56 protein-coding genes and 3 pseudogenes (1 of these 59 only partly in view) are annotated in these 56501 nt (G+C 65.6%); 31 read left to right on the top strand and 28 right to left on the bottom strand.

What is annotated here, in order from left to right; genetic code table 11:
• Positions 1-5: 5 nt before the first annotated feature.
• From fadD3 to AADZ55_RS21245, 5 genes are read left to right on the top strand one after another with little or no spacing between them, the layout of a single operon-like run.
• Entirely contained in the window at positions 6-1535 is a 1530-nt protein-coding gene (gene fadD3, locus AADZ55_RS21225; protein WP_085325320.1) for a 3-((3aS,4S,7aS)-7a-methyl-1,5-dioxo-octahydro-1H-inden-4-yl)propanoate--CoA ligase FadD3, read from the top strand.
• Positions 1536-2669 carry an acyl-CoA dehydrogenase family protein gene (locus tag AADZ55_RS21230; protein ID WP_085325319.1) on the top strand — a complete coding sequence of 378 codons (1134 nt, stop codon included), beginning with the start codon at positions 1536-1538 and terminating at the stop codon, positions 2667-2669.
• Positions 2666-3607, top strand: a complete 942-nt coding sequence (locus AADZ55_RS21235) for an acyl-CoA dehydrogenase family protein (RefSeq protein WP_085325318.1) — start codon at positions 2666-2668, stop codon at positions 3605-3607. Before AADZ55_RS21230 ends, AADZ55_RS21235 begins: the two co-directional genes overlap by 4 nt.
• A gap of 31 nt (positions 3608-3638) precedes the next feature.
• The gene (locus AADZ55_RS21240) at positions 3639-4607 is read left to right on the top strand and encodes an acyl-CoA dehydrogenase family protein (RefSeq protein ID WP_085325317.1); all 969 of its coding nucleotides are present in this window, start codon (positions 3639-3641) and stop codon (positions 4605-4607) included.
• Positions 4604-5767, top strand: coding sequence for a pyridoxal phosphate-dependent aminotransferase (locus tag AADZ55_RS21245; protein ID WP_085325316.1), 1164 nt, complete (start codon positions 4604-4606; stop codon positions 5765-5767). The genes AADZ55_RS21240 and AADZ55_RS21245 overlap by 4 nt, the downstream gene beginning before the upstream one ends.
• A 4-nt stretch (positions 5768-5771) precedes the next feature.
• Here AADZ55_RS21245 and AADZ55_RS21250 read toward each other — a convergent pair whose 3' ends face one another.
• The 5 genes from AADZ55_RS21250 to hsaA form a co-directional block, all read right to left on the bottom strand.
• Positions 5772-6596 carry an arylamine N-acetyltransferase family protein gene (locus tag AADZ55_RS21250; protein ID WP_085325315.1) on the bottom strand — a complete coding sequence of 275 codons (825 nt, stop codon included), beginning with the start codon at positions 6594-6596 and terminating at the stop codon, positions 5772-5774.
• Positions 6597-6673: 77 nt separating this feature from the next.
• Positions 6674-7240: a 3-hydroxy-9,10-secoandrosta-1,3,5(10)-triene-9,17-dione monooxygenase reductase subunit gene (gene hsaB / locus AADZ55_RS21255; protein ID WP_085325314.1), complete on the bottom strand. Its 567-nt coding sequence runs from the start codon at positions 7238-7240 to the stop codon at positions 6674-6676.
• A gap of 1 nt (position 7241) precedes the next feature.
• Positions 7242-8156: an iron-dependent extradiol dioxygenase HsaC gene (gene hsaC / locus AADZ55_RS21260; RefSeq protein ID WP_085325313.1), complete on the bottom strand. Its 915-nt coding sequence runs from the start codon at positions 8154-8156 to the stop codon at positions 7242-7244.
• A complete protein-coding gene (gene hsaD / locus AADZ55_RS21265) occupies positions 8153-9028 on the bottom strand; it encodes a 4,5:9,10-diseco-3-hydroxy-5,9,17-trioxoandrosta-1(10),2-diene-4-oate hydrolase (protein ID WP_085325312.1) in 876 nt (291 codons plus the stop codon). Before hsaD ends, hsaC begins: the two co-directional genes overlap by 4 nt.
• A 5-nt stretch (positions 9029-9033) precedes the next feature.
• Positions 9034-10218, bottom strand: coding sequence for a 3-hydroxy-9,10-secoandrosta-1,3,5(10)-triene-9,17-dione monooxygenase oxygenase subunit (gene hsaA / locus AADZ55_RS21270; RefSeq protein WP_085325311.1), 1185 nt, complete (start codon positions 10216-10218; stop codon positions 9034-9036).
• Positions 10219-10387: 169 nt separating this feature from the next.
• Between hsaA and AADZ55_RS21275 the strand changes: the two genes are divergently transcribed.
• The 3 genes from AADZ55_RS21275 to AADZ55_RS21285 all read left to right on the top strand — a co-directional run bounded on the left by AADZ55_RS21275 (position 10388) and on the right by AADZ55_RS21285 (position 12924).
• Positions 10388-11464 carry a ferredoxin--NADP reductase gene (locus AADZ55_RS21275; protein ID WP_085325310.1) on the top strand — a complete coding sequence of 359 codons (1077 nt, stop codon included), beginning with the start codon at positions 10388-10390 and terminating at the stop codon, positions 11462-11464.
• Positions 11465-11482: 18 nt separating this feature from the next.
• Entirely contained in the window at positions 11483-12025 is a 543-nt protein-coding gene (locus tag AADZ55_RS21280) for a hypothetical protein (RefSeq protein WP_085325309.1), read from the top strand.
• A gap of 89 nt (positions 12026-12114) precedes the next feature.
• The gene (locus tag AADZ55_RS21285; protein ID WP_085325308.1) at positions 12115-12924 is read left to right on the top strand and encodes an IclR family transcriptional regulator; all 810 of its coding nucleotides are present in this window, start codon (positions 12115-12117) and stop codon (positions 12922-12924) included.
• On the opposite strand, the gene AADZ55_RS21290 is transcribed toward AADZ55_RS21285, so the two are convergent.
• The 7 genes from AADZ55_RS21290 to AADZ55_RS21320 are packed head-to-tail and all read right to left on the bottom strand — an operon-like array spanning position 12912 to position 18306.
• Positions 12912-13664, bottom strand: a complete 753-nt coding sequence (locus AADZ55_RS21290; RefSeq protein ID WP_085325307.1) for a class II aldolase/adducin family protein — start codon at positions 13662-13664, stop codon at positions 12912-12914. The two genes, AADZ55_RS21285 and AADZ55_RS21290, sit on opposite strands and share 13 nt — an antisense overlap.
• Entirely contained in the window at positions 13661-14905 is a 1245-nt protein-coding gene (locus tag AADZ55_RS21295) for an NAD(P)/FAD-dependent oxidoreductase (protein ID WP_085325306.1), read from the bottom strand. Before AADZ55_RS21295 ends, AADZ55_RS21290 begins: the two co-directional genes overlap by 4 nt.
• Positions 14905-15099, bottom strand: coding sequence for a ferredoxin (locus tag AADZ55_RS21300; RefSeq protein ID WP_085325305.1), 195 nt, complete (start codon positions 15097-15099; stop codon positions 14905-14907). Before AADZ55_RS21300 ends, AADZ55_RS21295 begins: the two co-directional genes overlap by 1 nt.
• Positions 15100-15117: 18 nt before the next feature.
• Positions 15118-15927 carry a 3-(cis-5,6-dihydroxycyclohexa-1,3-dien-1-yl)propanoate dehydrogenase gene (gene hcaB / locus AADZ55_RS21305; RefSeq protein ID WP_085325304.1) on the bottom strand — a complete coding sequence of 270 codons (810 nt, stop codon included), beginning with the start codon at positions 15925-15927 and terminating at the stop codon, positions 15118-15120.
• Positions 15924-16235 carry a dihydrodiol dehydrogenase gene (locus AADZ55_RS21310; protein ID WP_085325303.1) on the bottom strand — a complete coding sequence of 104 codons (312 nt, stop codon included), beginning with the start codon at positions 16233-16235 and terminating at the stop codon, positions 15924-15926. The genes hcaB and AADZ55_RS21310 overlap by 4 nt, the downstream gene beginning before the upstream one ends.
• Positions 16232-16858, bottom strand: a complete 627-nt coding sequence (locus AADZ55_RS21315; protein ID WP_085325302.1) for a 3-phenylpropionate/cinnamic acid dioxygenase subunit beta — start codon at positions 16856-16858, stop codon at positions 16232-16234. The genes AADZ55_RS21310 and AADZ55_RS21315 overlap by 4 nt, the downstream gene beginning before the upstream one ends.
• Positions 16855-18306, bottom strand: coding sequence for an aromatic ring-hydroxylating dioxygenase subunit alpha (locus AADZ55_RS21320; RefSeq protein ID WP_085325301.1), 1452 nt, complete (start codon positions 18304-18306; stop codon positions 16855-16857). The genes AADZ55_RS21315 and AADZ55_RS21320 overlap by 4 nt, the downstream gene beginning before the upstream one ends.
• Positions 18307-18558: 252 nt before the next feature.
• Between AADZ55_RS21320 and pcaH the strand changes: the two genes are divergently transcribed.
• From pcaH to AADZ55_RS21350, 6 genes are read left to right on the top strand one after another with little or no spacing between them, the layout of a single operon-like run.
• The gene (pcaH, locus tag AADZ55_RS21325) at positions 18559-19311 is read left to right on the top strand and encodes a protocatechuate 3,4-dioxygenase subunit beta (RefSeq protein ID WP_119184971.1); all 753 of its coding nucleotides are present in this window, start codon (positions 18559-18561) and stop codon (positions 19309-19311) included.
• A complete protein-coding gene (gene pcaG, locus AADZ55_RS21330) occupies positions 19308-19868 on the top strand; it encodes a protocatechuate 3,4-dioxygenase subunit alpha (RefSeq protein ID WP_085325299.1) in 561 nt (186 codons plus the stop codon). The genes pcaH and pcaG overlap by 4 nt, the downstream gene beginning before the upstream one ends.
• Positions 19865-21064: a lyase family protein gene (locus AADZ55_RS21335; RefSeq protein WP_085325298.1), complete on the top strand. Its 1200-nt coding sequence runs from the start codon at positions 19865-19867 to the stop codon at positions 21062-21064. Before pcaG ends, AADZ55_RS21335 begins: the two co-directional genes overlap by 4 nt.
• Positions 21061-22224, top strand: a complete 1164-nt coding sequence (gene pcaC, locus AADZ55_RS21340; RefSeq protein WP_085325297.1) for a 4-carboxymuconolactone decarboxylase — start codon at positions 21061-21063, stop codon at positions 22222-22224. Before AADZ55_RS21335 ends, pcaC begins: the two co-directional genes overlap by 4 nt.
• Positions 22221-22883 (top strand): 3-oxoacid CoA-transferase subunit A, encoded by a 663-nt coding sequence (locus AADZ55_RS21345; protein ID WP_085325296.1) that lies wholly within the window; start codon positions 22221-22223, stop codon positions 22881-22883. Before pcaC ends, AADZ55_RS21345 begins: the two co-directional genes overlap by 4 nt.
• Before the next feature lie 4 nt (positions 22884-22887).
• Positions 22888-23568 carry a 3-oxoacid CoA-transferase subunit B gene (locus tag AADZ55_RS21350; RefSeq protein WP_085325295.1) on the top strand — a complete coding sequence of 227 codons (681 nt, stop codon included), beginning with the start codon at positions 22888-22890 and terminating at the stop codon, positions 23566-23568.
• A 43-nt stretch (positions 23569-23611) separates the two neighbouring features.
• Here the strand turns inward: AADZ55_RS21350 and AADZ55_RS21355 are convergent, their stop codons facing one another.
• Positions 23612-25753: an acyl-CoA dehydrogenase gene (locus AADZ55_RS21355; RefSeq protein WP_085325294.1), complete on the bottom strand. Its 2142-nt coding sequence runs from the start codon at positions 25751-25753 to the stop codon at positions 23612-23614.
• 271 nt (positions 25754-26024) lie between these two features.
• Between AADZ55_RS21355 and kstR the strand changes: the two genes are divergently transcribed.
• Complete coding sequence (kstR, locus tag AADZ55_RS21360; protein ID WP_085325333.1) at positions 26025-26624, top strand: cholesterol catabolism transcriptional regulator KstR; 600 nt, start codon at positions 26025-26027, stop codon at positions 26622-26624.
• A gap of 297 nt (positions 26625-26921) precedes the next feature.
• On the opposite strand, the pseudogene AADZ55_RS21365 reads toward kstR, so the two are convergent.
• Positions 26922-27153, bottom strand: a pseudogene (locus AADZ55_RS21365) (transposase); the annotation flags it as partial.
• Positions 27154-27533: 380 nt separating this feature from the next.
• On the opposite strand from AADZ55_RS21365, the gene AADZ55_RS21370 reads away from it, so the two are divergent.
• Entirely contained in the window at positions 27534-27938 is a 405-nt protein-coding gene (locus AADZ55_RS21370) for a hypothetical protein (RefSeq protein ID WP_133056421.1), read from the top strand.
• A gap of 157 nt (positions 27939-28095) precedes the next feature.
• Positions 28096-28455, top strand: coding sequence for a hypothetical protein (locus AADZ55_RS21375; RefSeq protein WP_085325293.1), 360 nt, complete (start codon positions 28096-28098; stop codon positions 28453-28455).
• Here AADZ55_RS21375 and AADZ55_RS21380 read toward each other — a convergent pair.
• From AADZ55_RS21380 to AADZ55_RS21400, 5 genes and pseudogenes are all read right to left on the bottom strand, one after another.
• On the bottom strand, positions 28452-29723 hold the full coding sequence (locus tag AADZ55_RS21380; RefSeq protein ID WP_085325292.1) for an MFS transporter: 1272 nt from the start codon (positions 29721-29723) through the stop codon (positions 28452-28454). The genes AADZ55_RS21375 and AADZ55_RS21380 overlap by 4 nt on opposite strands.
• Positions 29720-31573, bottom strand: a complete 1854-nt coding sequence (gene asnB / locus AADZ55_RS21385; RefSeq protein ID WP_085325291.1) for an asparagine synthase (glutamine-hydrolyzing) — start codon at positions 31571-31573, stop codon at positions 29720-29722. The genes AADZ55_RS21380 and asnB (AADZ55_RS21385) overlap by 4 nt, the downstream gene beginning before the upstream one ends.
• A 26-nt stretch (positions 31574-31599) precedes the next feature.
• Positions 31600-33429 (bottom strand): asparagine synthase (glutamine-hydrolyzing), encoded by a 1830-nt coding sequence (gene asnB / locus AADZ55_RS21390; RefSeq protein ID WP_085325290.1) that lies wholly within the window; start codon positions 33427-33429, stop codon positions 31600-31602.
• 24 nt (positions 33430-33453) lie between these two features.
• On the bottom strand, positions 33454-34122 hold the full coding sequence (locus tag AADZ55_RS21395; RefSeq protein WP_085325289.1) for a hypothetical protein: 669 nt from the start codon (positions 34120-34122) through the stop codon (positions 33454-33456).
• A 739-nt stretch (positions 34123-34861) separates the two neighbouring features.
• Positions 34862-35247 (bottom strand): annotated as a pseudogene (locus AADZ55_RS21400) (AAA family ATPase); the annotation flags it as partial.
• 297 nt (positions 35248-35544) lie between these two features.
• On the opposite strand from AADZ55_RS21400, the gene AADZ55_RS21405 reads away from it, so the two are divergent.
• Entirely contained in the window at positions 35545-36489 is a 945-nt protein-coding gene (locus tag AADZ55_RS21405) for an EamA family transporter (protein ID WP_085325332.1), read from the top strand.
• A complete protein-coding gene (locus AADZ55_RS21410; RefSeq protein ID WP_085325288.1) occupies positions 36467-37420 on the top strand; it encodes an ornithine cyclodeaminase family protein in 954 nt (317 codons plus the stop codon). The genes AADZ55_RS21405 and AADZ55_RS21410 overlap by 23 nt, the downstream gene beginning before the upstream one ends.
• A gap of 6 nt (positions 37421-37426) precedes the next feature.
• Here AADZ55_RS21410 and AADZ55_RS21415 read toward each other — a convergent pair whose 3' ends face one another.
• Complete coding sequence (locus AADZ55_RS21415; protein WP_085325287.1) at positions 37427-38506, bottom strand: substrate-binding domain-containing protein; 1080 nt, start codon at positions 38504-38506, stop codon at positions 37427-37429.
• A 117-nt stretch (positions 38507-38623) separates the two neighbouring features.
• Here AADZ55_RS21415 and AADZ55_RS21420 point away from each other — a divergent pair, with 117 nt between their 5' ends.
• The 9 genes from AADZ55_RS21420 to AADZ55_RS21460 are packed head-to-tail and all read left to right on the top strand — an operon-like array spanning position 38624 to position 46389.
• A complete protein-coding gene (locus tag AADZ55_RS21420) occupies positions 38624-39547 on the top strand; it encodes a metal ABC transporter solute-binding protein, Zn/Mn family (RefSeq protein WP_085325286.1) in 924 nt (307 codons plus the stop codon).
• A 9-nt stretch (positions 39548-39556) separates the two neighbouring features.
• Complete coding sequence (locus tag AADZ55_RS21425) at positions 39557-40360, top strand: metal ABC transporter ATP-binding protein (protein WP_085325285.1); 804 nt, start codon at positions 39557-39559, stop codon at positions 40358-40360.
• Positions 40357-41205: a metal ABC transporter permease gene (locus AADZ55_RS21430; protein WP_085325284.1), complete on the top strand. Its 849-nt coding sequence runs from the start codon at positions 40357-40359 to the stop codon at positions 41203-41205. The genes AADZ55_RS21425 and AADZ55_RS21430 overlap by 4 nt, the downstream gene beginning before the upstream one ends.
• Before the next feature lie 46 nt (positions 41206-41251).
• On the top strand, positions 41252-41965 hold the full coding sequence (locus tag AADZ55_RS21435) for a sensor domain-containing protein (RefSeq protein WP_085325283.1): 714 nt from the start codon (positions 41252-41254) through the stop codon (positions 41963-41965).
• A 14-nt stretch (positions 41966-41979) separates the two neighbouring features.
• Entirely contained in the window at positions 41980-42696 is a 717-nt protein-coding gene (locus tag AADZ55_RS21440) for a sensor domain-containing protein (RefSeq protein ID WP_085325282.1), read from the top strand.
• The gene (locus AADZ55_RS21445) at positions 42693-43424 is read left to right on the top strand and encodes a sensor domain-containing protein (protein ID WP_085325281.1); all 732 of its coding nucleotides are present in this window, start codon (positions 42693-42695) and stop codon (positions 43422-43424) included. The genes AADZ55_RS21440 and AADZ55_RS21445 overlap by 4 nt, the downstream gene beginning before the upstream one ends.
• A 21-nt stretch (positions 43425-43445) precedes the next feature.
• Positions 43446-44204 (top strand): LamB/YcsF family protein, encoded by a 759-nt coding sequence (locus tag AADZ55_RS21450; protein WP_085325280.1) that lies wholly within the window; start codon positions 43446-43448, stop codon positions 44202-44204.
• A gap of 8 nt (positions 44205-44212) precedes the next feature.
• Entirely contained in the window at positions 44213-45133 is a 921-nt protein-coding gene (locus AADZ55_RS21455; protein WP_165759385.1) for an MBL fold metallo-hydrolase, read from the top strand.
• Positions 45134-45147: 14 nt separating this feature from the next.
• The gene (locus tag AADZ55_RS21460; RefSeq protein WP_085325279.1) at positions 45148-46389 is read left to right on the top strand and encodes an SLC13 family permease; all 1242 of its coding nucleotides are present in this window, start codon (positions 45148-45150) and stop codon (positions 46387-46389) included.
• On the opposite strand, the gene AADZ55_RS21465 is transcribed toward AADZ55_RS21460, so the two are convergent.
• The 6 genes from AADZ55_RS21465 to carD form a co-directional block, all read right to left on the bottom strand.
• Entirely contained in the window at positions 46375-47379 is a 1005-nt protein-coding gene (locus AADZ55_RS21465) for a glycerophosphodiester phosphodiesterase (RefSeq protein ID WP_085325278.1), read from the bottom strand. The two genes, AADZ55_RS21460 and AADZ55_RS21465, sit on opposite strands and share 15 nt — an antisense overlap.
• Positions 47380-47383: 4 nt before the next feature.
• Positions 47384-48316, bottom strand: a complete 933-nt coding sequence (gene rlmB / locus AADZ55_RS21470; protein ID WP_085325277.1) for a 23S rRNA (guanosine(2251)-2'-O)-methyltransferase RlmB — start codon at positions 48314-48316, stop codon at positions 47384-47386.
• On the bottom strand, positions 48317-49723 hold the full coding sequence (cysS, locus tag AADZ55_RS21475) for a cysteine--tRNA ligase (protein WP_085325276.1): 1407 nt from the start codon (positions 49721-49723) through the stop codon (positions 48317-48319). It lies immediately after the preceding gene.
• Positions 49724-49791: 68 nt separating this feature from the next.
• The gene (gene ispF / locus AADZ55_RS21480; protein ID WP_085325275.1) at positions 49792-50271 is read right to left on the bottom strand and encodes a 2-C-methyl-D-erythritol 2,4-cyclodiphosphate synthase; all 480 of its coding nucleotides are present in this window, start codon (positions 50269-50271) and stop codon (positions 49792-49794) included.
• On the bottom strand, positions 50268-50951 hold the full coding sequence (gene ispD / locus AADZ55_RS21485) for a 2-C-methyl-D-erythritol 4-phosphate cytidylyltransferase (RefSeq protein ID WP_085325274.1): 684 nt from the start codon (positions 50949-50951) through the stop codon (positions 50268-50270). Before ispD ends, ispF begins: the two co-directional genes overlap by 4 nt.
• A gap of 16 nt (positions 50952-50967) precedes the next feature.
• The gene (gene carD, locus AADZ55_RS21490) at positions 50968-51456 is read right to left on the bottom strand and encodes an RNA polymerase-binding transcription factor CarD (RefSeq protein WP_003419482.1); all 489 of its coding nucleotides are present in this window, start codon (positions 51454-51456) and stop codon (positions 50968-50970) included.
• 346 nt (positions 51457-51802) lie between these two features.
• Between carD and AADZ55_RS21495 the strand changes: the two genes are divergently transcribed.
• The 3 genes and pseudogenes from AADZ55_RS21495 (at position 51803) to disA (ending at position 54956) form a co-directional block, all read left to right on the top strand.
• The gene (locus AADZ55_RS21495) at positions 51803-52351 is read left to right on the top strand and encodes a hypothetical protein (RefSeq protein WP_085325273.1); all 549 of its coding nucleotides are present in this window, start codon (positions 51803-51805) and stop codon (positions 52349-52351) included.
• An 84-nt stretch (positions 52352-52435) separates the two neighbouring features.
• Positions 52436-53892 (top strand): annotated as a pseudogene (gene radA, locus AADZ55_RS21500) (DNA repair protein RadA).
• Positions 53880-54956 carry a DNA integrity scanning diadenylate cyclase DisA gene (gene disA / locus AADZ55_RS21505; RefSeq protein ID WP_085325271.1) on the top strand — a complete coding sequence of 359 codons (1077 nt, stop codon included), beginning with the start codon at positions 53880-53882 and terminating at the stop codon, positions 54954-54956. The pseudogene radA and the gene disA overlap by 13 nt, the downstream one beginning before the upstream one ends.
• 12 nt (positions 54957-54968) lie before the next feature.
• Here the strand turns inward: disA and AADZ55_RS21510 are convergent, their stop codons facing one another.
• Complete coding sequence (locus AADZ55_RS21510; RefSeq protein WP_085325330.1) at positions 54969-55775, bottom strand: hypothetical protein; 807 nt, start codon at positions 55773-55775, stop codon at positions 54969-54971.
• A gap of 96 nt (positions 55776-55871) precedes the next feature.
• Positions 55872-56501, bottom strand: the 3' portion of a protein-coding gene (locus AADZ55_RS21515; protein WP_085325270.1) for a carbonic anhydrase. Its footprint extends 3 nt past the window's final position; the window shows 630 of its 633 coding nt (coding positions 4-633); its start codon lies beyond the right edge, outside the window — the gene reads right to left on this strand; its stop codon occupies positions 55872-55874.

A 56501-nucleotide genomic window follows, 5' to 3' on the forward strand; every position in this document is an offset into this window, starting at 1 on the left:
CGTCGATGACCAGCGATCCCCGCACCGTGCCCGCGGCGCTGGATCGTTTGGCGGACCGATTCCCCGACCATGCGGCGCTCGTCACCGACGAACGAAGCTTCACGTGCCGTGAACTGCGCGACGAGGTCTACCGGGCCGCGGCCGCGCTAGTCACGTTGGGTGTCGAGGCCAAAGACCGGGTGGCCATTTGGTCTCCGAACACCTGGCACTGGGTGGTGGCGTGTCTGGCAATCCACCACGCCGGCGCCGCCATGGTGCCGGTGAACACCCGCTATACCGCCGAAGAAGCCGTCGACATCCTGACCAGAACCAAGGCGCCGGTGCTGTTCGCCATGGGCCGATTCCTGGGTGCCGACCGGGTAGCCGGCTTGGACCGCGACGCCCTGCCCGCGCTGCGGCACATCGTTCGGATCCCGATCGACCTCACCGAGACAGCCGACGGGACCTGGGACGAGTTCATCGCTCGCGGTAACGACTTCGATGCGGTCCAAGCCCGCGCCGCCGCCGTCGCGCCCGACGACATCAGCGACATCCTGTTCACCTCCGGCACCACCGGCCGCGCCAAAGGCGTGCTGTGCGCGCACCGGCAATCACTGTCGGCGTCGGCGTCCTGGGCCGCCAACGGCAAGATCACCAGCGACGACCGCTACCTGTGCATCAATCCGTTCTTCCACAACTTCGGCTACAAGGCCGGCATCCTGGCCTGCCTGCAGACCGGTGCGACGCTGATCCCACACCTAACCTTCGATCCATTGCGCACGCTGCAGGCGATCGAGCAGCATCGCATCACCGTGCTGCCCGGGCCCCCAACGATCTACCAAAGCCTGCTCGACCACCCGGCCCGTTCCGACTACGACCTGAGCTCGCTGCGGTTCGCGGTGACCGGGGCGGCCACCGTGCCGGTGGTGCTGGTGGAACGCATGCAATCCGAACTCGACATCGACATAGTGCTCACCGCCTACGGACTCACCGAGGCCAACGGGATGGGAACAATGTGCCGCCCCGACGACGACGCGGTGACCGTCGCGACAACGTGTGGGCGCCCCTTCGCCGACTTTGACTTGCGCATCGGCGACGGCGGGGAAGTACTGTTGCGCGGGCCCAATGTCATGCTCGGCTACCTCGACGACCCCGAAGCGACCGCCGCCGCCATCGACGCCGACGGCTGGCTGCACACCGGCGACATCGGCGCTATCGACGACTCCGGCAACTTGCGAATCACCGACCGGCTCAAAGACATGTATATCTGCGGCGGGTTCAACGTCTATCCCGCCGAGGTCGAGCAGGTGCTGGCCCGGATGGACGGCGTGGCCGATGCCGCGGTCATCGGCGTCCCCGACCACCGGCTCGGCGAAGTCGGCCGAGCGTTTGTGGTCCTCCGGCCGGGTGCGCAGCTCGACGAGGCATCGGTGATCGCCTACACCCGCGAGCATTTGGCGAACTTCAAAGCGCCGCGGTCGGTGCGGTTCGTCGACGCGCTACCGCGCAATGCCGGCGGCAAGGTAGTCAAGCCACAACTGAGAGAGTTGGCCTAGATGGATCTGAACTTTGACGACGAGACGCTGGCTTTTCAGGCCGAGGTGCGGGAGTTCCTGACCGCCAACGTCGACTCGATCCCGACGAAGTCCTACGACAACGCGGAAGGCTTTGCGCAGCACCGACGTTGGGACCGAGTGCTGTTCGAGGCCGGCCTGTCGGTGATCACCTGGCCGAGGAAGTACGGCGGCCGCGACGCGCCGCTGCTGCACTGGGTGGTGTTCGAAGAGGAGTACTTTCGCGCCGGCGCTCCGGGTCGCGCCAGCGCCAACGGTACCTCGATGCTGGCGCCGACGCTGTTCGCGCACGGCACCTCCGAGCAGCTCGACCGCATCCTGCTGAAAATGGCCAGCGGTGAACAGATCTGGGCGCAGGCTTGGTCGGAACCCGAATCCGGCAGCGATCTAGCATCGCTGCGCTCGACCGCGACCAAGACGGAAGGTGGCTGGCTGCTCAACGGGCAGAAGATCTGGAGCTCCCGAGCACCATTCGCGGATATGGGATTCGGGTTGTTCCGCTCCGATCCGTCTGCTGACCGGCATCGCGGCCTGACATACTTCATGTTCGACCTGAACGCCACGGGTATCACGGTGCGCCCGATCACCCAGCTGGGCGGCGACACCGGCTTCGGCGAGATCTTCCTCGACAACGTCTTCGTACCCGACGAGGAGGTCATCGGCACCCCGAACGACGGATGGCGCGCCGCTATGAGCACGTCGAGCAATGAGCGCGGCATGTCACTGCGCAGCCCGGGCCGCTTCCTGGCTACCGCCGAGCGGCTGGTGCGGCTCTGGAAAGACCGCGGCTCGCCGCCGGCATTCGCCGACCGGGTCGCCGACGCGTGGATCAAGGCGCAGGCTTACCGGCTGCAAACCTTCGGAACGGTAACCAGATTGGCTGCCGGCGGGGAACTGGGTGCGGAATCATCGGTGACCAAGGTGTTCTGGTCCGACCTTGACGTGGAGTTGCACCAGACGGCGCTCGACATTCGCGGCGCCGACGGAGAGCTGGCCGGCCCTTGGATCCAGGGCCTGCTGTTCGCCCTCGGCGGTCCGATCTACGCTGGTACCAACGAAATCCAGCGCAATATAATCTCTGAACGGCTGTTGGGCCTGCCGCGAGAGAAGAAGTGACCGTGGAATTTGCACTAGACGAACAGCAACGCGACTTCGCGGCCAGCATCGACGCGGCGCTGGGCGCCGCGGACCTACCTGGCGCGGTGCGTGCGTGGTCGGTCGGCGATGTCGCGCCCGGCCGCAAGGTATGGCAACAGTTGGCCAACCTCGGCGTCACCGCGCTCGCCGTTCCCGAAAGGTTGGACGGCCTGGCTGCTCATCCCGTCGACCTGATGGTCGCCCTGGAACGCCTTGGGCGTTGGTGTGTGCCTGGCCCGGTCACCGAATCCATCGCCGTTGCACCGGTCTTACTCGCCGACGACGACCGCTGCGCCGGGTTGGCCTCCGGTGAGCTCATCGCCACCGTTGCGCTGCCGCCGCAGGTGCCGCGTGCGGTCGACGCGGACACCGCCGGGCTGGTGTTGCTTGCCGGTGTCGATGGTGTCACCGCGGCTTCGGTTGGTCAGCGCCACCCATCCGTCGACCCGAGCCGCCGCCTCTACGACGTGACCGCAGTTGGCGACCCGTGGCAGGCAGACGTCAAGCGCGCCTACGAGTTCGGGGTGCTGGCCACCGCCGCACAGCTGGTCGGTGCCGCGCAGGCGCTGCTGGATGCCGCCGTCGACTATGCCAAGCAGCGCACGCAGTTCGGCCGCGTGATCGGCTCGTATCAGGCGATCAAGCACAAACTCGCCGACGTGCACATCGCAATCGAGCTGGCCCGCCCGCTAGTGTATGGCGCGGCATTGTCACTAGAACCGCGCGATGTTAGCGCCGCCAAGGTAGCGGCAGCGGAGGCGGGCCTGCTGGCAGCGCGCTCGGCATTGCAAACCCACGGCGCCATCGGGTTCACCCAGGAACACGACCTGTCGCTGTGGCTGCTGCGCGTGCAGGCACTGCGGCCGGCGTGGGGTACGCCGGAGGGACATCGCCGGCGGGTGCTGGAGACGCTATGACCCGCGCCGGCGACGATGGGGGGACGAAGCGATGGGGAGGAGCGGCGCAGTGAGTGAGGAACGGGAGATGCTGCGGCAAACCGTTGCCGCTCTCGTGACCAAGCACGCCAGTCCGGCGGCGGTGCGTGCGGCGATGGAATCCGAGCGCGGCTACGACGAATCACTGTGGCAGCTGTTGTGCGAGCAGGTCGGCGCCGCTGCACTGGTGGTACCCGAGGAGTTCGGTGGCGCTGGGGGCGAACTAGCCGATGCTGCAGCGGTTTTACAGGAGCTGGGCCGGGCGCTGGTGCCCTCTCCGCTGCTGGGTACGACGCTGGCGGAGCTGGCGCTGCTGGCCGCACCCGACCCGGACGCCAAGACGCTGGCGGGGCTCGCTGACGGTCGCTCGATCGGTGCGCTGGTGCTCGACCCCGATTACGTGGTCAACGGGGATATCGCCGATGTCGTCATTGCCGTAGACGACGGCCAGCTGAGCAGGTGGACCCGATTCAGCGCACGGCCCGTCGCCACCATGGACCCCACCCGCAGGCTGGCCCGTGTGCAGCCCGAAGAGACCGAGCCGCTGGGCACCGACCGCGGCATTGGCGACACCGCGGCCATCCTGTTGGCTGCCGAGCAGATCGGCGCCGCCGAACGCTGTCTGGAGCTGACCGTTGAATACGCAAAGAATCGCGTGCAGTTCGGCCGCCCGATCGGCAGCTTCCAGGCACTCAAGCATCGGATGGCCGACCTGTATGTCGCAGTCGCCGCAGCCCGCGCCCTGGTCGCCGATGCCTGCAAAGAGCCGACGGCCACCGGCGCCGCCACCGCACGCCTGGCCGCCAGCGAGGCGCTGAGCAACGTGGCGGCCGAGGGCATCCAGCTGCACGGCGGTATCGCGATTACGTGGGAACACGACATGCACCTGTACTTCAAACGGGCGCATGGCAGCGCGCACCTGCTCGGCTCGCTGCGCAAGTTGCTGCGCCGACTGGAATGCGAGGTGTTCCCATCGCCGTGAACGAACGCGTCGCACTGCGCGCCGGCATCCCACCGTTCTATGTGATGGATGTCTGGCTGGCAGCCGCCGAGCGCCAGCGCACCCACGGCGATCTGGTGAACCTGTCGGCGGGCCAGCCCAGCGTGGGAGCGCCGGAGCCGGTGCGTGCAGCCGCGGCCGCCGCCTTGCGTAGCAACCAGCTCGGTTACTCCGTGGCGCTGGGGATTCCAGAGCTGCGTGTGGCGATTGCGGCGGATTATCAACGCCAGCACGGACTCACCGTCGAACCCGATGCGGTCGTGGTCACCACGGGTTCGTCGGGTGGCTTCTTGCTCGCGTTTCTGGCGTGCTTCGACGTGGGCGACCGAGTTGCGCTGGCCAGCCCCGGCTACCCGTGCTACCGAAACATCCTGTCCGCGTTGGGCTGTGAGGTGGTCGAGATCCCCTGCGGGCCCCAGACCCGGTTCCAACCCACCGCGCAGATGCTCGCCGACCTCGACCCCCCGCTGCAAGGCGTCATCGTTGCCAGCCCCGCCAATCCCACCGGGACGGTGATACCTCCCACGGAGCTAGCGGCGATCGCGTCGTGGTGCGACGGCGCGGGGGTGCGACTGATCAGCGATGAGGTATACCACGGCCTGGTGTACGCGGGAGCACCGCAGACCAGCTGCGCCTGGCAAACCTCACGAGAAGCGGTGGTAGTCAACAGCTTTTCCAAGTACTACGCGATGACGGGCTGGCGGCTGGGCTGGCTGCTGGTGCCGGACCAGCTACGCCGCGCGGTGGACCGCCTGACCGGCAATTTCACCATCTGCCCGCCGGTGTTGCCACAGATCGCCGCGGTGTCGGCGTTTACCCCCGAGGCCACCGCGGAAGCCGACAGCCATCTGCACCATTACGCGATCAACCGCTCGCTGCTGCTCGACGGTCTGCGTCGCATCGGAATCGACCGGCTGGCACCAACCGACGGCGCGTTCTACGTCTACGCCGACGTCTCGGACTTCACCGACGACTCGCTCGAGTTCTGCTCAAAGTTGCTGGCCGACACCGGTGTTGCGATCGCGCCGGGCATCGACTTCGACCCCGCACGCGGCAGTTGCTTCGTCAGACTGTCGTTCGCCGGGCCAACCAGCGACATCGAAGAGTGCCTGCGGCGAATCGGACCCTGGCTACCGCGATAGGCAATCAACTCGTCTGGTCGATGCGTGCGGCGAGCGCGTCGCGCTCTCCGACATCTGCCACGTTGATCCCGAACCGCTCGCTGAGGGCGTCCACGACCGCCGCGGCGTCGTCAAGGCGGATCTTTTCGGTCCCGTCGGCGCGGTGAATGGAGAGGTTGCGGCCAGCCAGGTTCCACCGGGCATCATCGGTGACCGTCGCGGCCGTCAGGCCGGTCACGAACCGCGAAGTGGGGTGCGTCGAGACGAACCAACTGCCCACTTTCAGATCGATCAGCGGCCGAGTTTGCGTGCTGAATTCGTAGAGTGCCTGCCACTCGTCACGGACCAGGGCCTGCAAAACCAGCCCGTCGCCGCGGTCTTCAAGCCGGTACGGTTCGTGGGTCGTCTCTTGGACGCCGCCCGTCTCCAGGCGAATGGGCGACGTCGGCGTCTGGCCACCGAACCCCACGTCGACCAGATACGACCCCGGTGAGCCGGGAAAGGTTACCGCCAGCACGGTGTGGGTCTGGGCGGGGGGCAGCGCGTCCGGCGGAACCATCCAGACCACCCGGCCGGTTAGTCGCCGCACCCGATAGCCGAGTTCCGCCAGCACATAGCCCATCAGCCCGTTGTGCTCGTAGCAGTAGCCGCCGCGGCGCCGGTGAACCAGCTTGTCGGTCAGGGCCTCCGGACTCAGATCATCGACCGGCACTCCCATGAGTGGATCGAGGTTTTCGAACGGGATCGTTCGAGTGTGTGCAGTCACCAGATCCTGCAGTACGTCCAGGGTGGGGTCGGTAGCGCCGCGATAGTCGATGCGCTCGAAGTATCCGCTTAGATCCAGTGCCATAGAGACATTCTGGCCCCAGCGCCCCCGCGCCGTTCGCCGAGCCTGCAAAACGCCTGATCGTCGCTCGCGGTCGAGACCTAAAGCCAGGTGTCCTGGGTGGTGGTAGTGAGGAATGCTTCCAGGTCGTCGCGCCATCGGGCTGGCGTGGTCTTGTCCGGCTCGATACCGGTGTAGTCGCCGCGATAGAACAGCAGCGGCCGCGGCTTGACCTTGGCAACCTCCGACAGCGAATCAACGGCGCCGAATACCACGAAGTGATCGCCGCCGTCATGTACCGATGCCACCGTGCAGTCGATGTAGGCCAGCGACCCGTCGATGATCGGCGAACCAAGTCGCGAAGGGTGCCAGTCGATTCCGGAGAACTTGTCCGGTTCCTTGGATCCGAATCGCGCCGAGACGTCTTTCTGCTGTTCGGTCAGCACATTGACACAAAACCGGCCGCTGGCCTCGATGGCCTTCCAGGATCGCGACACCTTGGTCGGGCAGAACAGCACCAGCGGCGGGTCCAGCGACAAGGCAGCGAACGACTGGCAAGCGAAGCCGATCGGCACCTCATCGTGCAAGGTGGTGATGATGGTGATCCCGGTGCAGAACTGACCCAGCACGGTGCGGAACGTGCGCGAATCGATCGGCGCAGCGGTCATGCTAGCCGCGGGCGCCGACCGTGAAGTCATGACCCCACAGGCTGACCGCGGTGCTCTCTCGGGCGACCCAGTCGTGATCGTCGACTTTCCTTCCTTCACAACCGAATTCGACATCAAACCCGCCGGGCGTCTTCATGTAGAAGGACAGCATCAGGTCGTTGACGTGCCGGCCCAGCGTGGCCGACATGGGCACCTTGCGGCGCAACGCCCGATCCAGACACAGGCCGACGTCGTCGGAGTTCTCCACCTCGATCATTAGGTGCACGATGCCGCTGGGCGTCGGCATCGGCAGGAAGGCCAGGCTGTGGTGTCGCGGGTTGCAGCCGAAGAAGCGCAGCCAGGCCGGCGGCCCGTCGGCGGGCCGGCCAACCATCTGCGGCGGTAGCCGCATCGAGTCACGCAGCTTAAAGCCGAGCACGTCTCGGTAGAAGTGCAACGCCTCGGCGTCGTCGCGGGTGGATAGCACCACATGGCCGAGGCCCTGCTCCGCGGTGACGAACTTGTGCCCGTACGGGCTGACAACTCGGCGGTGTTCCAACGCGGCGCCGTGGAAGACCGCCAGGCAATTGCCGGACGGGTCGCAGAACCGGATCATCTCGTCCACCCGGCGATCGGCCAGTTCAGTGGCGGTGGCCTCCTTGTAGGGCGTACCCTCCACGTCCAGCCGATTCCGGATGTCCTGCAAACCTTCGGCGTTCGAGCATTCCCAGCCTGCCTCCAACAGCCGGTCGTGCTCGCCGGCCACGATGACCAACCGGGCCGGGAAGTCGTCCATCCGCAGATACAGTGCCCCGTCTGGGGCGCCGCCCGGCGCACCTTTGCCCTCGACCATGCCAAGGACCTTCAGGCCATACTCCCGCCAGGCGGCCATGTCAGTGGCCTCGATGCGCAGATAGCCCAGCGACCGGATGCTCATCTCGCACCTCCCAGGAAATCGATCGTCAGCTTGTTGAACTCGTCGAACTTCTCCACCTGCACCCAGTGACCACACTGCCCGAAGACGTGCAGCTGCGCACGCGGAATGGTCTTCAGCGCAACCAGCGCACCGTCGAGCGGGTTGACCCGGTCCTCGCGACCCCAGATCAGCAGCACCGGCTGGCGCAGCCGATACACCTCGCGCCACATCATGCCGGCCTCGAAATCGGCTCCGGCGAAGGACTTTCCCATCGCCCGCGTTGCCATCAACGATTCCGGCGTGCTGGCCAGCGCGAACCGCTGATCCACCAACTCGGGGGTGATCAGGTTCTTGTCGTAGACCATGACCCGCAGGAACGCCTCGAGATTTTCCCGAGTGGGCTCAACAGAGAATTTCCCGAGCCGCTTCACACCCTCGGTCGGGTCGGGCGCAAACAGGTTGATACTCAAACCACCGGGACCCATCAGCACCAGGCGCCCGGCCCGGTCGGGGTAGTCGAGCGCGAACCGGACCGCGGTGCCGCCACCCAGCGAGTTGCCCACCAGCGGCACCCGCCCCAGCTCCAACTGGTCGAACAGCCCTTTGAGCGCGGTCGCGGCATAACGGTTGAACTGCCCGTGCTCCGCGCGCTTGTCGGAGTGGCCGTAACCAGGCTGGTCGACGGCCAGCACATGGAAGTGCTGCGCCAGCACCGCGATATTGCGCGAGAAGTTGGTCCAGCTCGCCGCGCCGGGCCCACCGCCGTGCAGCAGCACCACCGTCTGGTCGTTGCCGACGCCCGCTTCGTGGTAGTGCAGCTTGAGCGGTCCGTCTACGTCGACTTCGGCATAGCGCGAGGTCGATTCGAATGTCACTTCCTCGGTAGCTGTCATTTGGCCTAGACCATGGTGTCGCCGGGCGGCAACCCGAACTCGTGGTTTCCGAAGATCACATATGCGCGTTCGGGATCGTTGGCAGCGTGCACCCGGCCAGCGTGCGCGTCGCGCCAGAACCGTTGGATCGGAGCGTCATTGGATAGTGCGGTGGCCCCCGATGCCTCGAACAGCCGGTCGATCGAGGCGATGGATCGCCCGGTTGCGCGTACCTGGTCGCGGCGCGCGCGAGCACGCAGCTCAAAGGGAATCTCCTTGCCGGCGGCCAACAGTGCGTACTCGTCACCGACGTTGCCAATCAATTGGCGCCACGCGGCATCGATGTCGCTGGCCGCCTCGGCTATGCGCACCTTGGCGAACGGATCCTCCTTTGCCTTTTCCCCGGCGAACGCGGCGCGCACCCGCTTACCCTGGTGCTCCACGTGCGCCTGGTACGCACCGTAGGCCATCCCGACGATCGGCGCCGAGATTGTAGTGGGATGCATTGTGCCCCAGGGCATTTTGTAGACAGGAGCGGTGTTGGTCTGCAGCCCACCCGCGGTGTGGTCATTCATTGCCCGGTAGGACAGGAACCGGTGCCGGGGCACGAAGATGTCCTTAACCACCAGCGTGTTGCTGCCGGTGCCACGCAAGCCGACCACGTACCACACGTCCTTGATCTCGTACTCGCTGCGCGGGATCAAGAAGCTGCCGAAGTCCACCGGCCGGCCGTCCTTGATGACCGGGCCGCCGACAAACGTCCAGCTGGCATGGTCACAGCCCGAGGACCAGTTCCATGACCCGTTGACCAGGTAGCCGCCGTCGGTCACGACGCCAGCACCCATGGGCGCATACGAGGACGAGATCCGCACGGTGGGGTCCTCGCCCCAAACCTCTTCCTGGGCCTTCTGGTCAAACAATGCGAGATGCCAGTTGTGCACGCCGACGATTGAGCTGACCCACCCGGTGGAGCCGCACGCGCTGGCCAGCCGGCGCGTCGCCTCGTAGAACAGCGCGGGGTCGCATTGCAGTCCGCCCCACTGCTCGGGCTGCAACAGGGTGAAGAAGCCAACGTCGTCGAGCGCTTTGACGGTCTCGTCGGGCAGCCGCCGCAGATCCTCGGTCGCCTGCGCGCGCTCGCGAATCTGCGGAAGCAGATCATCGATGGCAGCCAACACCGACTGCACATCACGCTGTTGAATGGATGTCACTTACGTTTGCCTCCCGGGAGTGCGGATTGATTTCGGAGACCGATCGAAACCTAGAAAAAGACTAGAACACGTTCCGATTTGTGTCGAGCTAGGTATTCCTGCGGCTGGTAGCGATACCAATCATGTTTTCTGTAACATGTTCTAGTTATGACGGAAGAGAGGGCGGGTCTTGACCGAGGCGATTCCCGACGAACCACTCGGCGACCACGTTCTTGAGCTGCAGATCGCCGAGGTCGTCGACGAAACCGACGAGGCGCGGTCGCTGGTCTTCGCGGTGCCGGATGGACCCGACGAACCAGCCATCCCCCCGGAGCGGCTGCGCTACGCGCCCGGCCAGTTCCTGACGCTGCGCGTGCCCAGCGACCGCACCGGTTCGGTCGCGCGGTGCTACTCGCTGTGCAGCTCCCCGTTCACCGACGGCGCCCTGACGGTTACGGTCAAACGAACCGCGGACGGATACGCGTCCAACTGGTTATGCGACAACGCCCACAAGGGCATGCGCGTCCACGTGCTGGCCCCGTCGGGCAACTTCGTGCCCAAGACACTCGACGACAACTTCCTGTTGCTGGCCGCGGGTAGCGGGATCACCCCGATCATGTCGATCTGCAAGTCGGCGCTGGCCGAAGGTGGTGGGCAGGTGACATTGGTCTACGCCAACCGCGACGACCGCTCGGTGATCTTCCGCGATGCGCTGCGCGAGCTGGCCGCCAAGTATCCCGACCGGCTCACGGTGGTGCACTGGCTGGAATCGCTGCAGGGCCTGCCGAGCGCGACCGCGCTGGCGAAGCTGGCCGCCCCGTTTACCGACCGGCCCGCGTTCATCTGTGGGCCCGGTCCGTTCATGCAGGCGGCACGGGACGCCCTGGCAGCGTTGAAAGTACCGGCCGAGCAAGTGCGCATCGAGGTGTTCAAGTCACTGGATTCAGATCCGTTCGCAGCGGTGAAGATCGAGGACTCTTCCGACGAGCCGCCGGCCACGGCGGTGGTGGACCTCGACGGGGAAACCCATACCGTGTCGTGGCCACGGAACGCCAAGCTGCTCGACGTGCTGCTCGATGCGGGGCTCGACGCACCGTTCTCATGCCGGGAAGGCCACTGCGGCGCGTGTGCCTGCACGCTGCGCAGCGGCAAAGTGAATATGGAAGTCAACGACGTGCTGGAGCAGCAGGATCTCGACGACGGGCTTATTTTGGCCTGTCAATCTCGCCCGGAATCTGATTCGGTGGAAGTGACCTACGACGAGTAGTCCGCGAAGGGGTGCGCGATGAAGTGGCTGATACCGGGCCTTCCCGCGGTCGCAGTGATCGTCGGACTGATGGTGACGTTCCTGCCCGGCCCGGTTGCCCGCGCCGGCAGCAACACCGCCACCACGCTGTTCCCCGTCGACGACGTCACCCAGCTCGAGACGCACACCTTCGTCGACTGCCACTCCAACGGCAGCTGCGACTTCACCGCGGGTGCCAACTTGCGCACACCCGACGGCCCCACCGGGTTCCCGCCGGGACTGTGGGCCCGGCAGACCACCGAGATCCGCTCGTCGAGCCGGTTGGCCTACCTGGATGCCCATGCCACCAGCCAGTTCGAGCGGGTCATGAAAGCGGGCGGCTCCGACGTGATTACCACCATCTATTTCGGCGAAGGCCCGCCCGAGAAGTACCAGACGACCGGCGTCATCGACTCGACCAGTTGGTCGACCGGCCAGCCGATGACCAACGTGAACGTCATCGTCTGCACACACATTCAGGTCGTCTACCCCGGGGTCAACCTGACCTCGCCGAGCACCTGCGCGCAGACGACATTCGCTTAATGCGTAGCGCGGTTATCCGGCGCACTTGGCGCCCGTCGGGTAGACCGCCCAAGGGTTCTGCGTTCCGCAGCACAGGTACGGTATCTGGTATGCAGAAACAGCGATCGCGTCGCGTTGCCGCGCGTGGCGGTGTGAAAGATCCGCTGGCACCGCAATATCCGATCGAGTCGGTGGACAGGGCGTTGCAGCTGATCTTGCTGTTTGGCGAACAGCCCGAGATCCGGTTGACCGAGGCAACCCGGTATCTCGGTGTCGCCTCGTCGACCGCGCATCGGCTGCTCGCGATGCTGCAGTATCGCGGGTTTGTTCGGCAAGACGCGATGTCGAAGGCCTACTACCCTGGCCCCGCGCTAACCGATGTGGCGTTCTCAATATTCCGCCGAATCGACGTGGAGGGAACGGCAAGACCCGTTATGCGTCGGCTCTGCGAACGTCTTAGGGAGTCCGTGCACGTGGGCATGTTGGACGGAGCTATCGTTCGCTTCATCGCCGGCGCGGAGGGGCCAACAACAGTCCGCGTGGGGTTGCGAGTTGGGCGCACCATGCCGGCGCACTGCACCTCGACGGGCAAGGCGATGCTCGCCCAACTGTCCGACACGCAAGTCAGCCAGCTTTATCCGGATGAAGACCTCGAGTGCATCACCCCACATTCGATCGCAAGCAGAACCGACTTGCTCAAAGAGCTTTCCCGCATCCGTCGGCGGGGTTACGCCACTAGCCGCGGAGAGAGTGAGGAAGACGTTGCCTCAGTTGCCGTGCCGATCCGCACGCAGGCACCCGGTCTGCGCTTGGCTCTCAACGCCGCCGCCCCGACCAACCGGCTGAGCTCGTCGCAGTATCGGTTTGTGGCGGCGTTGCTGGTGGAGGGCGCCAAGGAGATTGGCGATCACCTCACATAGTCCGTCGGCGGCCGCTGCGTGATGCGAGCAAGTTCGTTGCGCCAGGCGGCGTCGACGGTGAGACTTGGCCTGAGATCGGGCAGGTCGGCCCAATCTTGTTCGTCAATCTCGCGCAATGTTCCGCCGGCGGAGACCACTCGCAACGACATGCGTGCGATTCGGTCGAGGCTAATCCCTTGTAACACCGCCTGCTGTACCGTGCCCGCGGCACTGACGATTCCGTGGCCACGGCAGATCAGCAGCGACCGGCCTGCCATCGCCGCCACCATCTCCCTGCCCAGCTGAGTGTTGCGGATAAGTACCGAGCGCTGATAGACCGGCACCCCGGCGCGTGCGTGCCACGCGCCCGGGATATCGAATGCGCCGTAGATCGGCCGGATGGTGATTCCAGCGAGATCGACCGCCACCACGGCAGGCGGGTGCAGATGTGCGACCGCCCGGTGTCGCGGGTTTGACAGCATGGTCTCGGCGTGGATCGGGAACTCGTTGGGCACCTGGTAGCCGTCGAGCTCGCCTGCCGCACCGGCGGTTCCGTCGAAGCAGACGAGCCGGACGTCATCGGCGCCAGTGCAGGCCAGTCCGGTGTCGCTGTCGCTGCGGCAGCGGATCAGCAGGTGTCGCTCATCAATTCGGAGGCTGATATGGCCAAGGGTGCCGTCGACCAGCCCACGCGAAGCCGCAACTCGGCACGCCTGCGCGACCAGCAGGCGTTGCTGTGCAAGGTCATCCGTCCGGATCATCTGGCCCCCGTGGCAGTCGGGTACCGGGCCTCAGCAAGCTGTGCCAAAGCGCGTCTGATCACCGGATATGGTGTTCGCTCAGTGAGTGCTTTGCGTCCCGCAATCAGTGCGCGCGGCCAGTTGACGACGACTATCCCGGCGAATGTGCGACCGTCGGGACTGTACAGTCCGGCGAATCGGCCGGCGTTGTCCCCGATCACCTCGACGTGTCGGCCGTCGGCAAGGCACGCCACGCCCGCGATCCTGATCTTCCAGTCGTATTGATCGCTCCAGACGTATTCGACCGGGTCATAGGCAACCGGGTCGCTCGGTTGGGTGATGTTGTGCGCTACGGCCGCGGCCTGATCGACGGCGTTTGTCCAGTGTTCGATGCGGGTGAGTCGGTCGTGTCGCGGGTTCTGCCAGCGGCAGACATCCCCTACGGCGAACACATCTGGGGCATCCACCGCGCGTAGGTACTTGTCGCATATCACACCGTTGTCGATATGCAGACCGGAGGAGGCTAGCCACTCATCATTGGGAATCGCGCCGATTCCGACGACGATGCAGTCGGCATGCAGGATGCGACCGTTGGTCAGCTCCACACGGAACCGCCCGCGATGTCCGTCGATGCCTCCAACCCCGATTCCGAAATACGTTGTGACACCTTTGCTTTCGTGCAATTGCAGAAATCGTTCGCCGATTTCGGGTCCGAGCACGCGTTCCATCGGCACCCGACAGGGGTCAACGAGGGTGACGGTCAGGCCCATCGATCTCGCCGTCGCGGCGGTTTCGGCGCCGATAAAGCCACCACCGATTACCACCAGCCGGCCACCTCGCTCGAGGTCCGCGCGCAGTCGCTTCGAGTCATCGAGGGTGCGCAGCAGGTGAACTCCGTCGGGTTGGCCCCACGGTGACGGCCGGGCTCGCGCTCCGGTCGCGATGACCAGATGGCGAAATGCCAGTCGCTCACCAGATTTCAGCTTCACCTCATTGTGCGCCAGATGCAGTTCAGTTACCCGGCACCCGAGCCGCATCTCGATCCCCAGTCGATCGGCGTCCGCATGCCCCAGCAGGGTCACGTCATCGGCGGTCACGCCGCCGGCGAGGAACCCCTTTGACAGCGGTGGCTTGTCGTAGGGCGTCACCGGTTCGTCGCTGAAGAGCACGATCCGTCCGCGGTAGTCTGCGGCACGCAGCGCCTGCGCGGTGCGAACACCACCGACTGACGCACCTACGATGACTACCGCCTCGCGGTTCATCACTCCACCACCCGCAAAGCCGAGACCGGGCAGCTTCGCACCGCTTGCTCGACGCGGGCGCGCTCAGATTCGGCAATGTCCGTCTGCAGCAAGACCACGACACCGTCGTCGTCGATATCGAAGTAGTCATCTGCGGCGGCCACACAGTTCGCGTAGCCCTGGCAAGTTCCGGTGTCGGATTCGACCGTTGCCATGCTTGTTGTTCCTTCCTGTCAACTAGTCTGCACGTGTTTGGGCGCGCCCATGCTGGCTCCGCCGTCGGGGTGTGTGGTGCTACCCGTGATGCCTCGGGATCGGTCGGACGCAAGAAATACAAAGCTCCAGGCGTGATCTTCGCCGGAGAGCGCGACATTGAGCCGAGTTCGCCCAGCGAGCTCGCACGCCCGGTCGGTCTTCGCATCAAGTCGGATGTCGTTCTGAGACAGGCTCTTCAAACCACGAAGGTCGGTGTTCAGCGTCCCGCCAGGCGCCACACCATTCACTCGAACGTGTGGCGCCAGTTCGTAGGCCAGCGTGGTGACCAGGCCGCGCACCGCGAATTTCGAAGATACGTACAGCACTCCTCCGCGACCCGGATAAAACGACGATGTCGACTCGGCGAGCACAATAGAAGCTCCCCCCTGAGACGCAAGCTCGGACACCGCGGCCTTGACAGACTGAAGATGGCTCAGCACATTGGTCCGGAACATCTCGTCGAATGCATCGCTAAGGTCGTCGCCGTCGATCTCGGTAATCCCCTTGTAGAAGTCGAAGACACCGACACAGTTGACCAGTGTGTCCAACCCGCCAAAGGCGTCCACCGCGGCGGCGACCCCGCGATCGTTGGCTTCGCGAGTAGTCGCATCCCCCTCAACCACAGGCACGTCGGGCAGTTGATCGCGCAGCGTCGCGCATTTGCCGCGGTCGCGTTCCAGCACGGCTACCTGCGCACCTTCGGCGCGGAATGCATCAACGACCGCCCTACCGATTCCGGAGCCCCCACCCACGACCAGAGCGCGCTTGCCGGCAAGCCATCCACTCATCGCGGGCCCTCCTCGGGAATCAGCGGGGCGTACATGTTGCCCACCATCGCCGCGAGAGTGTGGGTATTCTGCCAGGTCAACGCCTCGACTTCGAGCGCATCGAGGGTGATCCACTGTCCGGACTTGGGCGATGTGATCAGCAGTCGTGATCCGTTACGGGTGTCAACACGCCGCACCACGACCTCGGTGAATTCGTTTGCGATCGTCACTGCTTCACCGACTGCACGTGTTTCAAGTTCGCCGAGTTCTCGTGCGGCCCGTCGTGCCGCTTCGGCGTCTGCACGCTCGCCTTCCCACTCGAGAGTCATAGGAACAGCGCCAGGTTCTGCATCCGGATGACCGACTCATCGATCAAGATGGTGCGCCGCGCCAACTGCCACCGCTGGCCGTTGAAGCGCAATAGGTCTTCGCGGCCGCACGAAACCAAGGCACCTTCGTTGACATCGCCCCGGCTGCGGAAGAGCAATTCGGCCGATTCGACGACCACGTGTGCGTCGACTTCGGTGGCGAAGGTACGAACGTTCGTGATGTAGTGCCGCAGTCTCGACGGCGGATCCTCGGTCCAGGCATGCTCGGTGCAAAACCGCGCCACCCGTCGGCTTAGCGAGTACTTGTTCTCGTCGAAATGGGCCATGCCCGGCGAGGTGTCGAAACCGGCGCCGAGTGCGGTGGTGACCCGCACCGGCATGAGGTAGTGGATGTCATCGGTCAGCAGATCCAACCATTCACGATACCGCTGTGCGTCAAGCAGATACGCTTCATCGACCAGGAACTTATGTGCCTGAAGGTGCCGATCATCGTTGAATAGCAATGATTGCGCCATCCGTTGCAGGCGTGGCGCATGACCGCCGAGGACCGCCCGCTCCGAATGGGTCTCTATCGGACGTCCCCGGCGGAATCCGGCGGGGGCCGACTGTTGGGTACTCGTCATGGCAGCCTCACCGGCTCTTCGTTGTTGCTCTGGTGTGCCGACTTTGCCCGGTTGGTCTGTGCGAGCGGGGTGATTCCGTCGGGGTTGTAGGTGCCGATGTCGGTCCGGCGGCTTGGCGCTGGCGGCGACTCAAGATGGTCGGCCCACAACCCGAGCAGCGATCGCTGATTGTGTTCGTTGTAACCGACGTGTGCCACCCCGGGCCCGTGGAACTGTTGTGGCGGTAGCGGTTCGACGACCGGGCGGCCATCGGCGAGCAGGCCCATCCGACTATTCAGGCGCAGTCGACGTGCCATCGAACCTGCGGCCGTATTGGTGAGCGAGACCCAGTTCTCCACATCGTCCTGCTCGAACATCCCGGTCGAGCCGAAACACATGAGATAGGCCCTATAGGAATCCCTTTTGTACGCTTCGGGTGCGGCCGAATCGACCGCGAACCACGAATAGACCTCGGTCTCGTGCTCGTCGATTGGCTGCCACATCCGGATCGAGATGAACGGCAACACGTCACTGCCGTCTTCAACCTTGGGCCAATTGTGCACGAAGCTCAGGTTCGGAAAGCACGATGCCGCCGAGATCATGAAGCCGTCGTCACCGACCAATTTTTGCTGCTCGGGCGTCCAAACACCCTTGATCCGGTTGATCATATCGTCGGGGTACCCGACGTAGCGCAACCGTTCTTCGAACGTCCCCGGCGGAAGCTTGTACGTGGTTCCACCACCCTTGTGCGCCCAGTACGTCGCTCCGTGCTTGCGCTTCTCGGCCTTGGGTTCGCGGAACAAGCCGATCTCCACGACAGAGGCGTGAGTCTGAGGCGTGTGGTACATATCGCCGGCGAAGTTCTCGACGCCGATCTTCCAATTCGCTTTAATGCGCCAGCGTTGTGGTCCATGCACTTCCAGCCCGTGGCCGCTCTGCTTGGTGTAGAAGTCAAGGTAGAACTTGAAGTCCCCCAGGAATTCCCCGAGCGGCTCAGCATCCGGATCCATGCTGATGAAGATCAGACCGTTGTAGCTAGCCAGGCTGGGCGCCGGCAATAGCGTCTGGCCCTTCTTCCGGAACCCGTCCTCCCCGCCGTAGGCGTCGTGATGGAAGGGCAGACCGATGATCCGGCCGTCATTGCGGTAGGACCACCCGTGGTAGGGGCAACGAAAGTTTGAGGCATTGCCCATCTCGGCGCGGCATACCTGCATACCGCGGTGCAGGCACATGTTGAACATCGCCCGGATCTCGCCCTGCGAATCACGGGCAATGATGAACGAGTCGTCGAGGATCCGTCGGACGACGTAGTCGCCATCCTGCGGGATCTCGGACTCGTGCGCGACAAACAGCCAGGCACGACTGAACAGCCGTTCCTTCTCGAGTTCGAAGAGTTCGGGGTCGTTGTAGATATGCGCGGGAATCATGCCGCGGCGAACGTCGTCGAAGACTTGGCGGTGATTGACCATACAAATATCTCCCGTAGCGTGTTCTGTATAACAGAGAACCAATTCTGTTCTATAGACAGATACTGATTGAGCAAGGAACCGCCGTCAACAGTTCTCTGCATGACAGAGACGGGTTGACGCCTTGCCAAGGCCTGGTTCACTCTCTAACAGACAGACTGTTTATCTGTTGAACAGAGCACCCGGGGGAGGTGGAAACGCAAGATGTTCACGTCGGACGCGCACATGAAGACAGGAAGCCACATCGTGAACTCTATGAAGGCAGCCGGAAGTCAGGCCGAGGTCACCGCGCAGATGGCGATGATCGAAGCTAGCTACCACCGGACCTCCATCGAGGAGACCCAGCCACGGCTGAACTATCCGCCCTACCGCGGCAGCCAGTTTCGGCACCCCACCAAGGAACTCCACGACGTGGATCCGGAAGCAATTGAGTTGTCCGCGCCGTGTTTTGGCGAACGCGACGTCCACCCGCTGGAATCGGATCTGACCAGCCAGCACGGCGGTCAGCCGATCGGCGAACGCATCGTCGTTTCAGGGCAGCTCTTGGATAGCCTGGGCCGCCCGGTGCGCGGTCAACTCATCGAGATCTGGCAAGCAAACGCCGGCGGGCGTTACGCCCACAAGCGCGATCAGCATGCGGCCCCGCTGGACCCGAACTTCACCGGTGTCGGCCGCTGCCTGACCGACTACCACGGCGGCTACCGCTTCACCACGATCAAGCCGGGCCCCTATCCATGGCGGAATCATCACAACGCATGGCGGCCGGCGCACATCCATTTCTCAGTGTTTGGACACAGTTTCACGCAGCGGATGATCACCCAGATGTACTTCCCGAACGACCCGTTGCTCGCTCTCGACCCCATCTACCAGTCCGTCACCGACCCGAAAGCCCGGGCTCGGCTGGTGGCCGCCTACGACCACGACCTCAGCATCCATGAGTGGGCCACCGGCTACCGATGGGACATCGTGCTGACCGGCAACACCCGCACCCCCATGGAGTCCCGATGACCACGGCACTCACCGCCACTCCGGGCCAGACCGCGGGCCCATTCTTCGGTTGCGCGCTGCCCTTCGAGCGCGGCAACGAGCTGGTGCCGCCCGGAGCGCCCGGGGCCATCCGACTACACGGCGTGGTTATGGACGGTGCGGGCACACCCGTTCCAGACGCACTCATCGAGATCTGGCAGGCCGACGCCGACGGTGTGATCCCGGCCGCCACCGGCTCGCTGCGCCGAGACGGCTGGACCTTCACCGGCTGGGGCCGCGCTGGCACCGACGACACCGGTCACTACAGCTTCACCACGGTGAAACCTGGTGGATTGCATGAGAATCCCGCACCGTTCATCGCGGTGACCGTGTTTGCCCGAGGGCTACTGAACCGACTGTTCACCCGCGCCTACCTGCCCGGCGATCGACTGGGGGACGACAAGCTGATCACATCGCTGCCCGCCGAGCGCCGCTACACCCTGATCGCTGTGCCCGACGAGCACGGCTTCCGCTTCGACATCAAGCTGCATGGCGACAACGAGACAGTATTTCTGCGCTACCCGGGACATCGGCGATGACCGACTTGCTCTGGCCGGGCGATCAGCGCGCCGGCGATCTAATGAACGATTCGGCGTTTCTTGCCGCCATGCTAACTGTCGAAACTGCCTGGCTGACTGGGCTTGTCGACGCCGGTGTGGCACCACAGGCCGCTCGTGCGGACCTGACCGGACTGGTATCAGATAGCGATGCCGAGGCGCTTGCCGTGCATGCGGAACGAGACGGCAGTCCGGTGATCGGTCTGGTGGGCCTACTCAGACAACGCAGCGGTGCCGAGACCGCCCGATGGTTGCACCGCGGACTGACGAGCCAGGACGTCATCGACTCCGCACTGATGATGTGCGTGCGCGATGCGCTGTCGGCAATCCGAGCCCAAATCACGCAGCAGGTAAGCACTCTCGCCGAGCTGGCCGAGACGCACCACACGCCGGTCCTGGCCCGCACGCTGACGCAGCCGGCATTGCCAAGCACTGTCGGAGCCCTGCTGGCGAATTGGCTGTCGGGGGTGCTGGACGCCGCCGGAACCCTCGCGGCCCTGCCCGCGCTGCCCGTGCAGGCTGGCGGTGCCACCGGGACCCTCGCCGCAGCGACCGAACTGACCGGGTCGGCCGAGGTAGCTCTCGCGCTGGCCGCCCGGCTGGCGTTCGCACTTGGCTTGGCCGCCGCGCCGCCATGGCACACCACCCGGACGGTAATCACCCGGGTTGGCGACGCGCTGGTCACCTGCTGTGATGCCTGGGCGCACATCGCCAACGATGTCGCGACCCGCAGCCGTCCCGAAATCGGCGAGCTGGCCGAGGGCAACGGCGGCCGCTCGTCGACCCTGCCGCACAAGAGCAATCCGATCCTCTCGGTGCTGATCCGCCGGGCCGCGTTGTCGGCTCCACCGCTGGCCGCGACTCTGCACGCGGCATCGGCAGCCAGTGTCGACGAACGCTCCGACGGTGGGTGGCACGCGGAGTGGGCGACCCTGCGCACCCTCACGCGCCGCACGGTTGTTGCCGGGGCGCAGGCTAGTGAACTGCTGGCCGGGCTAACAATCGACGCCGAACGGGCCGCCACGAATCTCGCTGCAGCCGGCGATGTGCTCGCCGAGCAACGGTCCATGACCGAATTGAGCAGGCAGTCAGCACTTTCCGGCTATACCGGCGCGGCAGATCGCCTCATCGACGTCGTGTTGCAGCGCGCCCGTCACCACATCGCGGAGACGAAGTGACCGTCCCGCGCCTGGTCGGCACCGACTTCGGCGGACCAGCGGAAGCCGACGTGCTACTTCTGGGCCCGTCACTTGGCACCTGCGCAAAGACACTGTGGGCGGCCACCGCCGAACGGCTTGGGAAGCAGGTGCGCGTCGTGGGCTGGGACTTGCCCGGACATGGCGGAAGCCCTGCTGCAGCATCGCCATTCACTATCGCCGAGCTGGCGGCCGCCGTGTTGGCGCTGGCCGATGACGTCACCCGGGCAGGGCAGTTTCACTACGCCGGCGTTTCCGTCGGTGGCGCGGTCGGATTGCAACTGATGCTTGATGCGCCGGATAGGCTGGCGTCGGCAGCCCTGCTGGGCACCGGCGCGGTGATTGGCAGTCCCCAAGAATGGACCACTCGTGCGGCGGCGGTGCGGGCAGGGGGCACCAAGGCACTGGCGGACATTGCGGCTGAGCGCTGGTTCGCCGCGGGGTTTGTCGACCGCCAACCAGCGGTCGCCGCGGCGCTGCTCGACGCGTTGCGTGTCACCGACCACCAGTCATACGCACAGGTATGTGCGGCACTGGCGGAATTCGATGTCACCGACCGGCTCGTCGAGATCACCACGCCCGTCCTGGCGGTCGCTGGCGCCGAGGACCGCGCCACCCCTCCGGAATGCTTGCGGCAGATCGCAAACGGGGTCCATGCTGGTCGGCTGGTGGTGCTCGGTGGAACGGGACATCTAGCTCCCGCGGAGGTGCCCGAGCGAGTCGCCGACCTCATCCTCGGCCAGCTCGGAGCCCGGAACACAGCGTATGCCGCCGGGTTCGCGGTGCGGCGCGAGGTACTCGGCGAGGACCATGTCGACCGCGCCGTCGCCGCGAAGACCGCATTCACCGCCGACTTCCAAGACATGATTGTCCGCTACGCATGGGGCAGCATCTGGACCCGTCCCGGGCTGGACCGGCGGAGCCGGTCGCTGATCACGCTGACCGCGCTGGTCGCCCGCGGCCACCGCGACGAGCTGGCCATGCATCTGCGTGCCGCACGACGCAACGGGCTGACCAACGACGAGATCAAAGAGCTGCTGTTGCAGACGGCGATATACTGCGGTGTGCCCGAAGCGAATTCGGCGTTTCGCATTGCCAACCAGGTGCTCGCCGACTACGACGAACGGAAGGCATCGCGATGAGCCGTGCGGTAGTTTGCGATGCGGCCGCCGACGCGGTCTCGGGAACATCGGATGGGGCAACGATTCTAGTCGGCGGCTTTGGTTTGGCCGGCATGCCGAACCTGCTGATCGATGCGTTAATCGAGCAAGGCGCTACCGACCTGACCATTGTCAGCAACAACGCCGGCAACGGTGACAGCGGGTTGGCCGCGTTGCTGGCCGCCGGTCGAGTGCGCAAGGTGATCTGCTCGTTTCCCCGCCAGCCGGATTCGTATGTGTTCAACGGGCTGTATCGAGCCGGCAACATCGCCCTGGAACTCGTGCCTCAGGGCAATCTCGCCGAGCGCATCCGTGCTGCGGGTGCGGGCATCGGAGCCTTCTTCTGCCCCACCGGGGTCGGTACCGCACTGGCCGAAGGCAGAGAAACACGCACGATTGATGGCCGCAACTATGTGCTCGAGTACCCCATCCACGGTGACGTCGCGCTGATCGGTGCGCACATCGCGGACCGGGCCGGAAACCTGGTGTACCGCAAGACCGCCCGCAACTTCGGGCCCGTGATGGCCACGGCCGCCACGCTAACGGTCGCCGAAGTCTCCCGCATCGTCGAAGTCGGCCAGCTCAACCCAGAGAGCGTCGTCACACCCTGCATTTTCGTCGACCGCATCATCCAGAGGTGACCAAATGACCACCACAACAACTACCTCCGAGCGGGTTGAGCACGGCGACGGCGGGCCACTGAACCGCGACGAGCTTGCCGCGATCATCGCTCGCGACATCCCCGCGGGGTCCTACGTCAACCTCGGCATCGGAGCGCCCACCCGCATCGCCGACCACCTGTCGCCGCAGGCCGGCGTGATGCTGCACACCGAGAACGGCATGCTTGGCATGGGAGCGGCCGCCAACGGCAATGACGTCGATCCGGATCTGGTCAATGCCGGCAAGCTCCCGGTCACCGAGGCACCCGGGGCGTCCTATTTTCACCATGCCGATTCGTTCGCCATGATGCGCGGTGGTCACCTGGACATCTGCGTACTGGGTGCGTTCCAGGTCAGTCAGCACGGCGATCTGGCCAATTGGCACACCGGTGCGCCGGATGCGATTCCCGCCGTAGGAGGCGCGATGGATCTTGCGATCGGCGCCAAACGGGTGTACGTGATGATGAACCTGTTCACCAAGTTCGGAGCCGCCAAGCTGGTGCCGGCATGCACGCTGCCACTAACCGGGTTGCGTTGTGTCAGCCGCGTATACACCAACCATGCGGTGTTCGACATCGACCGCGACACCGGTGCGGTTCGGGTCCGAGAAACCTTCGGAATCACTATGGCCGATCTCGCCTCGCGGATGGCGGTTACCCTCTGCTAGCCCGAGTCAGATGGCCCGCCTCTGGTCAGCATCGCGCGACCGGCTAACGCGGCAAGCCCAGCAGGCGCTCGGCGGCTACCGTGAGCAGAATCTGCTCGGTGCCGCCGGCGATGGTGAGGCAGCGGGTGTTGAGGAAGTCGTGGACCGCGCCGTTCTCCACCAGACCACCGCCGTCGGACACGTCCATCATGTATTCGGCCAGGGCCTGCCGGTAGCGCACGCCAATGAGTTTGCGCACGCTGGACTGCGCACCCGGATCTCGGCCGCCCACCGCCAGCTGGGCGATGCGCTGATCCAGGAGGGAACCGGTAGCGGCGGTGACGATCAACGTCGCCAGCCGGTCCTGCGCGGCGGCGTCGAGTTCGAGTTGGGCCAATACGTTGAGCAGTTCTTCCATCGGGTTACCCAGCGCAGTCCCGGTGGCCATCGCGATCCGTTCATTGGCCAGGGTGGTGCGGGCCAGCCGCCAGCCATCGTTGACCGTGCCGACGACCAGCTCGTCGGGGACGAACACGTTGTCCAGGAAGACCTCGTTGAACAGCGCGGCGCCGGTGATCTCGCGCAGCGGCCGGATGTCGATGCCCGGTGCGGTCATGTCCACCAGAAAGTAGGTGATGCCCTTATGTTTTGGAGCGTCCGGATCGGTACGGGCCAGGCATACGCCCCACTTCGCCAGGTGTGCTTTGGATGTCCACACCTTCTGCCCGGTGAGCAGCCAGCCACCGTCGGCCCGCACCGCCTTGGTGCGCAACGCCGCCAGATCCGAGCCGGCTCCCGGCTCAGAAAACAGCTGACACCAAAGGAATTCACCACGCAGCGTGGCGGGCACAAAGCGCGCCACCTGTTCCGGCGTGCCGTGCTCGAGGATGGTCGGCGTCGCCCACCAGCCAATCACCAGGTCTGGCCGCACCACCCCAGCCGCTGCCATTTCCTGATCGATCAACAGCTGCTCGGCCGCCGAAGCGCCGCGCCCATACGGCGCCGGCCAGTGTGGCGCCAGCAACCCCGCCTCGGCCAGCGCCACCTGGCGCTTCTCCTCCGGCAGCGCCGCGACCTCGGCGACGGCGGCGGCGATCTCCGGTCGCAAGCCGACGTCGGATAGCCCCGAAAGGTCCAAGCCCAAGCGCCGGCGGACACCGGCCTGGGTCAGCGCCGCAACGCGGCGCAGCCAGCGCTCGGATCCACCCAGGAACCCTCCGATGCCGTGGGCCCGGCGCAGGTACAGATGCGCGTCGTGCTCCCAGGTGCAACCGATGCCGCCGAGCACCTGGATGCAGTCCTTGACGTTGGCCTTGGCCGCGGCGATGCCGATGCTGGCGGCCACCGCCGCGGCGATCGACAGTTGAGCGGCATCGGAATCCGCAGCGGCGCGCGCGGCATCGGCCGCAGCCACGTCGGCCTGCTCGGTGCGGCACAGCATCTCCGCGCACAGATGCTTGACGGCCTGAAAGCTGCCAATCGGCTTGCCGAACTGCTCCCGCACCTTGGCATAGCCGACCGCGGTGTCCAGCGCCCATCGGGTCACCCCGGCAGCCTCGGCTGCCAGCACGGTCGCCGTCAGGTCCTCGACCCGCTGACCCGACTCCCCCAGCGCTACGACCGGTGCTGAGGTCAGCACCACCCGAGCCAGCGGCACCGAAAAGTCGGTGGCGGGCAACGGCTCCACTCGAACCCCGTCGCGAAGGGTGTCGACCAGCAGCCAATTCCCGCCGGCCGGCAGCAACACGACGCCACCGGGTGCGCCGCCCAGCACAAGGCCCACGGTGCCCGACGCTCGCGCGGTTTCGGTGTCAACCTGCACACGTGCGTCGAGCGCCACCCCGGCGAAGCGTTCACCTGAAGCCAAGGCGCTGCGCAGTTCGGGATCGGGGACGATCAGGGTGGCCAACGCGGTGGTTGCGACCGGTCCCGGCACCAGCGCTCTGGCCGCCTCGGCGACCATCGCGCACAGGTCCTCGACGGTGCCGCCGGCCCCACCGCGGTCCTCCGCGACGGCGACGCCAAACAGGCCCAGGTCCGCCAGGCCGGCGAACACCGGCCGCCACGCATCGGCGTTTCTTTCCTCGACGCCAGTGTCCATCTCGCGGACCGCTGCGGTCGCGGCCGCGCCCGAGGCCGCGGTGCGGGCCCAGTCTCGCACCAACTCCCGGGCCGCGAACTGTTCGTCGGTGACGGTCGCTACCACCTGCAGACCTCCACGTCGTCAATTTCACATGACAAGGAACGATTCCTATCCACTAGAACGTGTTCTAATAGTGCTAGCGATCGACCGTCAAGTCCAATGCCATAACTCCAGCACACGTCGTCGTCCCGGCCGCCGGGAGGTGGGAAATTTACACACAGCATGCGTATCGTTTGCAAGCGAACCGCCCGGGAGAGGAGCTGCCCGCTACATGTCGCCAGCGAACACGAACACGGGCCGGGTTGCCGACACACCACCTCGCGAGGTCATGAAAGTGGCGGTACTTGCTGAGTCCGAGCTCGGATCGGAGGCGCAGCGGGAGCGCCGCAAGCGCATCTTGGACGCCACCATGGCAATCGCGTCCAAGGGCGGCTACGAGGCAGTTCAGATGCGCGCCGTGGCGGACCGGGCGGACGTCGCGGTTGGCACGTTGTACCGATACTTCCCGTCGAAGGTGCATCTGCTGGTGTCGGCGCTGGGCCGGGAGTTCAGCCGGATCGACGCGAAGACCGATCGTTCCGCGGTCGCCGGGGGCACCCCTTTCCAGCGGCTGAACTTCATGGTCGGCAAGCTCAACCGGGCGATGCAGCGCAATCCGCTGCTCACCGAGGCGATGACGCGCGCCTACGTGTTCGCCGACGCCTCGGCGGCCAGCGAGGTCGACCAGGTCGAGAAGCTCATCGATTCCATGTTCGCGCGCGCCATGGCCGACGGCGAACCGACCGAGGACCAATACCACATCGCGCGGGTGATCTCGGACGTGTGGTTGTCGAACCTGCTCGCGTGGCTTACCCGGCGGGCCTCGGCGACCGATGTCAGCAAGCGGCTAGACCTAGCTGTGCGGCTGCTGATCGGCGACTCCGAGGGAACCTAGGATCGCGCCGCCGATAGGATGGAGCGTCTCGGACGAGCCGGAAGGCGATGCCGGCCCGCCGATACGGGCTAACCGTGCTCTCCACGGTAATGCCCACGCTCTGCAAGGCTTGCAACAGCCGTTCGTGGCGAGTCGGGCACTTATCGGCAAGCGACGTCGGGGAAGATGGCACGCGGATGTGACCTCGGGTTCGGATGGTTGGTTTCGCAATCAAACCCAAGCCCGTTGGCCACATCCGCCACAGCAGCCACGCCGATCGCACGCCGGTAGATTTCCAGGTCACAGCGCCGTGCACCAAAGATCCAATGTCCCGGCGCGGGTGTCGAATTGGCGATGCCGGTAGCCGTTGCGGGAGTTCGTGCGCTCGCTGCTGCGCTGACCGTAGCCCGCCCCGCACAAGGCGTCGGCCTCAGCGCCCATCAAGGCATGGATAAACGTGGCCAACAGTTCGCGCAGTACATCGGGGTTGGGTGGTGGTGAGTCGCTCGGCCAGCAGTGCCGGCAGGTCGATATCGTGGGTGGCGGTCATCGCGTTGATTCCTTTGCTCGCGTGACTTTGGTCGGTCTCTCGAAGAATCACGCTATGACCCTCATCTACTCGGCTGCGACACGCCGGTCCTCAACTCACGGCCCGACTCGTACACCACCTTGGTGGACGCAACCCCCAACAGCCTCCGGGCGGGCGGGTGCCGTGTCGGCGGCGGCTCCGCGGAAGGGGCAGGTCGTAGTCATCGACGACGCCCAGGATAGGCGATGTGACTTGCATCGCATTCTTGCCGCCACCCAGCATGTCGGGACCCTGCCGGATGTATGTTTACTTAGGCAATGAATGTAACGTATTCGGCTTAGCTTTTATTCTCCCCTGAATACGGAACTTCGCTATTCCCTTTTTGAAAGGAACTCATCAGCATGGCAATCACAAGAAGATCAAAAGCTGTTGCTAGACTCGGTGCGATCGCGGTCGGCCTCGGGGCCGGTCTAGGACTGGCCACCACTGCTTCGGTGGCGCACGCCGATGGGCCAGCCGAACCCAATAACGACAACTTTGCGCAGGTCCCCGGGCCACCGCCCCTTGAGCCCAATATGGAAATTAACCCTGATTTTGTTGATGGTGGCGTCGAGAATGGTCCGCTGTTTCCTCCCGAGGTGTTAAATGACAATAACTTAAATGACAATAACAACGTCGCCGTTCCGCCCCCGGCGGCGGAGGTCCATGACCTTCGAGGCGATTATCCGGAGTTATTTGTGCCCGGGCCGAACGACATCCCTCCCTTTCAGGATGGCGCGCCCGGGCCGAACGATGGGGACAACTAATTGCGAGTCGGAGGTGATTTGAATCCGACTTCGGCTCTAGTTCAGTCGAAGTCGGTCCCGTAAAGGGCTGTTCCGACGGTAGTGGGTCGCACTGTCCCACTACCGTCGGAGACCTCAAGCGCTTAAAGCGGCTCTACCGACTTGATGGGGGTCTGGTGTGACCGATTCCGATCGTGTCGGTGACAGTGATCCGCTGGAAATTGTCTCTACGAAGTCGGCTCAGCTATGGGCGGCGCTGTGCCGGGCCTACCAGCTACTCGGTTTCGATACGGCCACCGGTGGCAATGGGGATCACCTACCCAAGGTCACTCCGATCAGCTGGTCGCACGAAGCTTCGAGGCTAGGTCGCACGGATATGCCGGATGTTATTCCGAACGATTATCCCAGCCGCACCAAGCGGTCGGCCTATCGTGTCCACGGCCAGGCCACCTGCGAGCGCCTGAGCTCCCCAACCGTCGACCATCGTGGTGAAGACCGCCTCGTCAGCTCGAAGCAGCCGGACGTCGTCGACCTTTAGATGTTCCCCGATTGGCAACGGTCTGGCTCGTTCTCCATTGGCTGCCCCTCCAAATGAGGCCTTCTTTGCGCATGGCGTACAACGGCGATCACCACCGAGATTGTCAGCAGGACAGTTGATGTCGCCACTACTGCGGTCGTCCGTGCGGTGCCGAAGCTCATTGCCCAGACGCCGAAGGCCGCGGCGGCGTAGAGCACCGACAGGTTCCAGGCCATCGCCACTGTGGTGAAACCGGGCGATGAACCTGCGATGAGTGTCTGCTGGTTTGTGTCGAAGGCGCCCGCGGCGAAGAACCAGACGGGAATTAGTGACAGGCTGAGCCACAACCACTGGCTGCAGAACACCGTCGCGACGGTGACACCGACGATGATGAGCCACGCCGGCAAGACGAGATGTTGGCTGCCGCTGCGCGCATGCACCCGATCCAGGATCCGGCCTGCAACCAGAGATCCAATGCACATACCGGCGCCGCTGAGCGCGCCGATGTAGCCGAGTTGTGCGACGTCGAGGTGGTATTTGTGAGCCAGTACGTCAAAAAGGTAGGTGAATGCGCCGAGGTTGGCAGCGTGGAAACCGAAGGTGATGACAAGTGTCCACCGGGTCGGGCCAGGGAGCCAGGCTCGAAATAGCTCGCGAAGCTGACCAGCGAGACCGAGCGCTGTCCGGCGTTGGGGTCGGGCGTGCCCCAAGATCTGGTACAGCGCGGGTACTGCTAGCGCGACCGCGACGGCCATCGCGCCGAAGGACCACCGCCACCCAAACTGGCTCGCGATGAGTCCGCCGATGGGCACGCCGAATACCTGGCCGGCAGCGAATCCTCCCATGCCAGCCCCGATCGCTGTGCTGCGCAGCGTGATCGGGGCTGTGTGGGCGATCCATGACCAAATCGCTGGTCCTGCGGATGAAACACCGAGTCCGGCCATTGCACGTGAGGCCAGGAGCCATCCAAAACCTGGTGACAGGGCTGCTATTACGTTACCGGCCGCAAATAGGGCCGCACCGCCAACGATCATCCACCGCGCGCCCAACCTCGGGTATGCCAGGCCCTGGAGGGGGCTGGCGACGGCTTGCACGGCGACATAGATGCTGACCAGGGCCGCGGCGGTGGTTGTGGCAACCCCGTACTCGTAGCTGAGGGTGGGTAGCAGTGGGGCGACCAGGTACATCTCGGCGCCGAACATGAATAGCAACGCGTAGAGCAGGCCGTATCGTCGGAGCAGTTCTGCTGTGCCTGAACGCGTTTCGGGGGCCGCAGCGTCAACGCTCATAGCGCCAGAACCGGGTCGTAGGTGCGCAGCCAGTCGTCGAAGTTCAGAGCGAGTTCAGCCTCCACATTGCTGATCAACGCACCGGGTGCGGTGGCGGGCTGCACCGCCCGCTGCAATGCACGCGGATCGAACAACTCGGTTAGGCGGCAATCTGGCTCTGCCAGTCGATCCGCGAGCTGACGGCTAGTCTCAGCCGAATAGTCGGGATCGGCGACCGATGGATAAGGCGACTTGCGGCGTGCGGCGACAGCACGCGGAATAATGTCGGATACCGCCTGGCGCAGCACGCTTTTTTCCTGTCCGTCCCCGGTTCGAAGGGACCATGCCAGCGGTGCGACGTATTCCACCAGCCTGTGGTCGCAGAACGGCACCCGAAGCTCTATTCCGGCAGCCATGCTCAGCCTGTCCTTTCGATCCAACAGTGTCGGCAGGAATCGGCTCAGACCGAGGTAGGTGAGTTCACGCATTCGTTGCTCTTGAGGGCCGCCGCCTGTGGGGGTCAGTTCGGCGAGCGCGGTGCGGTATTGGTCAGCGACGTAGTCGTCGAGCTGCAGCTTGGCGCGCAGTTCAGGCCGAAACGATGTGGCGATTCGGTGGTGGAGGCGGCCGTGGGCGGGACTGTCGGACATCCAGGGAAAAGTGTCGGCCATGACCGCGTCGTCGCGGTGGAACCACAGGTAGCCGCCGAAGACTTCATCGGCCGATTCCCCGGACAGTGCGACCGTCGAGTGCTCCTTGATGGTGGCGCACATTAGGTACAGACTCATGTCAAGATCGCCGATCCCAAGTGGCAGGTCGCGCGATCGGACGCAGGCGCTGCGGGTGTCGCGGTTAGCCAGAGTCGCCCCGTCAAGGATGATACTGCGGTGGTTGGAGCCGATGAATTGGGCTGCGGCGCTGGCATATTCGGAATCGACGTTGGGGTTGACCTGCGAGTTGTGGACTGGTGCCGAGAAGTCGATGGAGACCGACCGTATAGGTGCACCATGGCGGCGGGCGTTGGCAAGTGCGGTGATGGCGGTTGAGTCGAGTCCGCCAGAGAGCAGTGTGCACAACGGCACGTCGGCAACCAGCTGTCGTTGCACGGTGTCGTCCAAAATTGTTCGAACGGTGTGGGCTGCCTCGGCCAGACTGGTTGTGCGAGGTGGGCAGGTCAGTGCCTCGTCGAGGGTCCAGTATCGCCGGCGGACAAGTCCGCGGGCCGAGAAGGTGGCGATTTCACCGGGCCGTACCTCATCGATGTCGCTGTAGGGCGAACGACCGGGAATTTTGAGCAGTGGAAGCATCAGAGCGACGATGCCTTCCTCGTCGACTTCGGGGCGGCGGGCATCGTGCGTCAGGATCGCCTTGGGTTCGGATCCGAAAACCAGCGACGATTCCGTATGGCGGAAGTAGAGGGGCTTGACGCCGAGTCGGTCCCGTACCAGAGTCAGGGTGCGCTCACGACTGTCCCACACGCCAAACGCGTACATGCCGTTGATCCTGCTGACCGCGGCCGGACCCCACTCGGCCCAGGCCTTGAGGAGCACTTCGGTATCGCTTGATGTGGTGAAGCTGTGACCGCGTTCAACCAGGGCGACCCGCAATTCGCGATAGTTGTACACCTCGCCGCTGTAGGTGAGGACCAGATCGACATTGCCGGTGCTGGGATGGTTATGGGTCATGGGTTGGGCGCCACCGTCTGGGTCGATGATTGCCAGTCGGCGATGACCGAGTCCAGCGATGTCGCATCGCCAGATGCCGGCGCCGTTCGGTCCGCGCGGGGCCATGGTGTCCGTCATCCGTGTCAGCACGGTGTCGGCGGTTGGCCCCAGGCCGTGGTAGTCAACCCATCCAGTGATACCGCACATCGATTTTTTCCCTTTCAGGTGTGACGTCAGCGGATTCGCACGCGATAGTCGGTGAGCCATGTGTTGAGGTTGAGCAGAAAGCTCAGCCCCGCTGTGGTCGACGATGCAGCGCGTGGGCTCGGCAGCGCCCTATCCATGCCGAATCGTTCCGCGACGGTGCGATGGTCAACGAGATCGAACACCGGTGCCTGGGGCGCGGCGAGTAAATCGCGCACACGGACCTGCAGCGCGTGCAGGTAATTCGGGTCGGGGTTGGGCGGGAAACCGCTCTTACGCCGCCGCAGCACCTCGTCGGGGAGCAGGTCGGCGACGGCGAGACGAAGCAGCCCCTTTTCCTGGCTGCCCGCAGTCTTGATGTGCCACGGCACATTCCACACGTACTCGATCAACCGGTGGTCACAGAATGGGACGCGCACCTCCAGTCCGGTTGCCATGCTGATCCGATCCTTGCGGTCAAGCAACGCGCCCAGCCAGCGAGTTAGCGCCAGATAGGAGATTCGCCGCGAGACGACGTCCTCGGAGCTTTCGCCGTCCAGCTGAGGGGTACTGCGCACGGCTTCGTCGTACCGTGCTTTGACATAGTCATCTGGAGCGACCACGTCGCGGATCTCGCTGCGCAGCAGTACCGATGGGCCTGTCTTGCCGGCCAGCCAGGGGAACCCGTCGAATTCACGCGCGGTCGGTGAAGTGAAATAGGGGTATCCACCGAATATTTCATCTGCCGACTCACCAGACAACGCGACGGAAGAGAAGCTTTTCACTTGGTCGAACAGGAGGTACAGCGACACATCCATTTCGCCCCAGCCGGGTAGGTCGCGTGCGCGCAGCACCTTTTCGTCGTGGGCAAGGATGTCGGCGGGTTCGACGACCACCGTGGTGTGTTGAGTGCCGAGGTGAGCACTGACGGCAGCGGCATAGGGTTCGTCGCGGGTGGGATGCCAGGTTGTGCTGCGGAAGGATTCAGATGAGCCCGGGAAGTCGACTGAGTAGCTGGCGATCTTGCCGTGTCCGTGTTCGCGACGAATGCGGCTTGCGATGGCTGTGATTGCGCTCGAATCCAGCCCACCTGAGAGCAAGGCGCCGACCGAAACATCGGCGACCAATTGTCGCTGCACGATATCGATGAGCAAATCGCGCACGTGAGCGACGGTGGCGCGGGTGTCATCACGATGATCTACTGCGGTAAGGCTCCAGTACGCGGTGCTCCGCAATCCGGCGCGGTCAATGGTGAGCACGTGGCCGGGTTTGACCTGATTTAGCCCGCAGAACACGCCGTGGCCGGGCGTCGGCGCAGTCGCAACCGCGAAAACTTCAGCCAACCCGGAGGCGTCGAGCTCAGGAACGAAGATCGGATTGGCCAGCACCGCTTTGGGTTCCGATCCGAAGATCAATCCGCTGCCGTAGTAGTGATAGTACAGCGGTTTGATACCGAGGCGGTCGCGCACAAGCACCAGCCGTTGTGCTGCGTCGTCCCATATCGCGAAGGCGAACATGCCGTTGAGATGCTCGGCGACTGCCGGACCCCACCGCTTGTATCCTTCGAGGATGACCTCGGTGTCCGAGCGGGTGCGGAACGTGTGCCCGGCGCCAATCAGTTCCGCACGCAGTTCGCCGAAGTTATACACCTCGCCGCTGTAGGTGATGATCGCTTGGGAGTCGGTGGTGGCCATAGGTTGGACTCCACCTTCGAGATCGATAATGGACAGTCTGCGGTGGCCGAGGAAGGCGTGGGCAGCCGTCCACGTGCCAGCCGCGTCGGGTCCCCTGAGGCGCATGGTGTCGGTCATAGCGGTCGTTGTGGCGATCTCGGTGGTTAAGTCACGCTCCCAGTCCACCCATCCGGTGATGCCGCACATCGCGGGCTCCTTTCGGTGATGGAGTCAGCGCTGATGTGTCGGGTCAGGCGTGCGCAGCGTCCAACGGCAGCCTCGGGCCGCCTCGCTTGTCAGCTGATATGAGCTGTCATAGCCTTTGGCCGCGAAATTCGCGGCGGTGGCTTTCGTGCAGTATTCACAGGGCGAAGCCAGAGTGATCGGCACCCCTTGCGCTCGGGCCTGTTCACGGTATTGCCAGATGCCGCATCGAATGACGGTGATGACGGTCTCCTCGGCGGCCTGATCAACGTCGGTATGGGAGTCGTAGTTGGCGAGTTGGCGCACGAAACGATCAGCGACCGAGCGTCGGCAGGTGGAACCTGTGGTCGTCGTTGCGTACACGTACGCGTTGGACCGTGCCCAATCAGCCATACGGTCGTGCCCGAAGTGCGCCACGATAAACTGCTCCATCAGTGCTTGGGCACGGAAAAATACGCGTTTCCAGGCTTCTTCACCCATAGCGAGAGAAGCGTCGGGCAGCCCCTCGAAGATTCTGCTTTTGACTTGGATCCATTCGTCGATGAGCCCAGGCGCGTTTTCATCGACGAAAAAGCGGGTCATCCCCGACTCCGCCTCGAAGAATCGGCGTTGCCATAACCGGGCGCGGGCCGCCACATCGTCAGAAACAGCGCCGTCGAATACGTCAGTAACAGCAACCTCGCGCGCCATCGTCATTGTCCGACCGGATCGGCCTCGTACAACGCTAGACGAGAAACCACTCATTTTGTTACATCCCCCCAGTAAAGATTTGAGCCATTCATTAATAACGGCGACGGCGGTGCCGCTCAAAAAATAGAGTCGATCGAGGAAGCAATCGTGCGATGGCTTTGTTGTTGATTTGAGACAGGAATTATCAATACCCGTCTCAGATCATCCTCCGCAGGGTGCGCCCACTTTCACGCCGCCTCGCCGAGGGCTCATCCACGGGATCTGATCATTCGCTCACAGACTTGAAGCCAACAACACCTCGGAGATGACCAGCGGCATTTGCGGACATTCCGTTGTCCAGGTGCGCTGCCTCCCGCGTTTCCCGTGCGGTCGTCGCGTGACCGACGGACGAGGCGGGTCGGCGCCGGCCCTCGGCCGCGAATTGGCGCGGGAAGCAACCCCCTTGGTGATATCAAGCCCGTAGGCCATGTCACTAAACCTTCCTGTCGCTCGCCGCGGTGACGGTACCACCGGGTTTGGTCGCCTGTTGAATGGTCAGTGTTCCGGCGTGTTGAGTGGTCCTAGTTGCGGCGTGTTGATAACAGCAGCGTGCACGCGGCCCGTGCTGACCAGCCGTGCGCGAGCGCGTGGTCGATCAGATTCAATACCCCGGCCCTGACTGTTGGCCGGCATTCAGGATGAGCATGGTGGCGGCATTGGCGGTGAGGCTGTGGGGGCGGTGGTGTTCAGGGTGTCGCGGTGATGTTCACTCTGCGGCGACTTCGGCGATGGCTGTGCGAGTGGAGGATTCGTCGACGACGGCCTGGTTGGCGGCGAACGCGGCGACGAGGGCTTGTAGTACGAGGTTGTTGACCGCGCGGGGGTAGCCACGGCTGGTTTGGTGGATTATCCCGACGGCGTCGTCGGAGAACAGCGTGTCGTCGCGGCCAACCAGTTTGAGGTGGTGGTGCAGATTGGTATCAGTCTCCTTGTCGGTCATGGGCGTCATCGTGTAGCGCAGCCCGATGCGTTGATCGGGCGCGGCGCGGACACCGAGTTTCATTTGCCGCACCGCAGGGTTGGTTGGCCGACAAGCAGGCAGGCGAACGGGCTCGACGAATCGAGATCATGGTTGGTGAGCAAGCGGATGGCCGACTACGGCATGCGCGTAACGCGTATCACCGGCGCCGGTTCGCACGATGGCGATATCGCATGCCCCTTCGGCAAGGCCCGCGGTGGCGGTATTGGTGCGGATAAGCCGAATCTCGACGCCGGGATGACGCCGCGCCCAACGACGCTAGAACTCGGGCGCGTGGCGACCCTGCGCAGACCAAGCGTGACCGACGCGCACCCGCTTGTGCCCACCAGCACGAGATTGTCGGCTTCGGTCAGGATGCGCCGAGCGCGTGCATTTTGCAGATCCGCCCCCGATGGCGCAACGTGTCCGTCATGGCGAGTTCGACTGTGGTCGCTGACCTTGGTGACCGGCCCGCCGATGTGCGGGCGAGGAATCGGCTCGGCGGCCTCGCGTTGATGTTGACCAGTGGATTGTCCAACCAACTCGGCGCAGCCGCGGGCGCCCATGCGTTCGGGGTGGTCGGCCCGATCGGTGTGGTCGCGGTGCGCCAGTGGATCGCCGGTCTGGTGCTGCTGCTGTGTGCGCGGCCACGGTTGCACACCCTCAGCGCCAAGCAGTGGCGACCGGTCATCGGTCTCGCTGCGGCGTGGGCGGTCATGAATACCACCCTGTATGTGGCCGTGGACCGGATTGGTCTCGGGCTGGCGGTGACGCTCGAGTTCCTCGGGCCCCTGGCCGTGGCGTTAGCCTCGTCGCGGCGATTGGTCACGGTTGGCTGCGCCGCCGTCATCGGCGCCGCGGTGCTCGCGTTGGCCCGGCCGCAGCCGTCCACGGACTACGTCGGTATCGCCTCGGGGTTGGCGGCGGCGGGCTGCTGGGCGTCCTACATATTGCTCAATCGCACGATAGGGCAACGCATTCCAGGCTCACTTGGCTTGGCGGCAGCGGTTCTGATGTCGTCGTTGGCCTATGTACCGGTAGGCGTGGTAGTGCTGCTGCACCATAAGCCGACCGTTGCGGCGGCGGGCTACGCGGTGGCGGCGGGCCTGCTCGCCTCGGTGGTGCCGATAGTGACGGACTTATTGGCGCTGCGGCGCGTGGACGTGCACACCTTCGGCCTATTCATGAGCTTTCAGCCGGTGTTGGCCGCTCTGGTCGGCTTGGTCCTGCTCGGCCAGGCTCTCGATGGCATCCATTGGGCCGCGATCATCGCCATCGTGGCGGCCAATTGCGCGGCCGCGTTCGCGTCTGGCCGGACCCAGTCCGGTACTCCGCCAGTCCGAAAGGAGCGTCATGACAACCACCCGTTCGGTTGACTTCATCTCTGCTCAAGCGGTTTCGGCGGCGCTGACCCCCGCCCGGGCCGTGCAGGCCATCGAGGATGCACTGCGGGCGGGACTCGATCCGGCTGGAGACTTCCAGCGCACCGTCCTCGACGTAGCCCACGGCCAGTTGCTGGTGATGCCGTCGCAGTCGTCGTCCAGCGTCGGCGTCAAGGTCGCCACCGTCGCACCCGCCAATCCCGGGCGCGACCTGCCCCTCGTCCAAGCGATATACATCCTGTTCGACGGAAACACGCTAAGCCCGCGGGTGTTCATCGACGGCGCCGCCCTCACTACGCTGCGCACCCCCGCCGTATCGATCGCCGCTGTCAAGCCTGCGCTGCTACGCGCCAGCACCCCGTTGCACGTGACGGTGTTTGGCGCCGGCCCACAGGGCGTCGCCCATGTTGACACCATCGCCGACGTGGTGGGGCAGACTCGCCAGATCGCATCGACGACCTACGTCGTGCGCCACCCCGACATCGCGCGCCTGCCACCGCAGGCTCACGTCGTTCACGCGCAGTCGCCCGAGGCGATCAGTGCCGTGGAGCGCGCCGACGTAATCGTCTGTGCCACCGGGTCTGCGGTGCCGGTGTTCGATTCCCGTGTGGCGAAACGCGACGTCATCGTTATGGCGGTCGGATCACACCGCCCCGACCGGCGCGAGGTGGACAGCGCACTCTGCGCCCGCGCCCAGGTCATAGTCGAGGACCCACAGACCGCGCTACGCGAAGGCGGGGACGTGGTCCTGGCCATCGCCGAATCAGGTTTGACCGCAGGGCAGCTCATCCCGATGAAAGACGTCGTCACCGGCACTTCACCCTTGCACGCCGACCGCGCAGTTTTCTTCAAGAGCACCGGCATGGGCTGGGAAGATGCTGTTGTCGCCGAGGCGATCGTCAGCGGGACACTAGATGCCACCTAGCATCGACTACGCCGGCGGGCCCGCGGTGCGGCCCCGGATCAGCTCGGTACCGAGCACCTCGACGACGGGTAGTCCGGACCGCGGCGGCTTCAGCAGCAGCTCGCCCGCCCGGCGCCCCTTCTGCAGGCTCGGCTGCGCGACCGTCGTCAGCCCTCTGCTTAGTGCCTCTGGCACGCCGTCAAACCCCGTGACGCTCATCTGACCCGGTACGTAAATCCCATGTGCCCGCAGGTAATCCATGGCTGAGAGGGCCAGTATGTCGGCGGTGCACATCAGCGCGGTGATCCGCGGATTGGCCTCGCACGCCACCTTGGCGGCCGCCCCGCCGGACGTCGGGAGGTGCTCGTAGCTTTCCACCACGGTCAGCGAATCCGGGTCGACGCCGGCGGCCGTCATCGCTTCCCATACACCGGCGATGCGTTCGCGCTGCACATCGAAGGTCGGCGACCCCAGCCTGTCGGCGTCCACCAGGTCTTGCCGGCGGTCCCGCCCCAGCCGCATGGTCAGTAGCCCGAGCTCGCGATGCCCCAACCCGAGCACGTAGTCGGCAAGCTCGCGCATCGCCGCCCGGTCGTCGATGCCGACCCGCGACACGCCGGAAAGGTCTTTGGGCTGGTCGACCACCACCACCGGCAGCCGGCGCTGCAGCACCACCTGCAGGTAGGGATCGTCGTCGCATACCGAGTACACCACGAAGCCGTCCACCCCGGCGGCGAGCACCGCGGCGGTGCCGTCCGCGAGGCTCCGACTGGGGCCGACGGCAACCAGCAACAGTCCCTGTCCCAGCCCTTCGCACGATTGCGCCACTCCCGCAACGAAATCCCGCGCCGCCGGGTCACTGAAGAAGTAGGTCAGCGGTTCGGCCATCACCAAACCAACCGCGCCGGCTTTGCGGGTCCGCAGCGATCGCGCCACCGGGTCTGGTCCGGCGTAGCCCATTCGCTTGGCCGTGGCAAGCACCCGCTCACGAAGGTCGGTAGAAAGCTGATCCGGTCTGTTGAAGGCATTCGAGATGGTGGTACGCGACACCTTGAGCTCGGCTGCCAACGACGCCAGAGTCGCCCGCCTACGCGGTGTGGGACTCACGTTCGGTGAGGGTACAGCGGCCCGACGTGTGGGGGTAGGAGGCGGCGCTGCACAAATTTGTAATGGAAACGATTTTCATTAGGATTAGCGGGCGGCTGGGCGGCCGCACGAAAGGAAATGGACGTGCGACGGACGCTAAACCGGGTGGCGAGCCGGCTGCCGGCCATCCTCGTCTGCCTGGTCGGTTCGACCGCGCTGACGGGCTGTGGAACCGATGGCGCGGCGCACCCGGGCGCGGTTGACGTGGTGGCCTCCACCGACGTGTGGGGCAGCGTGGCACGCGCCGTCACCGGCAGCCACCTGAGTGTGAAGTCCATCCTCACCGGGGCGGATGCCGACCCACATTCGTATCAGGCCAGTCCCGCGGACGCCGCCGCGATCGTCGACGCAGAGCTGGTGATCTATAACGGCGGCGGCTACGACTCCTGGGTGGACCGGGTGTTGGCCGCCCATCCCGCCATCCAGTCCGTCGCCGCCTACTCGCTGCTGGACGCCACGAACGACGAAAAAATGCGCAACGAACACGTCTTCTACGACCTGAATGTCGCGAAGTCGGTCGCGGCAACCATCGCGGACCGGTTGGCGGTCCTCGACCCGGCCAATGCCGGGGACTACCGAGACAACGCCGCGGAGTTCGGCCGCGGCGCCGACGCGATCGCAAGTTCCGAGCACGCGATCGCGGTCAGCTACCCCGCCGCCGCTGTCCTCGCGACCGAACCCGTCGTGCACTATCTGCTGGCGGCGTCCGGCCTGAACAATCGCACCCCGGCTACCTTCATCGCGGCGAACGAAAACGACAACGACCCCTCCCCGGCCGACATGGCGGCCGTCCTCGACCTGATCGCCCGCCGTGAGGTCGCGGCGTTGCTGGTCAATCCGCAGACGCCCACCGCCGCCACCAACGGCCTGCAGGCGGCCGCCCGCCGCGCTGGGGTGCCGATCGCCGAGGTGACCGAGACCTTGCCCAGCGGAACCGACTACCTGACCTGGCAGCGCGACACCGTCAACCAACTGACGGCCGCGTTGCGGTCGGGCCGCTAGTCCCGGCCAGTGTCTCAGCCAGCGGTTGCACTAACCGGCGCCCGGCTGGCGTTCGGCGATCGTGTGCTCTGGGACCACCTCGACCTGTCGGTGACGCCCGGTGAGTTCATCGTGGTGCTGGGTCCCAACGGCACCGGAAAGACGTCGCTGCTCAAGGTGCTGCTCGGACAGCTGCCGCTCAGTGCCGGCGCCGCGCTGCTGAACGGCAAGCCGATCACCGCCGGCAGCGCGCGCATCGGCTATGTGCCGCAACACCATCCGATCGACCCGGAAGTGCTGCTGCGGGGGCGTGACCTGGTTGCCCTCGGCGTCGACGGACGCCGCTGGGGCCCTATGCCGCTTTCGTCCGCGGGCCGGGCTCACCGCCGCGAGGCGGTGCGGCGGGCGCTGCAACAGGTCAATGGTGAACGGCTGGCCGATGTCCGGGTCGGGCTGATGTCCGGCGGTGAGTTGCAGCGGGTACGCATCGCCCAGGCGCTGGCCAGCGACCCTACGCTGATGCTCTGCGATGAGCCGCTGCTGGCGTTGGATCCGGCCAACGCCAAGCTGGTGTCGGAGCTGATCGACCGGCGCCGCAAGGAAGCTGGAACCGCCGTCATCGTCGTCACCCACGAGGTCAACCCGATGCTGCCGTACGTGGACCGGGTGCTTTATCTGGTCGATGGGAGATTCCTGATCGGCACCGTCGAGCAGGTCATGACCACCGAGACATTGTCGGCGCTGTACCGGGCCGACATGCAGGTAGTGAAAGTCGGCAACGGACGCGACGTCCGCTACGTGGTGATCGGCGAGCCGGAAGGACAGGCCCGATGAACGACCGGCTCACCGACATGTTGGACCATCTGTTCTCCTTCGAGATCACCGCCCACCTGCTCCAGCACGACTTCGTGCAACAGGCTCTGGTCGCAGCGGCGCTACTCGGACTGGTAGCCGGGCTGATCGGGCCGTTCATCGTGATGCGCCAGATGTCGTTCGCCGTGCACGGCTCCAGCGAATTGTCGCTGACCGGAGCCGCATTCGCTCTGCTGGCCGGGTTCGAGGTGGGGGTGGGCGCGCTGGTCGGCAGCGCTATCGCCGCGGCACTGTTCGGAATCCTGGGGCAGCGAGCGCGGGAGCGCGACTCGGTAATCGGCGTGGTGCTGGCATTCGGGCTCGGCCTAGCGGTCTTGTTCATCCATCTCTACCCGGGACGGACCGGCGCCAGTTTCGCGCTGCTGACCGGTCAGATCGTCGGGGTGGGCTACTCCGGGCTGGCCATGCTGACCCTGGTTTGCCTGCTCGTCATCGCCGTACTGGTGATCTGTTACCGACCGCTGCTGTTTGCCAGCGCCGACCCGGAGGTCGCGGCCGCCCGCGGTGTGCCGGTGCGCGCCATGACCGTCGTGTTCGCCGCACTGGTCGGTGTGGTGGCCGCCCAGGCGGTCCAGATCGTCGGGGCGCTCCTGGTCATGTCGTTGTTGATCACCCCGGCGGCTGCGGCCGCGCGGCTGGTCGCCACGCCGGCCGCGGCGATCGCGACCTCGGTGGTCTTCGCCGAGGTGTCCGCTGTCGGGGGCATCGTGCTGTCATTGGCGCCCGGAGTCCCGGTCTCGGTGTTGGTGGCCACCATCTCGTTCGTGATCTACCTGATTTGCTGGTTGCTCGGGCGGCGTCGGTAGTGCTGCGCTTAAGCTTGTCGCACACGGTGCCGGTTGGGGAGGAACAGTGCGCAAGCAGATCGCCGCTCTCGCGGCGTTGGCTGGTGCGTGCCTGCTCGCAGCCGGATGCACCAACGTTGTCGACGGGAATGCGGTGGCCGCCGACGAGGCCGGGCCGCTGAGTCAGGACCCGATACCCGTTGCAGCGCTCGACGGGCTGCTGCTCGACCTAAGCCAGATCAACAGCGCGCTGGGTGCGACGTCGATGAAGGTGTGGTTCAACGCCAAGGGGATGTGGGACTGGAGTAAGAGCGTGCCCGACAAGAATTGCTTGGCCATCGACGGTCCGGCACAAGAGACGGTCTACGCCGGTACCGGGTGGACCGCCATGCGCGGCGAGCGCCTCGACGACAGCATCGACGACTCCAAGAAGCGCAAGCACTACGCCATTCAGGCCGTCGTCGCCTTCCCGACCGCGCGCGATGCCGGGGAGTTCTACAACTCCTCGGTGCAGAGCTGGAGCAGGTGTTCGAATCGCCGGTTTATCGATGTCAACCCGGGCCAGGCGGACACCGTGTGGACGGTGGCCGAAGTTGTCAACGACGACGGCACACTCAGCAGCTCACAGGTCCAGGAAGGCGGCGACGGATGGACCTGCCAGCGCGCCCTGACCGCGCGAAACAACATCGCCATCGACGTTGTCACGTGCGCCTATAGCCAATCGGGTTCGGTGGCGATCGGCATCGCAACCCAAATCGCGGCCAAGGTGGCTAAGCAGTAGGCAGGAACCAGGCAATGCACCGGGCAACTCGATGGCCGACCACGCTGCTCGCCACGGCCTGGGTTGTTGGCGGATGCGCCTCCACCGTTGCGGGAAACCCACAAGCCGGTGCCGACCGCGGCCCACTCAGCTGGGGACCTGATCTCACCGAGGCACAACTGGCCGGCGTGCTGCTCGACGAACCGCAGATCAACCAGATCATGGGCAGCGACGCGATGACGGTCATCAACCGCTACGACCGGACGCCCGACGATGCGGGCGGCACCTATTCCGACCCCACGTGCGCGGGCGCGGTGTTCAACACGGTCGAGACCGCCTACCAGGGCAGCCGCTACGTCGCGACCAGAGGTTCGGAGTGGAGCGAGCCCGGCGCCCACTTCACCCACTACGTCGACCAAGGCGTCGTGTCGTTCCACAGCGGGCAGGACGCCCGCAAGTTCCTTTCCGCCTCGCAGGACGTGTGGCGGCGCTGCGTCGCAAAACACGTCACCTACACCCCGAAGGACGGCAAACCCAGTACCTGGACGATTCGTGCGCCGGCCACCAGGGGTGGCGTCACCGCGACGGTGGTCGACAAGGAAGCAGGCGGCGGCTACACCTGCTCGCACGGGATCACCGCCAAATCCAACGTGGTGATCGATGTTTCGGCGTGCAGCTACCGCGTCGCCGATCAGGGCGTCGCCACGGTGAGCTCGGTCGTCAACGCCATCGCCGGAAAGTTCCCGACATGACCCCCAAACGGGCTGTCCTAGCGGCGATCTGGGTAACCACCGTGGCCCTGACCGCCGCCGGCTGCACCACCGCGGTCGAGGGAATGGCGCTACCCGCCGAGCCCCGCGGCCCCACCACCGCGACGACACCTACCAGCGCAGCACCCAGCGTCGTTTCGGCGACGGTGCTCGAAGGGCTGCTGCTGACCCCCGAGCAGATCGTCGCCCTGGTGGGTGGCACGGTCATGGCGCCGGTCGGCACGATCGCCGGCACGTCGGACTCAGCCGAAGTCATCGACGATCGCACCTGCGTGGGTCTCGGGTCGCTGGGGGACGTGGCGATCTACTCCAACAGCGGGTGGGTCGCGATGCGCGGCAACCAGTTGACCAGCCCCGACGCCGTCCAAGCCGATGTCACGCAGCTCGTCACATCGTTTACCACGACCGCAGACGCCGCGGCCTTGCTGCAGCGCGCACGTCGGGATTGGCAAGGCTGCGCGAATCGGCGATACGGCTTTGACTCCTCGAACGGCAACCACAGCTACTTCGACACGGGACCCGTGAACGGCAGCGGCTCGCGCATCGAGGTGTTGCTGCGCCAAGAGGAAGATCCCCGATGGGCGTGTTCGCACGCGATGGCCGTCCAGAAGAGCATCGTCGCAGAGGGGCGGGTCTGCCTGCTCAACAGGGACACCACCGCGGCGGTCAACAACCTGCTTGACCAAGTGGTCGCCAGGATCCCGCAGTGAGCCAGCTCCTAAGCTAGCCAGGTGGCCTGCATCGACCTCAATTCCGACTTGGGCGAGGGATTCGGTGTCTGGCGGCTCGGTGATGACGGCGCCATGCTCGACATCGTCACCAGTGCCAACGTGGCTTGCGGCTTCCACGCCGGCGACCCGGCCGGTCTGCTGCGAGTATGCCGTTCGGCCAGCGAGCGTGGCGTGCGGATCGGAGCGCAAGTCAGCTACCGCGACCTGGCCGGGTTCGGCAGACGCTTCATCGACGTCGACGCCGAGGATCTGCTCGCCGATGTCGTGTACCAGATCGGTGCGTTGCAGGCGATCGCACAGGCGTCCGGCTCGGCGGTCTCGTACGTCAAACCCCATGGCGCCCTGTACAACACGATAGTGACCAACCGTGAGCAGGCCGCCGCTGTCGCTCAGGCGGTACGCATGGTGGACGCCGCGCTGCCGGTGCTGGGCATGACGGGTTCGGTGTTTTTCGACGAAGCCACCCGCGTTGGCCTGCGCACCGTGGCAGAAGCGTTCGCCGATCGGGCCTATCGGCCAGACGGACAGCTGGTTTCCCGCCGCGAACCGGGCGCGGTGCTCGACGATCCTGCGGCGATCGCGCAGCGGGTGGTGAAGATGGTGAACACCGGCACGGTCATCGCCGTCGATGGCTCCGTCCTTGCCATCACGGTGGAATCGGTTTGCGTACATGGTGATTCGCCGGGCGCGGTGCAGATCGCAACGGCGGTGCGTGACCAACTGAATGTCACGGGCACCGAGATCCAGGCGTTCTGCTGATGCGCCAGATGCGTCTAAAACTGGGCCGTCCCGATATCGCGCGGTATTCCAACAGGTTTAGCGTGCCAGCCGCGCAACCCGATACGCCGTTGTCGGTGACGTGGATGGGCGTGGCGACGCTGCTGGTCGACGACGGGGCGGCCGGGGTGCTGACCGACGGCTACTTCTCCCGGCCCAGCCTGGCCCGGGTGGCGGCCGGAAAGGTGTCGCCGTCACCGGCACGCGTCGACGGTTGCCTGGCCCGGGCCAGGGTGTCCCGGCTGGCGGCCGTTATCCCGGTGCACACGCACATCGACCACGCGATGGACTCCGCGCTGGTCGCCGACCGCACCGGGGCGCAGCTGGTCGGGGGCGAGTCGGCGGCTAATGTCGGGCGCGGATACGGGCTGCCGGAGAACCGCATTGTCGTCGCCGTTGCCGGCGAGCCAATTCAAGTGGGCGCCTTCGACGTGACGTTGGTGGAATCGCAGCACTGCCCACCCGACCGGTTTCCCGGGGTGATCGACGCACCGCTGACACCGCCGGTGAAGGCGTCGGCCTACCGCTGCGGTGAGGCGTGGTCGACGTTGGTGCACCACCGGCCGTCGGGCCGGCGGCTGTTGATCCAGGGCAGCGCCGGTTTCGTCAAGGGCGCCCTGGCGCCTCACCGCGCCGATGCCGTCTACCTCAGCGTCGGCCAGCTGGGCTTGCAACCACGGTCGTACCTGGTCGACTACTGGGCCGAGGTCGTGCGCGCCGTAGGCGCGCGACGCGTGGTCCTCATCCATTGGGACGACTTCTTCCGACCCCTGTCAAAGCCGTTGCGGGCCTTACCGTATGCGGCCGACGACCTAGACGTGTCCCTTCGCGTCCTCGACGAGCTGGCCGTCCAGGACGGTATCGCGCTGCAGATGCCGACGGTGTGGCGGCGCGAGGATCCTTGGCTGTGAAGCGCTTCTAAACCTTGATTCTGACTCTGGCGCTCATACTGCTTGCCGTCGTCCTCGGCTTCGCGGTGGCCCGCCCCCGGGGCTGGCCGGAGGCAGCGGCAGCGGTTCCGGCGGCGGCCATTCTGATCGCGATCGGCGCGATCTCGCCCCAGCAGGCGTTGGCTCAGGTCTCCGGGCTGTCGCGAGTGGTCGCGTTTCTGGGTGCGGTTCTGGTGCTGGCCAAGCTGTGCGACGACGAGGGCCTGTTCGAGGCCGCCGGCGCGGCGATGGCGCGAGCCAGCGGCGGTTCGCACCGGCTACTGCGACAGGTGTTCGTCGTCTCGGCCACCATCACGGCCGCACTCAGCCTGGATGCCACCATAGTGCTGCTGACCCCGGTGGTGCTGGCCATTGTCCGTCGACTGCGCACCCCGATGCGCCCCTACGCCTACGCCACCGCCCACCTGGCCAACACCGCCTCGCTGCTGCTGCCGGTGTCGAATCTGACCAACCTGCTCGCCTATCACGCCGCCGGCCTCTCGTTCACAAAGTTCACCGTGCTGATGACGTTGCCGTGGCTGTCCGCGGTGGCCGCGGTGTACGTGGTCTTCCGGTGGTTTTTCGCCGGGGATCTGCGCGTGGAACCGGATCGTGCGCAACACGATCCGCCGCCGCGGGTGCCGGTGTTCGTTCTGGTGGTCGTGGCACTGACGCTCGCGGGGTTCGCGTTCGCCGAGTCGATGGGACTGGCCCCGGCTTGGATGGCACTGGTCGGCGCGTCCGTATTGGCGGTGCGAAGTCTGCGGGGCGGACACACCTCGGTGCTTGCGATCGTGCGCGCGGCCAATGTGTCTTTCCTGGTCTTCGTGCTGGCACTGGGCGTGGTGGTGCAAGCGGTCATGCTGAACGGAATGGCCACCCGGATGTCGGCTGTGGTGCCGGCCGGTTCGGGTCTGGCGGCGCTGCTCGGTATCGCCGCGGCGGCCGCCGTGCTGGCCAACGTGGTGAACAACCTGCCCGCGACGCTGGTGCTGGTGCCGCTCGTCGCGGCCAGCGGACCGGCGGCCGTGCTGGCCGTGCTCATCGGGGTCAACGTCGGGCCAAACCTGACCTACGTCGGTTCACTGTCCAACCTGCTGTGGCGGCGGGTGTTACGCCAGCACAACGTGGACGCCAGCGTCGGCGAGTACACCCGACTCGGGCTGTGCACCGTGCCCGCGGCCCTGGTGGTGGCGGTGCTCGCGCTGTGGGCGAGTGTGCGGCTAATGGGCACCTAGCGCGCGCGGACGACTAGCCGCGGCGTAGGGCGGCGGCAGCGGCATCCCGAGCTCGGCCAGCACGCCACGCAGCGACGTTGGATAGTCGGTGATGATGCCGTCGACACCCGCGTCGATCTGCTGACGCATCGCGTCGGGGTCGTTCACGGTCCACGGAATGACCTTGCGCCCCAACGCGTGGGCACGATCGACAAAGGCACTGCCATCGACCAACCCATACCTCGGCGACAGAATGGTCGCGCCCACCATCATCGCCCCGATCACCGGATCGCCGACGACTGCGGCGTTGATACCGCCGAGCCAGGGCGAATCCGGTACCCAGGTCTTCTCATCCCACAACGCCGCCAACGGAATCGACGGTTCGTCCCGGTGCACCATTGGTAGCGTTCGCCAGTCGAAACTCTGAATTTCCACGCGGTCGAGCTTGCCCGCGGATCGGACCGCAGCCAGTATTACATCGACAAACTCCTGCGGCTCCGCGGAAGTACCCGGGCGATCGGCTTCCACCTTGGTTTCGATGTTGTAGCGGACATCAGCCCGATACGAGTCGGTGAGTGCGAAGACCTCCGGCAACGTCGCTATCTTGTTGCTCCGCACCACTTCAGCGCGGGGGAACTCACTGAGCTGCTTGCCGCAGTCGAGTGTGCGGATCTGCACCAGGGTCAGGTCGTGCACGAGCTTTCCGACGTAGGGATACTGTGGGTCGCCGACGAACGCCGGTCCGGTGTCGGTGCACTTTTCCGATTGGATCGTCGGGTCGTGCCACACCATAGGCTGGCCATCTTTGGTGATGACGATGTCGAATTCGAGTGTGCTGACCCCAAGCTCAAGCGCCTTGGCAAATGCCCGCAGGGATTCCTCGGTCGCCTCGCCGCGACCGCCACGATGAGCCTGTAGATCGAAGCCGGAAGGTTGGGCGGATGCGTTGGGCAACGGTGCCAGCAGCACAACGGCCAGCAGCAAAAGTACGGCAACCAGCCGGGCGATCATCGCGTCAACTCCGCCGTTGCCGGGCGATTTCGGCGAGGACCACCCCGGCGGCCACCGACGCGTTCAGTGATTCGGTCTGACCGGCCATCGGGATGGACACCACCTGGTCGCAGTTCTGCCGCACCAACCGGGACAGCCCCTTGCCTTCCGAGCCGACGACCACCACCAACGAGTCGGTGCCATCCAGATCGTCGAGCACGGTGTCACCACCAGCATCCAAGCCGACCACCCGCACCCCGCGATCGGCCCAATCCTTCAGTGCCCTGGTGAGATTGGTGGCCCGTGCCACCGGAATCCGGGCAGCCGCCCCGGCGCTGGTACGCCACGCCACCGCCGTCACCGAGGCGGAACGGCGTTGCGGGATCAGCACACCATGGCCACCGAACGCCGCCACCGACCGCACGATCGCACCCAGGTTGCGCGGGTCGGAGATGTTGTCCAAGGCGACCAGCAGCGCCGGCGGTTGGTCGAGGGCCGCCGCCAGCAGGTCGTCGGGGTGTGCGTAGTGGTACGGCGGCACCTGCAGGGCGATGCCCTGGTGCAGGTGGTTTGCGGTCATCCGATCCAGGTCCCCACGCGGCACCTCGAGGATCGAAATCCCCGAATCGGCTGCCCGCGCAACACATTCAGTCAGTCGCTCGTCGGCCTCGGCGCCAAGCGCAACGTATAGCGCGGTGGCCGGAACACCGGCGCGCAGGCATTCGAGCACCGGATTACGACCCAGCACCGTCTCGGTCTCGTCGGTTCGACCCCGGGCCGGGCGGCGGGGCTGTGCACGTGCCCGCTTGGCTGCGGGATGGTTGGGCCGCAGGTGCGCCGGCGGTGTCGGCCCACGCCCTTCCAGGCCGCGGCGACGCTGGCCACCCGAGCCGACGGTGGGACCTTTCTTGGTGCCGGATTTGCGTACCGCTCCCCGGCGCCGCGAGTTACCGGGCATCTACTTGCCGTCACCACCCAGCGACCACTGCGGCCCGTCGGCGGTGTCGGTGACCTCGATGCCGGCTCTTTTCAGGCGACCCCGGATCTCGTCGGCGAGCGCCCAGTTGCGCTGCTCGCGGGCCTTTTCCCGATTCTCCAGTTCGGCCTGTACCAGCACATCGACGGCGGCCAGGGCGGCCGACGTTTCGTCTCGCGATTCCCAACGCTCGTCGAGGGGGTCGCAACCCAGGATGCCCATCATCGCCCGAATTTCGCCGGCGCTGCGCAGGGCAACGTCGTGGTCGCCCGCGTCGAGTGCCCGGTTGCCTTCCGCGCGCGTGTGGTGGATCTCGGCGAGTGCGATCGGGACCGACAGGTCGTCGTCCAGCGCTTCGGCGAACCGCGGGGTCGGATCGCCGGGCAGGACGGCACCCACCCGGGTGCGGACGCGGTGCAGGAAGTCCTCTAGTCCCAGATAGGCCTTCACCGCGTCCTGCAACGCGGTTTCGGTGAATTCCAGCATGGACCGGTAGTGCGCGCTGCCCAGGTAATAGCGCAGCTCGGCCGGCCGGACCCGCGCCAACATCGCCGGTATGGACAACACGTTGCCCAACGACTTGCTCATCTTCTCCCCGCCCATCGTCACCCAGCCGTTGTGCAGCCAGTAGCGGGCGAACCCATCCCCTGCCGCTCGGCTCTGTGCGATCTCGTTCTCATGGTGCGGGAAGATCAAATCCATTCCACCGCAATGGATATCGAATTCCGGCCCGAGATAGGTGCGGGCCATCGCCGAGCATTCCAGGTGCCAGCCCGGACGGCCCCGACCCCACGGCGTCGGCCACGACGGCTCGCCAGGCTTCTCACCCTTCCAGAGGGTGAAGTCGCGCTGGTCACGCTTGCCGGCGGCCACACCCTCGCCCTGATGGACATCGTCGATTCGGTGCCCGGACAGCTGGCCGTACTCCGGATAGCTGAGCACGTCGAAATACACATCGCCGCCGCCGGTATAGGCATGCCCCGTGTTCATCAGACGCTCGATCAGCTCGACCATCTGACTGATGTGCCCGGTGGCTCGGGGCTCTGCCGAGGGCGGTAGGACGTCGAGAGCGTCGTAGGCGGCGGTGAAGGCGCGCTCGTGGGTGGCCGCCCATTCCCACCACGGCCGGCCCGCCGCGGCGGCCTTGCTGAGAATCTTGTCTTCGATATCGGTCACGTTGCGAACAAATGCGACGTCGTAGCCGCTTGCGAGCAGCCATCGGCGCAAGATGTCGAAGGCGACCCCGCTGCGGACATGTCCGATATGCGGTAGGCCCTGCACCGTGGCGCCGCACAGGTAGATCGAGACGTGCCCAGGCCGCAGCGGAACAAAATCCCGCACGACACCGGCCGCCGTGTCGTGTAGCCGCAAGCGGGCGCGATCGGTCACGACGTGCCAGCTTACCTGCCCAATTGCCGCAACCCGCGGGGCGCGCGTCCCGTCCGGACCGCCACGAGCTATCGCAGCGAAACCACCAACGCCGTCGCGATGGCGGCCAAGCCCTCGCCGCGCCCGGTGAGGCCCAGCCCGTCGGTGGTGGTAGCCGACACCGACACCGGAGCGTTCAGGAGGCGCGAGAGCACCGCCTGCGCCTCGAGACGGCGCCAACCGATCTTTGGCCGGTTGCCGATCACCTGCACCGCAGCGTTGCCGACCCGATAGCCGTGCTGCGTGATCAGGCCGACGACGTGCCGCAACATATCGGCACCGCTGACGCCTTGCCAGCGCGGATCGTCGACTCCAAACACGTCGCCAATGTCGCCTAGGCCCGCCGCCGACAACACCGCGTCGCACAACGCGTGCACGGCCACGTCTCCGTCGGAGTGTCCGGCGCAACCGTCGGCGCTCGGGAATAACAGCCCTACCAGCCAACATGGGCGGCCGGGCTCGATTGGATGCACATCGGTCCCCAAACCGACGCGCGGCAGCTGGTTCACCGGCGCACTATAGCTTCGGCCAACAGCAGATCCAGTTTGGTGGTGATCTTGAACGCCAGGGGATCGCCGTCGACCACCTGAACCTGGCCGCCGATGTGCTCGACCAGCGAGGCGTCATCGGTGAAGTCGACGGCACCGGCGTGTTGGTATGCCCGCAGCAGCAGTTCGGTGGCGAACCCCTGCGGGGTCTGCACGGCCCGCAGGCCGGCTCGTTCCGGCGTGCCCAAGACCACCCCGTTGGCATCCACGGCCTTGATGGTGTCGGAAAGCGGCAGCGCGGGAACGACCGCGATATGGCCGTCCCGTAACGCGTCGACCACGCGGGCGACCATCGCCGGCGGTGTCAATGCCCGCGCAGCGTCGTGCACCAGCACAAACTCGGGTTCCGCGGCACCCGCCAGGGCTGTCAGCGCGAGGTTCACGGTTTCGGTGCGGTTCGACCCACCGGCCACGATCATTGCCTTTTGACCGAGGATCAGCTTCGCCTCATCCGTGCGGTCGGTGGGCACGGCCACGACGACGGTGTCAACAACCCCGGAATCCAGCAGGCCATCGACGGCCCGTTCGACGAGGGTGCACCCTTCGAAGTGGTAAAACGCCTTAGGCACACCGGCGGCTAATCGCTCCCCCGCCCCTGCAGCCGGGACGATTGCAGCTACCTCGCCCGCTTCCCTGACCACCAGAGCCTCAGGGTAGTCAAGACGCGGCGGCTAGGACCTCATCCAGAATGGTCTCCGCTTTGGCGTCATCGGTGCTTTCGGCCAACGCCAACTCACCGACCAAAATCTGGCGAGCCTTGGCCAGCATCCGCTTCTCACCGGCGGACAAGCCGCGCTCCTGGTCGCGACGCCACAAATCACGCACCACCTCGGCGACCTTGTTCACATCGCCGGACGCGAGTTTCTCCAGATTCGCCTTGTAGCGGCGTGACCAGTTCGTCGGTTCCTCGGTGTGCGGGGCACGCAACACCTGGAAAACCTTGTCCAGGCCTTCCTGCCCGACGACATCGCGAACACCGACATACTCGGCGTTTTCGGCGGGCACTCGAACTGTCAGGTCGCCCTGCGCAACTTTCAAGACGAGATACTCTTTTTGTTCCCCTTTGATGGTCCGGGTTTCGATCGCCTCGACTAACGCAGCACCGTGGTGTGGATAGACAACGGTGTCTCCGACCTTGAAAATCATCAGATTCGAGCCCCTTTCGTTACTCCATGCTAACACGGCGCCCTAGCAGCCGCCGAACAACGGTGCAGGTCAGGGGCATCGCGCGGGAAGATTGGGGGTTGACAGACACGCCTAGAAGTGCATCGCCGAATTTCTCTTTACGCATTTACCCATCGGCGGCGAGACCGATAAAGCCGGCGGAACAGCGCGCCCGCGAGACGTCGCCGGTCCGGTCGACACCGTGGTCCCCGCCGCTACCGCCGGCGGCACGGTACTACTACTGTGCATAGTCGAACCGCCGCGGCGGTCAGGTGCCGTCGCTAGTGTGCCGGCACAGCCGCGCCGAGGCCGAGCAGGAGGCATCCGAGTGAACCGCTGCAACATCCGCCTGCGTCTTGCCGGGATGACCGCCCGGGTGGCCAGCATCGCCCTGCTGGCCACCGCGCTGAGCGGTTGCGGCGCCGGCCAGATCTCCCAGACCGCGAATCAGGAGCCGGCCGTCGACGGCAACAGGCTCACCATCAACAACGTGATGCTGCGCGATATCCGCATCCAGGCCGTACAGACCAGTGATTTCATCCAGCCCGGCAAGGCGGTCGATCTGGTGCTGGTGGCCGTCAACCAATCACCGGATGTTGCGGACCGGCTGGTGGGCGTCACCAGTGATATCGGCACGGTGACGGTGACCGGCGACGCTCGGGTGCCCCCGTCCGGGATGCTGTTCATCGGTATCCCGGACGGTCAGATCGTGGCGCCGGGGCCCCTGCCGTCCAATGAAGCGGCCAAAGCGACCGTTACCTTGACCAAGCCGATCAGCAACGGCCTCACCTACAACTTCACCTTCAAATTCGAGAAGGCCGGACAGGGCAGCGTGCTGGTGCCAATTTCGGCTGGATCTGCCCCGCCGCAAGAATAGGCGCCCGCGCGGGCACGCACCCGTAGCCCGATTGCCCGCCGCTCGCCCGCTCGGGTTGTCACACCCGCCCGCTACGGTCACCGCGTGGCCAACGCTCGTTCACAGTACCGCTGCTCGGAATGTCGCCATCTCAGCGCGAAGTGGGTGGGCCGCTGCCTGGAGTGCGGCAACTGGGGCACCGTCGACGAGGTGGCAGTGCTCGGTGCGGTCGGTGGCGCGGGGCGTCGTTCGGTGGCCCCGGCGTCGCGCGCGGTTCCGATCAGTTCCGTCGACGCCCACCGCACCCAACCCTGCCCGACAGGCATCGACGAACTGGACCGAGTGCTTGGCGGCGGCATCGTTCCCGGTTCGGTGACACTGCTGGCCGGCGATCCCGGAGTGGGTAAGTCGACGCTGCTGCTCGAGGTCGCGCACCGCGCCGCCCAGTCCGGGCGGCGCGCGTTGTATGTCTCGGGAGAGGAGTCCGCCGGCCAGATTCGGCTGCGCGCCGACCGGATCGGCTGCGGCGGCACGGAGCAGGTCGAGGAGGTCTACCTGGCCGCCGAATCCGACGTGCATACGGTGCTCGACCACATCGAGACGGTGCGACCGGCATTGGTCATCGTCGACTCGGTGCAAACCATGTCCACCCGCGAGGCCGACGGCGTCGCCGGTGGGGTCACGCAGGTGCGCGCGGTCACGGCCGGGCTGACCGCCGCCGCGAAGGCCAACGGGTTCGCGCTGATTCTCGTCGGCCACGTCACCAAGGACGGTGCCATAGCCGGACCCCGCTCGCTGGAACACCTTGTCGACGTGGTGCTGCATTTCGAAGGCGACCGCAGCGGCGCCTTGCGGATGGTCCGCGGGGTCAAGAACCGATTCGGCGCCGCCGACGAAGTTGGGTGTTTCCTCCTGCACGACAACGGAATCGACGGTGTTGCCGACCCGTCGAACCTTTTTCTGGATCAGCGGCCGACACCGGTCGCCGGCACCGCGATCACCGTGACGCTGGACGGAAAGCGGCCGCTCATCGGGGAAGTCCAGGCCTTGCTGGCGACGCCGACCGGCGGCTCGCCCCGGCGGGCCGTCAGCGGGATCGACCATGCCCGCGCGGCGATGATCACCGCCGTGCTGGAAAAGCATGCCCGGCTGACCATCGCGGTCAACGACATCTACCTGTCCACCGTGGGCGGCATGCGGTTGACCGATCCGTCGGCGGATCTCGCCGTTGCCCTCGCGCTCGCCTCGGCCTACGCAAATCTGCCGTTGCCCGTCACCGCGGTGATGATCGGCGAGGTTGGGCTGGCCGGCGACATCCGGCAGGTCAACGGGATGGCCCGGCGCCTGTCCGAGGCCGCCCGCCAAGGGTTCACCATTGCCCTGGTCCCGCCGGGTTGCGATGCGGTGCCGCCCGGTATGCACGCGCTGTGCGCACCCAACATCATCGCGGCGCTGGAACACATGATCGACATTGCCGACCACCGCACCGCCACCCCCGCAACGGTTCGTCGGCTGGACACGTCCCACTAGGCGGCCGGCACGTAGCAGAATGCACCCTGTGACTCGTCTGACCCTCCGTGAGGCTGTCGCTCGGCTGGCACCGGGCACCGGGCTGCGGGACGGCCTGGAGCGCATCCTGCGCGGCCGCACCGGCGCCCTGATCGTGCTCGGCCACGACGAGAACGTCGAGGCCATCTGCGATGGCGGCTTCTCCCTCGATGTCGGCTGCGCACCGACCCGGTTGCGCGAGCTGTGCAAGATGGACGGCGCCGTCGTGCTGTCCACCGACGGCAGCCGCATCGTGCGGGCCAACGTGCAGCTAGTACCGGATCCGTCGATACCCACCGACGAATCGGGCACCCGGCATCGTTCTGCCGAGCGGGCCGCGATCCAGACCGGTTACCCGGTGATCTCCGTCAGCCACTCGATGAACATCGTGACCGTCTACGTGGGCGGGGAGCGTCACGTGCTGACCGACTCCGCAACCATCCTGTCGCGGGCCAATCAGGCGATCGCCACCCTGGAACGGTACAAGACCAGGCTCGACGAGGTCAGCCGGCAACTGTCCAGGGCGGAGATCGAGGACTTCGTCACGCTGCGCGACGTGATGACGGTGGTGCAACGACTCGAGTTGGTCCGGCGAATCGGGCTGGTGATCGACTACGACGTCGTCGAACTCGGCACCGATGGGCGTCAGCTGCGCCTGCAGCTCGACGAGCTGCTGGGTGGCAACGACACCGCCCGGGAATTGATCGTGCGCGACTATCACGCCAACCCCGAAGCGCTGTCCAGGGTGCAGATCGCCGCCACTCTCGACGAGCTGGACGCGCTGTCGGACACTGAACTCCTCGATTTCACCGCGCTGGCAAAAGTTTTCGGATACCCGACCACGACGGAGGCACAGGATTCGGCGCTGAGCCCGCGTGGCTACCGCGCGATGGCCGGTATCCCGCGGCTCCAGTTCGCCCACGCCGACCTACTGGTCCACGCGTTCGGTACGTTGCAGGGTCTGCTTGCGGCCAGCGCCAGCGACCTGCAATCAGTGGACGGGATCGGCGCGATGTGGGCAAGTCATGTGCGCGAAGGTCTGTCGCAGCTGGCCGAGTCGACCATCGCCGACCACTGACCCCGGCACCGGCTAGCCGCCCGGGCCGGGCGCAGCCGCGGGCGGTGCCTCGGGCGGCGGCGCGAGCGCCGGACCCGGGGCAGGTACCGGCCCGGGCGGCGGTGGCGGCTGATTGAGGATGAACGGAACCGACAGCGACCGCAGATTGCCCAGCTGTACGACGAGGTTGTAGGTGCCCGGCCCGATCGCCGGCCGCGGCAATGGACAGCGTGGTGCCGATCCCATCCCGGTCCAGGTCACCGCGGTCGTCACCTGCTCACCCGGGGCAAACGTCTTGACCAGCGTCTCATTTGACGGTGCACAGTCCAGGTTGGACCACAACCGCTTGTTGTCCAGCGAGTAGACGTAGGCGGCAAGCACCGCCGCCCCGACGTCGCGTTTGCAGGACACCAACCCGATGTTGGTGACCACCATGGTGAACTTCGGCTGGTCGCCGATGTAGTACTGCGGCGCGTTGGTCAAACCCTTGACAGCCAGCGTCGAGTCTGGACAGTCATCCCCTTCCTTGAGCACCGGAGGCGGTTGGACCGCCGCGGTGGGTGTGGGGGTCTCGGGGTTTTGGCCTTGCGGCGGCGTCCCCGCGGGGTTGCCTTCGGTCTGCCCGGCCGGCTGGGGTGCTTGGGGCGCCGGCGAAGCATGGCCTTGAGCGGAGGCCGGCTTCTCGGCGCTGGCCGGTTTGGCACCGGCGCTGTTGTCGACGAAGGCGACGACGATGGCCACCGCGATCCCGATTACGACCACCGCGACGCCCAGGGCCAGGCCCCTGCGCCGCCAGTAGATCTCGGTGGGTAGCGGGCCATGCGGTTCCAGATCCAGCACATTTACACCGTAGGCGCAGGTCATGCAGACGTGCTTGACCCGCCTCGGCGTGTCGCAAGCTTTGCCGGGCGACTCCCGTGTTAGTGGCGCCCGAGATCAGACTTGATCGGCGATATCGCCGATATCGCCGACGCGGTCGCGCAACACCGCCTGCCCGTCGGCGATTTGATAGGTCACGCCCACGATCGCCAGGCTGCCCGCAGCCACCCGGTGGTTGATGGCCGACGAACGCGCCATCAGCTGCGCCACCGTCTCGTGGATGTGCCGCTGCTCGAACTCGTCGACCCGGGTCAGGCCGTCGCGGCGGCCCAGCAGAATGGATGGCGCCACCCGTTCCACCACATCCCGCACATAGCCACCGGGCAGATTGCCGTCGTTGAGCGCGGACAGGGCGGCATTGACGGCGCCGCAGCTGTCATGGCCAAGGACGACGATGAGCGGAACGTTGAGGACCGTCACCGCATATTCGATGGAGCCCAACACCGCCGAGTCGATGACGTGCCCGGCGGTGCGCACCACGAACATGTCGCCGAGGCCCTGGTCAAAGATGATCTCGGCGGCCACCCGACTGTCGGCGCAGCCAAAGATCACCGCCGTCGGCTTCTGCCCGGCGGCCAGGCTGGCACGATGGTCGACGCTCTGACTGGGATGCTCGGGGCGGCCGGCGACGAATCGCTCGTTACCCTCTTTGAGTGCTTTCCATGCGGCTATCGGATTGGTATTGGG

It is taken from the genome of Mycobacterium decipiens (assembly GCF_963853665.1).
GTDB lineage: Bacteria > Actinomycetota > Actinomycetes > Mycobacteriales > Mycobacteriaceae > Mycobacterium > Mycobacterium decipiens.

Bases quoted from the DNA above. Each gene is read 5' to 3' on its own strand.
- fadD3 (WP_085325320.1), top strand. From the start codon at position 6: ATGACCAGCGATCCCCGCACCGTGCCCGCGGCGCTGGATCGTTTGGCG.
- AADZ55_RS21230 (WP_085325319.1), top strand. From the start codon at position 1,536: ATGGATCTGAACTTTGACGACGAGACGCTGGCTTTTCAGGCCGAGGTG.
- AADZ55_RS21240 (WP_085325317.1), top strand. From the start codon at position 3,639: ATGGGGAGGAGCGGCGCAGTGAGTGAGGAACGGGAGATGCTGCGGCAA.
- AADZ55_RS21250 (WP_085325315.1), bottom strand. From the start codon at position 6,596: ATGGCACTGGATCTAAGCGGATACTTCGAGCGCATCGACTATCGCGGC.
- hsaB (WP_085325314.1), bottom strand. From the start codon at position 7,240: ATGACCGCTGCGCCGATCGATTCGCGCACGTTCCGCACCGTGCTGGGT.
- hsaC (WP_085325313.1), bottom strand. From the start codon at position 8,156: ATGAGCATCCGGTCGCTGGGCTATCTGCGCATCGAGGCCACTGACATG.
- hsaD (WP_085325312.1), bottom strand. From the start codon at position 9,028: ATGACAGCTACCGAGGAAGTGACATTCGAATCGACCTCGCGCTATGCC.
- AADZ55_RS21280 (WP_085325309.1), top strand. From the start codon at position 11,483: ATGAAGTGGCTGATACCGGGCCTTCCCGCGGTCGCAGTGATCGTCGGA.
- AADZ55_RS21285 (WP_085325308.1), top strand. From the start codon at position 12,115: ATGCAGAAACAGCGATCGCGTCGCGTTGCCGCGCGTGGCGGTGTGAAA.
- AADZ55_RS21290 (WP_085325307.1), bottom strand. From the start codon at position 13,664: ATGATCCGGACGGATGACCTTGCACAGCAACGCCTGCTGGTCGCGCAG.
- AADZ55_RS21295 (WP_085325306.1), bottom strand. From the start codon at position 14,905: ATGAACCGCGAGGCGGTAGTCATCGTAGGTGCGTCAGTCGGTGGTGTT.
- AADZ55_RS21300 (WP_085325305.1), bottom strand. From the start codon at position 15,099: ATGGCAACGGTCGAATCCGACACCGGAACTTGCCAGGGCTACGCGAAC.
- hcaB (WP_085325304.1), bottom strand. From the start codon at position 15,927: ATGAGTGGATGGCTTGCCGGCAAGCGCGCTCTGGTCGTGGGTGGGGGC.
- AADZ55_RS21310 (WP_085325303.1), bottom strand. From the start codon at position 16,235: ATGACTCTCGAGTGGGAAGGCGAGCGTGCAGACGCCGAAGCGGCACGA.
- AADZ55_RS21315 (WP_085325302.1), bottom strand. From the start codon at position 16,858: ATGACGAGTACCCAACAGTCGGCCCCCGCCGGATTCCGCCGGGGACGT.
- AADZ55_RS21320 (WP_085325301.1), bottom strand. From the start codon at position 18,306: ATGGTCAATCACCGCCAAGTCTTCGACGACGTTCGCCGCGGCATGATT.
- pcaH (WP_119184971.1), top strand. From the start codon at position 18,559: ATGAAGGCAGCCGGAAGTCAGGCCGAGGTCACCGCGCAGATGGCGATG.
- pcaG (WP_085325299.1), top strand. From the start codon at position 19,308: ATGACCACGGCACTCACCGCCACTCCGGGCCAGACCGCGGGCCCATTC.
- AADZ55_RS21335 (WP_085325298.1), top strand. From the start codon at position 19,865: ATGACCGACTTGCTCTGGCCGGGCGATCAGCGCGCCGGCGATCTAATG.
- AADZ55_RS21345 (WP_085325296.1), top strand. From the start codon at position 22,221: ATGAGCCGTGCGGTAGTTTGCGATGCGGCCGCCGACGCGGTCTCGGGA.
- AADZ55_RS21350 (WP_085325295.1), top strand. From the start codon at position 22,888: ATGACCACCACAACAACTACCTCCGAGCGGGTTGAGCACGGCGACGGC.
- AADZ55_RS21370 (WP_133056421.1), top strand. From the start codon at position 27,534: ATGGCAATCACAAGAAGATCAAAAGCTGTTGCTAGACTCGGTGCGATC.
- AADZ55_RS21380 (WP_085325292.1), bottom strand. From the start codon at position 29,723: ATGAGCGTTGACGCTGCGGCCCCCGAAACGCGTTCAGGCACAGCAGAA.
- asnB (WP_085325291.1), bottom strand. From the start codon at position 31,573: ATGTGCGGTATCACTGGATGGGTTGACTACCACGGCCTGGGGCCAACC.
- asnB (WP_085325290.1), bottom strand. From the start codon at position 33,429: ATGTGCGGCATCACCGGATGGGTGGACTGGGAGCGTGACTTAACCACC.
- AADZ55_RS21395 (WP_085325289.1), bottom strand. From the start codon at position 34,122: ATGACGATGGCGCGCGAGGTTGCTGTTACTGACGTATTCGACGGCGCT.
- AADZ55_RS21405 (WP_085325332.1), top strand. From the start codon at position 35,545: ATGGCGAGTTCGACTGTGGTCGCTGACCTTGGTGACCGGCCCGCCGAT.
- AADZ55_RS21410 (WP_085325288.1), top strand. From the start codon at position 36,467: ATGACAACCACCCGTTCGGTTGACTTCATCTCTGCTCAAGCGGTTTCG.
- AADZ55_RS21420 (WP_085325286.1), top strand. From the start codon at position 38,624: ATGGACGTGCGACGGACGCTAAACCGGGTGGCGAGCCGGCTGCCGGCC.
- AADZ55_RS21430 (WP_085325284.1), top strand. From the start codon at position 40,357: ATGAACGACCGGCTCACCGACATGTTGGACCATCTGTTCTCCTTCGAG.
- AADZ55_RS21440 (WP_085325282.1), top strand. From the start codon at position 41,980: ATGCACCGGGCAACTCGATGGCCGACCACGCTGCTCGCCACGGCCTGG.
- AADZ55_RS21445 (WP_085325281.1), top strand. From the start codon at position 42,693: ATGACCCCCAAACGGGCTGTCCTAGCGGCGATCTGGGTAACCACCGTG.
- AADZ55_RS21455 (WP_165759385.1), top strand. From the start codon at position 44,213: ATGCGTCTAAAACTGGGCCGTCCCGATATCGCGCGGTATTCCAACAGG.
- AADZ55_RS21465 (WP_085325278.1), bottom strand. From the start codon at position 47,379: ATGATCGCCCGGCTGGTTGCCGTACTTTTGCTGCTGGCCGTTGTGCTG.
- rlmB (WP_085325277.1), bottom strand. From the start codon at position 48,316: ATGCCCGGTAACTCGCGGCGCCGGGGAGCGGTACGCAAATCCGGCACC.
- carD (WP_003419482.1), bottom strand. From the start codon at position 51,456: ATGATTTTCAAGGTCGGAGACACCGTTGTCTATCCACACCACGGTGCT.
- disA (WP_085325271.1), top strand. From the start codon at position 53,880: ATGCACCCTGTGACTCGTCTGACCCTCCGTGAGGCTGTCGCTCGGCTG.